The following is a 56,790-nucleotide window of genomic DNA, read 5'->3' on the forward strand; positions in this document are numbered from 1 at the left end:
GTCACCGATTTCCCCGAGATCGTCGAGCTCGATCTCAACCCGGTGTTCGCGACGGCCAAGGCCGCGATCGCGGCCGACGTCCGCATCGTCGTCGACTTCGCTTACGTGCCCAAGCCGAAGCCGCGCCCGACCGAAGAGATCGTCGCGGCCATGAGCCGCATCATGCAGCCGAAGGCGGTTGCCGTGGTCGGCGCTTCGGCCGAAGACGGCAAGATCGGCAATTCCGTGATGAAGAACCTCATCAACGGCGGCTACAAGGGCGACATCTACCCGATTCATCCCAAGGCCGCCGAGATCCTCGGCTACAAGGCCTATAAGAGCGTCAAGGACGTGCCCGGCGTGATCGATACCGCGGTGTTCGCCATTCCCGCGAAGTTCGTCGCCGCGGCGCTCACCGAATGCGGCGAGAAGAAAATTCCCGGCGCGGTTCTGATCCCGTCCGGTTTCGCGGAAGCCGGCGCGCCGGAGCTGCAGGCCGAGATCGTCGAAGTCGGCAAGAAGTACGACATCCGCCTGATGGGCCCGAACATCTACGGCTTCTATTATACGCCTGCCAATCTCTGCGCGACCTTCTGCACCGCCTATGACGTCAAGGGCCACGCGGCGCTGTCCTCGCAGTCGGGCGGCATCGGCATGGCCATCATCGGCTTCTCGCGTTCGGCCAAGATGGGCGTGTCCGCGATCGTCGGCCTCGGCAACAAGTCCGATATCGACGAGGACGATCTGCTCGCCTTCTTCGAGCAGGATCCGAACACCAACCTGATCGCGCAGCACTGCGAAGACCTCAAGGACGGCCGCGCCTTTGCGGAAGCGGCAAAGCGCGTCTCCAAGAAAAAACCGGTCATCGTGCTCAAGGCCGGCCGCACCTCGGCCGGCGCGAAGGCGGCCTCGTCGCACACCGGCGCGCTCGCCGGCAACGACAAGATCTACGAGGACGTCCTCGCGCAGTCCGGCGTGATCCGCGCCCGTAGCTTGCGGCAACTGCTCGAATTCGCCCGCGGCGTGCCGGTGCTGCCGACGCCGAAGGGCGAGAACGTGCTGATCATCACCGGTGCCGGCGGGTCGGGCGTGCTGCTGTCGGACTCCTGCGTCGACAACGGCCTGTCGCTGATGTCGATGCCGGCAGATCTCGATGCTGCCTTCCGCAAGTTCATCCCGCCGTTTGGCGCGGCCGGAAATCCCGTGGACATCACCGGCGGCGAGCCGCCGATCACCTACGTCAACACGGTGAAGCTCGGCCTGACGGACGAGCGCATTCATTCGCTGATCCTCGGCTACTGGCACACCATCGTCACGCCGCCGATGGTGTTCGCCCGCAACATGGTCGAGGTGAAGAAGGAGATGGGGGCCAAGGGCTTCGTGAAGCCGATCGTCGCCTCGCTCGCCGGCGACGTCGAGGTCGAGGAGGCCGCCGAATATCTCTACCAGAACGGCATCCCGGCCTATGCGTATTCGACCGAGCTGCCGGTCGAAGTCCTCGGCGCCAAGTACAAATGGGCGCGCGGAGCAGGGCTGCTCTGAGGCTGCCTTCGCCTCTCCCCGCCTGCGGGGAGAGGCCGGAATTTGCACAGCAAATTCCGGGTGAGGGGCACTCTCCACAAGTCCGTCTCTCACCGTATTCGCGGAGATAGCCCCTCACCCCGACCCTCTCCTCGTAAGAACGGGGCGAGGGAGGGCAGGCGGCTCGCGTCTTGTCTGATTGGCAATGCAGGTCGCGATGAGCAAGAACGTGATCCGACGCAAATCGATCGAGCCCCGATCGTCATCGGAGCCTGACCACGACGCGCGCGACGGCGGCGTGCAATCCGTTGATCGCGCGCTGTCGATTCTCGAAACATTGTCCGAAGACGACGAAGGCTATCGCCTCAGCGATCTCGCCGTTCGCACCGGGCTCTCGGCCTCGACCGTACACCGCCTGCTGGCGACGCTGGAAAGCCGCCGCTTCGTGCAGTTCGACCGCGCCGAATCCAAATGGCATGTCGGCGTGCGCAGCTTCACGGTGGGCGCGAGCTTTGCCCGGCGGCGCAATTTCAGCGCCCAGGCTATTCCCTATTTGCGCAAGCTGCGTGATCTCACCCGCGAGACCGCCAATCTCGCCGTGGTCGACGACGAGTTCATCATCGTGCTGACCCGCATGGAGAGCCGTGAAATCATGCGTTCGCTGACCAAGGTCGGCGGCCGCGTTCCGATGGTAACGTCGGGCGTCGGCAAGGCGGTGCTCGCGACCTATTCCGACGAGGACGTCGGTGCCGTGATCCGCCATCACGGCATGCCACGCCTGACCGAGAAATCCATCGTTCGGCCGAGCGATCTGTTCCGGGAACTTGCAGCGATCCGGAAGCAGGGTTTTGCGGTGGATGACGAGGAAGCCGAGATGGGCCTGCGCTGCGTCGCCGCCGTGGTCTACAACGCGCTCGCCGAGCCGTTGGCGGCGATCTCCGTTTCCGGCTTGACCAGCAGGGTCACCGATGCGCGGCTGCCGGAGATCGGCCGTGTGGTGCGCGAGGTTGCGGCGGAACTGACGGCCGCGCTCGGGGGTGTGACCCCGGTCGCGAAGCCAGCCTGACCCCGGTTCGCGGTCCGTCGTGGCCCGTTGAAGAAATCAGCTCTGGCGGCAGCTGCCCCGACATCGGTATATCCACGCACCGTTGTCGCCTCCTTTTTAGGAAAAGTCATGCCGTCAGAGCTCCGTTCGCCCCGTCTCGCTGTCCTGATCGATGCCGACAACGCTTCGGCAAAGATTGCCGATGGACTGTTCGAGGAGATTGCCAAGATCGGCGAGGCCAGCGTTCGCCGCATCTACGGCGACTTCTCCAATGCCAGGTCCAGGGGCTGGGCCGACATCCTTTCCAAACACGCCATCATCCCGCAGCAACAGTTTGCCTATACGACCGGAAAGAATGCCTCCGACATCACCCTGGTCATCGACGCGATGGACCTGCTTCACAGCGGCCGGTTCGACGGCTTTTGCCTGGTGTCGTCGGATAGCGATTTTACCCGTCTGGCCGCCCGGATCCGGGAGCAGGGCATCGATGTCTTTGGGTTCGGCGAACAGAAGACGCCGGAGAGCTTCCGGCAGGCCTGCCGAAGGTTCGTCTACACGGAGAACCTGCTTGCCGCGCCGGCGCACACCCAGGACGCCGCTTCGAGATCGAAATCGCTTCAGCCGCTCGATGCCGCGACCCCCATCATCAAGAAGGTCATCACCCAGATGGAGAGCGAGGACGGCTGGGTCACGCTCGGGGAAGTCGGCCGCCAACTTGCCAATCTCGCGTCCGATTTCGATCCGAGAACGTTCGGCTTCCGCAAGCTGAGCGACCTCGTGCGCAAGACCAATTCCTTCGAGATCGACGAGCAGAACGGGAGGTCAATGCGGATTCGGGTCAAGCCCACTGCCGCAGCGGCCCCGAGACGACGGAACTCGCGCAGGCCCGCGAGGTCAGGGGCGGCAGGCGCTTCGCCGCCTAAAGCGTAAGCAGGGCGTGCCGTTATATTTGCGCTTGCCCGGTCCGGTGCAGGGCGTAACCATCGCGGGACCGTAACGCCACGCGAGGCTCCCGATGACTAAACTTACCCGCTTCGCCGTCGCACCGCTGCACGCGATGACCCGGCGCCTGGCCGATGTCGCCTCCGCGCGTCTCGCGCCGGATCTCGTCGTCACGGGCGCGCGGGTGCTTTCGACCTATTCGGAGCGCATCCATCAGGGACGTGAGGTCTGGATCACCGGCGGCCGCATCGCGGCGGTGAAGCCGGCTGGAATAGCCAAGAAGGCCTGGAGCGGCGTCACGACCTACGATGCCGCGGGCGGCATTATCGCGCCGGGCCTGGTTGATCCGCACATCCACATTGAATCCTCGATGGTGACTGCCTGCGCCTATGCCGAGGCCGCCCTGCTCAACGGCACCACCACGATCTTCTGCGACAGCCACGAGATCGGCAACGTCATGGACGTCGCCGGCGTCGAGGCGATGCTGGAGGACGCGCGCGAGGCGCCGCTGTCGATCTTCTTGACAGTGCCGAGCACGGTGCCCGCGACTTCGGCCGCACTGGAGACTGCGGGCGGCGACCTCACACCGGACAAGATCGCCGGCCTGTTCGACCGCTGGCCGGAGGCTGTCGGGCTCGGCGAGAAGATGGATTTCGTGCCCGTGACCATGGGCGATGAGCGCAGCCACGCCATCCTCGCCGCCGCCCTGAAGCGTGGGCGGCCGGTGTCCGGCCATGTCTATGGCCGCGAATTCGTTGCGGCTTATGCGGCATCCGGCGTCACGGATACCCATGAGGCGATCGACCGCGACATCGCCGACGATTTGCTCGATGCCGGGGTCTGGGTCTTCCTGCGCGGGGGACCGCCGACCACACCGTGGCACTCGCTGCCGCAGGCGATCCGCACTATCACCGAGCTCGGCGCTTCGCACAAGCGCACGGCCGCGTGCACCGACGATCGCGACGCCGATGATCTCCTGCTGTTCGGTCTCGACTGGGTGGTGCGGGAGGCGGTGAAGGCGGGAATGTCGCCCGAGCAGGCCTGGTCGATGGGCTCGCTGCATGGCGCGACGCGCTTCAACATGGACAGCGATATCGGCGGGCTCGGCGGGGGGCGCCGCGCCGATCTGGTGCTGATGGACGACAATCTGAAGCCGCAATGCACCTGGTATGGCGGCGAGCTGGTGGTCGAGAACCGCAAGATCACGCCGCGGCTCGATCAGGCATTGTCGCAGCGATATCAATACCCGAAGGCGGCCTACGCGACTGTGAAGCTGCCGGAGAAGCTGAAGCTGACGCCGGAGCTGCCGGCGAAGGCCTGCACCGTCAACGCCATCAAGACCGCGTTGCCCGGCATCACGCTGATCCATGAGAAGATCGAGATCGAGCCGGCCAAGGATTGGCCGGAATTGTTCGCGCGCTACAGCCTGTGCTTCGTCACGGTGGTCGAGCGCCACGGCAAATCGGCCGGCAATGTCGCCTATGGCCTCTTGAAGGACTTTGGCCTGAAGCGCGGCGCGGTCGCCTCCAGCGTCGGGCACGACAGCCACAACATCATCGTTGCCGGTACCAACGAGGCCGACATGCAGGTCGCGGTGGCCGCCATCAAGGAGCAACAGGGCGCCGTCTGCCTCGTCGCCGAGGGCAAGGTGAGGGCGCTGGTGCCGCTGCCGATCGCCGGTCTGCTGTCCGACAAGCGCGTTACCGAAGTGGCGGAAGAGGTCAAGGTGCTGAAGAAAGAATGGGCGGAAGCCGGCTGCACCATCCCCTACATGGGCTTCAATTTGATTCCTCTATCGGTCATTCCGGAAATTCGCATCACCGACAAGGGCCTCGTGCTGGTGCCGCAGATGGAGCTGGCGCCGCTGTTCGAGTGAGCGCTTTCACGCGAGTCTCGACCTAACCGACTGAAGCCGCCGCGATTTTTTCGCGGCTGCCGCATCGTGGAAAATAAAATCGATCTCGTTGAGTGAAGCCCTCGCGGGCCCGATGATCTCGCTCGAGCCAATGCAACTCAAGCGAGGTCCGATATGGCGAAGATGCGAGCCATCGATGCTGCCGTGCGAATTCTGGAGAAGGAAGGCATCTCGACTGCCTTCGGCGTTCCCGGGGCCGCGATCAATCCGCTGTACTCGGCGCTGAAGAAGCGCGGCTCGATCCGCCATATCCTGGCGCGCCATGTCGAGGGGGCCTCGCACATGGCCGAGGGTTATACGCGGGCCAAGGCGGGCAATATCGGCGTCTGCATCGGAACCTCGGGGCCGGCGGGCACCGACATGATCACCGGGCTCTATTCGGCGATCGCCGATTCCATCCCGATCCTCTGCATCACCGGCCAGGCGCCGCGGGCGCGGCTCTACAAGGAGGATTTCCAGGCCGTCGACATCGAATCGATCGCAAAGCCCGTGACCAAATGGGCGGTGACCGTGCGCGAGCCCGGGCTGGTGCCTCGCGTGTTCAGCCAGGCCTTTCACATCATGCGCTCGGGAAGGCCTGGCCCGGTCCTGATCGACATGCCGCTCGACGTGCAGCTCGCCGAGATCGAGTTCGACGACGAGACCTATGAGCCGCTGCCGGTCTACAAGCCCACCGCGACGCGCAAGCAGGTGGAGAAGGCGCTGGAGATGCTCAACGCGGCCGAACGGCCGCTGATCGTCGCGGGCGGCGGCGTGATCAATGCCGACGCCTCGGATTTGCTGGTGGAATTCGCCGAGATCGCCAACGTGCCGGTCGTGCCGACGCTGATGGGGTGGGGGGCCATCCCCGATGACCACGTGCTGATGGCCGGCATGGTCGGTCTTCAGACCAGCCACCGTTACGGCAATGCCACCATGCTCGAATCCGATTTCGTGCTGGGCATCGGCAACCGCTGGGCCAATCGCCACACCGGCTCGGTCCAGACCTACACCAAGGGCCGCACCTTCGTGCATGTCGACATCGAGCCGACCCAGATCGGGCGCGTGTTCAACCCCGACCTCGGCATCGTCTCGGATGCCAAGGCCGCCCTTGAGCTTTTCGTCACCGTCGCCAGGGAGTGGCGCCGGTCAGGCAGGTTGCGCGAGCGCCAGGCGTGGCCCGCTTCCTGCCGCGACCGCAAGAAAACGATGTTGCGCAAGAGCCATTTCGACAACGTTCCGATCAAGCCGCAGCGCGTCTACGAGGAGATGACCAAGGCCTTTGGCCGTGACACCTGCTACGTCTCCGTGATTGGCCTGTCGCAGATTGCCGGGGCGCAGTTTCTGGGGGTATACAAGCCGCGCAACTGGATCAATGCCGGGCAGGCCGGGCCGCTCGGCTGGACGCTGCCCGCGGCGCTCGGCGTGCGCGCGGCGTGTCCGGATCGCGACATCGTCGCGCTCTCCGGCGACTACGACTTCCAGTTCCTGATCGAAGAGCTCGCGGTCGGGGCGCAATTCAATCTGCCCTATATCCACGTCGTCGTGAACAACTCCTATCTCGGCCTGATCCGCCAGGCCCAGCGTGGCTTCGACATGGACTATCACGTCCAGCTCTCCTTTGAGAACATCAACGCGCCCGAGCTCGGCGGCTATGGTGTCGACCATGTTGCGGTCGCCGAAGGCCTCGGCTGCAAGGCGATCCGCGTCACCGACCCGAAAGACTCGCAGGCGGCGTTCGCGACCGCGCGCGAATTGATGGCCAAGCATCGCGTGCCCGTGATGGTCGAGTTCATCCTCGAACGTGTCACCAACATCGCGATGGGCACCGAGATCGACAACATCGTCGAATTCGAGGAGGTGCTGGATCTGCCGCTCGACGACGTCGCGACCGCGCGGCCCGGCGTGCTGCAGCCGGCGGAATAGGGAACAGCATCATGCCGAAATTCGCCGCCAACCTCACCATGCTCTTCAACGAAATGCCGTTCGTGGACCGCTTCGCCGCGGCCAAAGCGGCGGGCTTTTCCGGGGTCGAGTACCTCTTCCCCTATGATTTCGACAAGGCGCTTTTGCGCGAGCAGCTCGACCGCCATGGGCTGACGCAGGTGCTGCACAATCTGCCGGCCGGCAATTGGGCGGCAGGCGAGCGCGGCATCGCGATCTTGCCGGATCGTGTCGGCGAGTTCCGGGACGGCGTGTTTCGCGCCATCGACTATGCCAAGGCACTCGATTGCGAGCAGCTCAACTGTCTCGTCGGCATCGCGCCTGTCGATGCCGACCCGCGTGAGCTCAACGAAACGCTGGTCGGGAATCTGCGGTTTGCAGCTTCGACCCTGGCGCGCGAGAACATCAAGCTTCTGGTCGAGCCGATCAACACGCTCGACATTCCCGGCTTCTTCCTCAACGGCACCGAGCAGGCCGTGCAGCTGGTCTCCGAGGTGCGCTCAAACAATCTGTTTGTCCAATACGACATCTATCACATGCAGATCATGGAGGGCGATCTCGCCCGTACCATGCAGGAATATCTGCCGCAGATCGCGCACATCCAGCTCGCCGACAATCCAGGTCGTCACGAGCCCGGCACCGGCGAGATCAACTTTCCCTTCCTGTTCCGCCATCTCGACGCGATCGGCTATCGCGGTTGGATCGGTTGCGAATACAAGCCGCGCACTACGACGCTGGAAGGCCTGTCCTGGCACGCCGCGCAGACTTTCGAGACCTGAGGAAACCGTAGACATGATCGACATCGGCTTTATCGGACTTGGCACCATGGGACGGCCGATGGCCGGTCATCTTCTGGCCGCAGGCCATCGCGTTCTCCTGCAAGATGTCGGGCCGGTCGCACCCGAGCTGATCGCGGCCGGCGGCGTTGACTGCAAGTCAAGCAAGGAGGTCGCGGAGGAGGCGGATGCGGTCATCATCATGGTGCCGGATACCCCGCATGTGGAGGCCGTGCTGTTCGGCAAGGACGGCGTCGCGGGCGGCGTTTCCAAGGGCAAGATCGTGGTCGACATGAGCTCGATCTCGCCGCTGGCGACCAAGGAATTTGCGAAGAAGATCGAGGCGCTCGGCGCGGATTATCTCGATGCACCGGTGTCAGGCGGGGAGGTCGGTGCCAAGGCGGCAAGCCTCACCATCATGGTCGGTGGCCCCGAGCGCGCCTTCAACACCATGAAGCCGATCTTCGACCGGATGGGAAAGAACGTCACCCGCGTCGGCGCCAATGGCGACGGCCAGACGACGAAGGTCGCCAACCAGATCATCGTCGCGTTGACGATCGAGGCGGTCAGCGAAGCGCTACTGTTCGCGTCGAAAGCCGGTGCGGATCCGGCGCTGGTGCGGCAGGCCCTGATGGGCGGCTTTGCGTCGTCCCGGATTCTCGAAGTGCATGGCGAGCGCATGGTGAAGCGCAATTTCGATCCCGGCTTCCGCATCGAGCTGCACCAGAAGGATCTCAACCTCGCGCTTGAAGGCGCCCGCGCGCTCGGCCTGTCGCTGCCGAGCACGGCAGTGGCGCAGCAACTATTCTCGTCCTGCGCCGCGCATGGCGGCAAGGACTGGGATCACTCGGCGATGGTGCGCGCGCTGGAACTGATGGCGGGCCACGAGATCGCGGCGGCCTGAACTGTTACCGGGTAACAGTCTCCGGTTTTGGTGCCGTCTAGATCGGGCGGGGAACCGGAACAATGATCCGGCCCCGCGGTTGAAGGCGCACAACAATCACTGGAGACATAAGCACATGAAAACCCGTCTTGCGATTTCGTTGGCTGCCGCGTCGCTGCTGGCGTCGAGTGCGGCCTTTGCTCAGTCGACGACCGAAGAGGGCGCCAGGAACGGCGCACGCGCGGGCGGCGACATCGGCGGCCCGGTCGGAGCGATGGTCGGTGGTACCGTCGGGGCGGCGGTCGGCGCTGGTCTGGAAATCCCGAATGCGATCCTCGGCGGAATTCCGCGTGATGATTCGGTCGTGGTCCACGAGCGCGTCGTGGTCGGCGAGCCGCTGCCGCCGACCGTGGTGCTGCGGCCCGTGCCGAACTACACCGAATATCGCTATGCGGTCGTGAACGATCGCCGCGTGATCGTGGAGCCGCGCACGCGCCGCGTCGTCAAGATCATCGACTGATCGATCAGAGCGTGAGCTTTGAAGAGACGGGCCCTGCGGAGCGTCACTCCGCGGGGCCTTGACTCGAGAGGGCCGAATTTACGCGAAACCGCGTCATGGCCCAATCGGCGATGGCCGCCAGCGCGAAGCCGATGCAGGTGGTGCCGGCATCGACCAGAAAGTCCTCCAGCCGCGGATGTCGTCCCGGTGCCCAGAATTGCATCAGTTCGAGCAGGCCGATCAGCACCACGGCGATGGCTGTCGCCGACAGGCGGCGGCGCGGATAGGCGAAGCCGAAGGCTAGTCCCACCAGGACGAAGGCAAGGGCATGCTCGCCGTCCTGGCCAAGGTCGGAATGGGGCCGCAGGCCGGGCGGACCGAGGGTTGCAAAGGCGACGGCGGCGGCAAGCAGCCAGGCAGAGGAGCGAACCAAAATGGACATCCGGACCGCTTAGCACGGATTGCAGCAGCTTGCCGAGGCGCCGGGATCAGATCGCCGTGTAGTTAATGACGAAACGTTAAAGCGGCTCGCGCACGCCCAGGCCGTGCATGAAGCGTTCCCGGATTTGTACGGGATCGCGTCGGGTGGCGCCGACGCCGGGCTTGTCATCGATACGAACGGCGATCAGGCTGGGCTCGCCAGCCGACATGGCTTCCTCGACCAGACGCTCGAAATCCTCCTCGTCCGCGGCCCAGGCGCTATTGGCAAGCCCGGAGCCGGTCGCGATGGCGACGATGTCAGCTACGTTCGCGGCCGGTGTCGGCTGCGCGCCGGTGATCTGGTAGATGCCGTTGTCCATCACGATCATGATGAGGTTCTTCGGCTTCAACGCCGCGATCGTCGAGAGCGCGCCGAGCTGCATCAGGAGCGAACCATCGCCTTCGAGCGCAAAGACGCGCCGGTCCGGTTGCGCCAGCGCCACGCCCAGCGCGATCGGGAAGGCGAGGCCCATGCTGCCGAGCATGTAGAAATTCTGCGGACGGTGGCCGGCGGCCCAGAGGTCGAAATTGGTATTGCCGATGCCGCCGATCACGGCTTCCTCGTGCTCGAGTTTCGCGATCAGGCGCGAGGTGACGTCGAAGCGGTTCATCACTTTGGTGTTGCGCGCGTCTGTCTTCATTTGGCCGTCCTCACTTGTCGAACACCTTGCCGCCCGTGAGCAGCGGGTTGAGGATCAGCGCGACTGGCGCCTGCGTCGTGATGGCCTGCTTGATCGAACGGTCGGCAATGAATTCGAACTCGTCGAGCCGGGTGATGGTGTGATGCTCCAGCGCCAGCGAATCCAGCACCGGACGCATGGTGCGGCAGACCAGTGACTGGCCGTAATTGAATTCGCCGAGCGTGCCGCGCTCAGACACGAACATGATCAGCGGAATCTGGTAGGGCACCGCAAGCGAGGCCAGCACGTTGGCGAGCGTCGCAAACCCCGAGGTCTGCATCAACACCGCGCCCCGTCGTCCGCCCATCCAGGCGCCCGAGACGATGCCGACGGCCTCCTCCTCGCGGGCGGTGGCAAAGGTGGTGAAGAACGGATCGGCGTGCAGGTTCTTGATCAGCGGCGTCAGCACGCGGTCGGGCACGTAAGGGACGAGGCTGATCTCGTTCCGCTTCAGCGTTTGCAGGACGATGCCGTGCCAGCTCTTGTCGCTGGAGGTCTGCGCCGCCTCGGACGAGGTCTGTTGCTCCGCAATCGGCATTGCGTTCTCCCTTCGGCCGCGCATGCTTCTTGGTCTTTTGCCTTTGTCGTGGCCATCGTCTTGGCCGTCGCGGCGGTCTGCCGAACTTGACGCAGGCAGCGGGATTGTCAACATGTCCGGGCTGCACCGTGATCTGCGCCAGACGGCCTGCCGCGGCCGGTGCCGCCGTGTCATAAGCGGCAATAACAAGAGAACGGAGGAACGTATGAAAGGATCGCGCGCCGCGCTGGCCCTGCGGATCTCCTGGAGAAAGCCGGAAGGGTCCTGATGTCCGTCAACAGCAAGCGCGTCTTCTACGTTAAATATCTGGCCAATCCGATCTATATCGACATTCTGAAGGCGCGGCCCGACGTCCGGCTCGATCGCATCGAGAACGAGAGCCCCGAGGAATATTTCGCGCCGATCATCGAAGCGGCTCATGTCTACCAGATCGGCGCCGCCCGTGACGAACTGGCCCCGCATTTCCATGTCGATGCTGCCTTCCTGAAGCGCGCGCCGAACCTGCTGCTCGTCTCCAGCAACGGCGCTGGATTCGATCCTGTTGACGTCGAGGCCTGCACCGATGCCGGCGTGCTGGTCGTCAACCAGTCCGGCGGCAACGCCCATTCCGTCGCCGAGCATGCGCTGGCGATGATGCTGACGCTGTCCAAGCGCATCATCCAGTCCGACCGCAAGCTCCGCAGGGAGTCCAACGTCAACCGCAACGAACTCGTCGGCAACGAGATCGAGCACAAGACCGTCGGCATCATCGGCCTCGGCAATGTCGGTCGCCGCATCGCCGCGCTGTGCAAGGGCCTGTTCGGCATGAAGGTGCTGGCCTACGATCCGTACCTGACGGCCGAAATGATGGCCGAGCGGGGCGGCGAGAAGGTCGAGCTCGACGAGCTCTTGCGCCGCGCCGACTTCGTCTCGATCTCCTGTCCGCTCGACAAGGGCAGCCGCAATATGATCAGCGTGCGCGAGTTTGGGTTGATGCAGCCGCATGCGTACTTTATCACCACGGCGCGTGGCTTCATCCACGATGAGGATGCGCTGCTCCAGGCGTTGCGTGACAAGCGCATTGCGGGCGCCGGTCTCGACGTCTGGTCGAAGGAGCCGCCGCCGCCGGAGCATCCGCTGCTCCAGCTCGACAACGTGCTGGCGAGCCCGCATACGGCCGGCGTCACGATCGAGGCGCGCCAGAACATGGGCCGCATCGCCGCCGAGCAGGTGCTGCATACGCTCGACGGTAAGCGCCCGCCGCGCATCATCAATCCCGAGGTCTGGCCGCGCTATGCCGAGCGGTTCAAGCAGGCGTTTGGTGTGATGCCGGCGTAGGGCGCGCGAAGTCTGATCGTGCTCCGATCGCTGGTTACGAGGATGAAAACGGAAAGCGGCGGATTTTACTGATGGCGTGAGTGAACACGTATGACTTGTCCTGTAGATCAGGGTTCATGAGCATATTTTCGATTGCGACATCCGGACTTTCCGCGGCGAGTTTGCGTGTGAACGTGGCCGCGAGCAATATCGCCAACATTCGCACGACAGGCCCGCTACCTGCGTCAGGCGGATCGAGCACATCGGCCAGTGCGGTCAGTTCGAGCATTAGTCCGACGTTTCCCGCGGCGTATGTGCCGTTGCGAGTCGATCAGGTCGACCAATCGAGCGGCTCGACGCCGGGCGGTACGTTCACGACCGTGTCGGCGGTTTCGCCGAGCTTTACCGCACAATCCGACCCAAGCGCCCCCTTCGCAAACCAGGACGGCCTGGTCGCCGCGCCGAATGTCGATCTCGCCAGCGAATTCGTTCAACTGGCGACCGCGAAGTACAGCTTCATTGCCAATGCGAAGGTCATTCAGGCCTATTCAGAAACGACAGAGTCGCTACTCGACATCACGACGTGATGTCGGCGCGGGCGCTCGTGTCGCGCGCGCCTTCCGCAGGCCCCTAGGCAGGGCGAGGGTGGTTGACGGATTGAGCCGACGACTGTCGGCGGGCGGGAACCGCGCCCCGACCTTGATCCGCATCAAAATCTCCCTCCCGCAATCCGGCTAAATGGGATTAGAGTGAGCGCCGCCGGGGCAGGCAGGAGGTCCCATGTCAACTTATGTGGTCAGGTTCATGAAGGACGTGCTCGGCCAGTACGGCCGGCAGATCGAGGTGTGCCAGGGCACGCTCGAGATCGACGCTTCCGACGAGAACGAAGCCAGAGAGCGGGCGAAGGCGAGGTTTTGCGAGGACCAGGCACTGCACCACTGGTCCTTGCATGCCGACCGCATCCAGGTCAGACCGGCTGACTTTCCGTCGTGAGGGCCTAGCGGCCGGGCGCCGTGACGGGCGGCGGCGCGGTGACGCCCGCACCGAGCGAGCGCTGTACCATGACGGTGTCGGACCAGTGACCGTTGCGATAGGCGACACCGCAGAGCAGGCCGGCGCGCGCGAAACCGAACTTCTCGTGCAGCGCCAGCGAGGGGGCATTGTCGGCATCGATATAGCCGATCATCTGGCGGAAGCCGGCCGCCGCACACGCGTCGATCAACTCCTGCAGCAATAGCCGTCCGACTCCGCGGCCGAGATGGTCGTGGTGCACATAGATCGAATGCTTGGCGGCGTAGCGATAAGCTGGACGCTTGCGGAACAGTACCGCATAGGCATATCCCACGACTTCACCACGAAAGGTCGCGACCAGATGCGGCAGGCGGGTCTGCTTCAGGTTCTTGCGCCGATCGCGCAGATCGTCCGGCTCGGGCGCACCGGTTCCCTCGACATCGCGCGGCACGCCGTTGCGGACGTGATGGCGGTAGATCGCCAGCATCGCATCGACGTCGCTCTCGCGTGAGGGCCGGACCACGACTGGCCCGTCATCCGGGCGCGCAATCGCAGTTTCGTTCATCGGCACCTACCCGGCAACGACGTAAGTATAGAGCCCGATGCGCCCCTGCGCATCGATCTCCTTGTAGACGCCCTGGATTTCCACATCGAAGCCCGGGAACGTGTTGAAGCAGGTCTCGAACATCTTGAGATAATCCAGCATGGGCTTGGCCCGTTCCGTCAGCCGCTCGCCGGGCACGATGGTTGCGATGCCGGGCGGATAGACCACGAAGGGCGTGGTGGCGATGCGGCCCGTGATCGCCTCGATCGGCAGATAGTCGACATCGTTGCGGAACAGGTAGCGCGCGGCATCGCGGGGCGACATCGCGATGTCAGGCATGTGCTCGGGCATGAACTGCCGGGCCTGGAGTGCGCTGACGTCGGCGGCACGGAAGAAACGGTGCATATCGCCGCAGAGATCGCGCAGCCGCACGCCGGCATAGCGCGCCTGCCGTCGCTGGCAGAACTCCGGGATGGCGTCGGCCAGCAGCGCATTGTCGTCGTGCAGCCGCTTGAATGCGACGAGACCGGAGATCAGCGTGCCCGCCTTGCTTGCTTCGACGCCCGGAGTGAGCAGGAAGAGCAGGGAGTTGAGGTCGTTCTTCTCGGGGACGATGCGGTTCTCGCGCAAATATTGCGCGACGACCGGCGCGGGGATGCCGTGCTCGACATAGGCGCCGGTGATGCGATCGAAGCCGGGCGTGAGCAGCGTCAGCTTGTTCGGATCGGTCATGGCAAAGCCCTCGCTGAGGCCAGGGAAGCCATGCCAGGCGCTGTCGGGGGAGAGCTGCCACAGCGCAGGGTTGGTGGCGAGTTCGTCGGTGGAGAGTGTTTCCCAGGCGACGTTGTGGGCGGCGCCGGCGCGGCTGACGTCGGGAATTGCGACGCGGTCGGGGACGAAGGGTTCGAAGAACCAGCGGCGGTCCGGAGTCTGCTCCTTCTCCTCGAACTCCCGGCGCATCGCGCGGATTTTCTTGCGCAACTCGATGCCGAGCCGGATCGTGTCGTCCCACAACACTTCGCCGGAGCGGCCCTTCATCATCTGTGCGCCGACGTCGAGCGAGGCGAACAGCGGGTAGAATGGCGACGTGGAAGCGTGCTGCATGAAACTTTCGTTGAAGCGGCGGTGCTCGACGCGCCGTTTCTGGCCGCGGATGTGACGATCCTTGATGTGGATCTGGGATGCCCGCGAGAAGCTCGCGAGCTGCTTGTGGGTCGACTGCGTCGCGATGATGCCGGGAGCCTCGGGGGGGAAGGTTGGTCAGCCCCATGGCGAAGCGGCCGGCATAGAGCGGGTGGAATTTCATGAAGCCGGCCCAAGCCTCGTCGAACAGGATGTGCTCGCAGAGATGGCCGATGCGCTTCAAGATCATCTCGGCGCTGTGAATGGTGCCGTCATAGGTGCACTGCTCGACCACGGCGACGCGGAACGGCCGCTCCTTGCGCCAGGCGTCCTTGTCCGTCACCAAGGGATGATTGCGGATCGTCTCGCGCAAGGTTTTCTCGTCGAGCATGTCCCAGCGCATCGGGCCAATCAGGCCCCAGGCGTTGCGGATGGTCGGCACGTAGACCGGAACGCCGCCATTGATCATCAGCGCGCCATGATGAGCGGCTTTGTGATTGTTGCGGTCGAACAGCACGAGATCGCCGTCGGTGACGAGAGCGCCGAGCGCGATCTTGTTCGATGTCGAGGTTCCGTTGAGCACGAAATAGGTCTTTTCCGCGCCAAAAATCTGGGCGGCTTCCTTCTGCGCCCTTAGCGCGGGACCTTCGTGGGTGAGGAGGTCGCCGAGGTCGAGCACGGAATTGTCGAGGTCGTCGCGGAACACGGACTCGCCGAGATGTTCGACGAACACCCGCCCGATCGGGCTGCGGTTGTAGAACACGCCGCCATTGTGGCCTGGACAGGTCCAGAGCTGGTTGCCCTCTTCGGCATAATCGACCAGCGCGCCGAAGAAGGGCGTCTTCAGCGTCTCCGCATATTGCTTCAGACGGCTGATCAGGTTCTTGGCGATGAAGGTCGGTGTCTCCTCGGACAGGAAGACATAACCGTCGATGAAGTCGAGCACCTCGACCGGCAGATCCTCGAACCGCTTGCGCCGGATCAGGAGGATGATCGGGAAATCGAGGCCGCGCCGCCGCATCAAATTGATCAGCGCCGAGGTCTTGCCCTCCAGGCCCTTCTTGCCCCAGTCCACCACCATGCAGCCGATTGCGGCATCGGTCTGCACCGCCATCTCCGCGTCCTCCAGCTTGCGGGCGCGAACGACCTCGAAGCCGGAACGCTGGATCTCCTCGATGATCTGGTTGAAGCGGACACCTTCGAGGTCGTCGGCGTCGAACACAGGTGCGGCGAACAGGAAGTTGAAGCGCTTGAAATAGTCCATGTCATGTCCCGAATGTGCGAGACCGACAGGTCTCGACACATTTGATGACAGCTGGATGACAGGGAGCGCGATCCCGAGCGGGCCGGGTCGGATGACCATCGGCTCAGTCCAGCAGCTTGTCCAATGTGATCGGGAAGCGGCGGATGCGTTTGCCGGTGGCGTGATAGACGGCGTTTGCGATCGCCGCCGGGACGCCCACAATGCCGATCTCGCCCAGCCCCTTGATGCCGAGCGCATTGATGTGCGCGTCCGGCTCGTCGACGAAGATCACGTCGATGTCGTGTACATCCGCATTCACGGGAATATGGTACTCGGCGATGTTCGCGTTCATGATCCGACCGAAGCGATGATCCATCACCGTCTCCTCATGGAGCGCCATCCCGATCCCCCAGACCACGCCGCCCATGATCTGGCTGCGGCCGGTCTTGGTGTTCAGAATCCGCCCGGCCGCAACGGCGCTCACGACCCGCGTCACGCGAATGACGTTTAGCTCTTCGTCCACCTTGACCTCGGCGAAGACGGCCGAATGGGTGTTGCGCGCGTGTTTCTTGTCCTCACCGAACTGGTTGAGCTTCTCCTTCTCGATGCGCTCGACGCCGCCATGGCGCATCGCGTCGGCGATCGAGACTGCGCGGCTGTTGTCGCTGGCGCTGGCAATGCTGCCGTCGGTCAGCACCGTATCGACAAGCTCGGCGCCGGCGACCGGCGAGCCTGGCATCTTCCCGGCCAGAGCTAACAGCTCCTTGCGCACTTCCTCGGCGGCTGCGAGCACCGCATGTGCGCTCGAGGCGGCCATCCAGGAGCCGCCCTCGACAGGCGCCTGCGGCAGACTGGAATCTGCGAGCCTGACGCTGATGTTCTCGATTGGCAGGCCGAGTGCGTCGGCTGCGACCTGAGCGACAATGGTGTAGGTGCCGGTGCCGATGTCCGATGCGGCACATGACACCTCGGCATGTCCGTTCGACGTCAGCGCGATACGGACGGCGACCGGCATCTGCAGTGCTTCCCACACACCCGTCGCCATGCCCCAGCCGACCAGCTCCTTGCCGTCGCGCATCGAGCGCGGCACAGGATTGCGTCTGCTCCAGCCGAAGGCGTCCGCGCCGCGCGCGTAGCATTCGCGCAACTGCTTGCTGGTGTAGGGGAGGTTTTCGCTCTGGTCGCGATCCGAGTAGCACTTCAGCCGCAGTTCGACCGGGTCGAGCTTGAGCGCGACGGCGAGCTCGTCCATGGCGCATTCGAGCGCGCAGACGCCCGACGCCGCGCCCGGTGCGCGCATATCGCAAGGCGTGGAGACGTCAAGGTGAACCAGCTTGTGCGCGAAGCGGCTGTTCGGACTCTTGTAGAGCTGTTCGGCCCAGCCGGTATCGTTGCGCGCAAAATCCTCGTAGCGCGAGGTGACGGCAATGGCCTCGTGCGTAACGGCGTCGAGCGTACCATCCGATTTTGCGCCGAGCGCGACGCGCTCGATGGTCATCGGCCGGTATCCGAGCCCGTACATCTGCTGCCGCGTCAGCACGACGCGAATGGACCGCTTCAGCGCGAGCGCGCCGAGCGTTGCCAACACCACCTGATATTGCGGCCGCAAGCCGGAGCCGAAGGCGCCGCCGACGTATGGCGAGACCACGCGAATGTCATCCGGTTTCTTGTCGAACACCCCGCAGAGAAATTTGTGGACGTTCTGGACGCCTTGAGTCTTGTCGTAGATCGTGAGCTTGCCATTGCTGTCCCAGACCGCCGTAGTCGCATAGAGCTCCATCGGATTGTGATGCTCGGTCGGTATCACGTAGTCCGCCTCGTGGCGCACATAAGCTCCCGCAAGAGCCGCTACGGCGTCGCCCCGCGGCTTGTGCGGGTTGTCCTTCTCGGCAGCGTTGCTGCGCTCGCCTTCGAGGTCGGTCGCAAAACCATGCTGCTCATATTCGACCCGCACGAGAGTCGCGGCAAATTTCGCGGTTTCCCAGTCCTCCGCCACGACCAACGCAATCGGCTGGCCATTGAACTTGATCGTGTCATCATAAAGCGGACGGAAAGGCGAGCCTTCCTCGGGCGCTACTTCGTCCTTCCACGAATCGTCCTTGTCGGCCAGTGGCGGACGGTTCGCATGCGTGAGCACGTCGAGTACGCCTTCGACCTGGAGTGCCGTACTGGTGTCGAGGCGGGCAATGCGCCCGCATGGAATGGTGGCCTCGACCACGAAGCCATGGAGGAGCCCGTCCGCCGGAAATTCGCCGGCGTATTTGGCGGCCCCGGTGACCTTGGCTCGGCCGTCGACACGCGACGTTGGCGTTCCGACATAAGCGTTCATAGGGTCCTCACGCGATCTTCTTGTGAGCCTGGGATTGCGGTGTGGCGTTCGCCGCCTGTGTCAGCGTCCGCACGATGGCGCGGCGTGCGAGCTCGACCTTGAAGCCGTTATGTGAGCGGGCCGTTGCTCCCTGGAGCAAGAGATCCGCGGCGTGCGAGAAGTGATCGGGCGTCGCGGCCTGACCGCGCAACGCAGCTTCGGCTTCGAGGCTGCGCCAGGGCTTGTGAGCCACGCCGCCGAGCGCCACGCGTGCCCCGCTGATTGCGTTGCCCTCCAATTCGAGCGCGGCGGCAACCGAGACCAGAGCAAAAGCATAGGACATGCGGTCGCGAATTTTGAGGTAGCTGTAGTTTTGAGCAAAGCCGCGCTGCGGCAGCTCGATCGCCGTGATGATCTCGCCGGTGCCGAGATTGGTATCCACATGAGGCTTGTCGCCGGGCAGCCGATGGAAATCGGTCAGCGCGATGTTGCGTTCGCCGGAGGGACCTGCGATGTGCACGCGCGCATCGAGCGCGGCCAGCGCCACGCTCATGTCGGATGGATTGGTCGCGATGCAGGCGGCGCTCGTACCCAGGATCGCATGGTTGCGGTTGAGGCCGTCCATCGCCGAGCAGCCGCTGCCGGGATGTCGTTTGTTGCAGGGCGTGGCCGTGTCATAGAAATAGGCACAGCGCGTTCGCTGCATCAGATTGCCGCCGACGGAGGCCATGTTGCGCAATTGCGCCGATGCGCCGGCCAGAATGGCGCTGGCGAGCAGGGGATAGCGCTGCTCGATCAGTGGGTGGTAGGCGAGGTCCGAGTTCGGCACCAGCGCGCCGATGCGCAGGGACCCGTCGGACGTCTCCTCGACCTTGCGCAGCGGCAGGCGGGAAATGTCGATCAGCCGGGAGGGGCGCTCGACATTCTCTTTCATCAGGTCGATCAGATTTGTGCCGCCGGCAATGAGTTTTGCGCCGGGATCGGCGGCGAGCAGGCGAATCGCGTCGGCGACATCATTGGCTCGGGCGTATTGGAAGTTGTTCATGGCTGGCCCATTGCCTGCTGGATGGCGGCGACGATGTTCGGATAGGCGCCGCAGCGGCAGAGGTTTCCGCTCATCAACTCCCGGATCTCGTCGGTATCTTTGGCACGGCCTTCGACGAGCAGTCCGGCCGCCGAACATATCTGTCCCGGCGTGCAATAGCCGCACTGGAAGGCGTCATGGTCGATAAACGCCTGTTGCAGTGGATGCAGCGCGCCGTCGTTGGCAAGGCCTTCGATGGTCGTGATCTTCGCGCCGTCGTTCATGACGGCGAGCGTGAGGCAGGAATTGATTCGCCGGCCGTCCACCAGCACCGTGCAGGCGCCGCACTGACCATGGTCGCAGCCCTTCTTGGTGCCGCTCAGCGCAAGATGGTCGCGCAAGGCATCGAGCAGCGTGGTCCATGGCACGAGATCGAGCGTGTGACTGACGCCGTTGACGACAAGATGGATCGGAATGCGTTCGGAAATTTGATGCGTGACATCGCCCATGTCCTGCTCCCTGCGACGGCGACCGTGCCGGACGTCAGCCGTGTTGACGCGGGGGCACGCCTCCGCCGGCCAATAGCGCCCAACGGACCACCGACCGGTTGGTTCCTTTTGATTCTCTTGCCGGCAGTTCGCAGGTTGCGATCAGCGCTTCGCTTCGCCGAACACCACATTCGGCACGGCGCGGTTGACGACCTCGCGCAGCGCGAAGCTCGATTGTACCCGCGCGACGCGCGGCAGGCGCGACAGCTCCATGCGGTGGATGCGCTCAAAATCCTGGATGTCGCGGGCGAGCACGATCAGGATGTAGTCGTCGGTCCCCGACATCAGGAAGCAGCGCACGACGGACGGGCATTTCACCACTTCCGCCTCGAACGCCTTCAACGCCTCGTCGCTTTGGCTTTCCAACGCGATGCGGACCAGCACCGTGGTGGTAAGGCCGAACTGCGCGAGGTCGAGCGTGGCCTGATAGTCCTGGATATAGCCGTCGTCTTCCAGCGCCTTCTGGCGCCGCGCGAGCGCGGTGCTTGATAGCCCAACCTTGTTGGCGAGCTCGGTGTGGCTGGCCCGCGCATTGGTCGTGAGTTCCGCGAGGATTGCGAGATCTTTCCGGTCGAGGGCCAAAGTTTCGTTTCCAGCGTGAAAGGGCGTTTGCGCGCCGGAAACCGGCGCAGGGATGTCAAAGCTAGCGGATATTTGCACGAAACCAAACCGGGCAGGTCGCTACGATCATGAGGTGAATCAAAAGGAGGCCAGGGATGCGCGTCGGTGTGCCCAAGGAAATCAAAGTGCAGGAATATCGCGTCGGGCTCACCCCGGGCGCAGTCCGCGAATATGTCGCGGCCGGGCACGAGGTGACCGTCGAGAGCGGCGCGGGTGGCGGCATCGGCGCATCCGACGAAGTCTATAGGCGGGCAGGGGCCACCATTGCCGACAGCGCGCGCGACATCTTCGCGAAGTCCGACATGATCGTGAAGGTGAAGGAGCCCCAGAAAAGCGAGTGGGCCCAGCTCCGCGAAGGCCAGATCCTGTTTACTTACCTTCATCTTGCGCCGGATCCCGAACAGGCCAGGGGTTTGCTCGCCTCCGGCTGTACTGCGATAGCCTATGAAACCGTCACCGACGCGGCCGGTCACCTCCCCCTGCTTGCGCCGATGAGCGAAGTCGCCGGCCGCCTCGCCATCGAGGCCGCCGGCGCCGCGCTCAAGCGATCGGCGGGCGGCCGCGGGCTGCTGCTGGGCGGCGTTCCCGGCGTGCAGCCGGCGCGGGTCGTCGTGCTCGGCGGCGGCGTGGTGGGAACGCAAGCCGCGCGCATGGCTGCGGGCCTTGGCGCCGAGGTCACCGTGATCGACCGCTCCATTCCAAGGTTGCGGGAGCTTGATGACCTCTTTGCAGGGCGCGTGCGCACCCGCTTCTCCACCATCGAGTCAGTCGAGGAGGAGGTGTTCGCTGCCGACGTCGTGATCGGCGCGGTGCTGGTGCCGGGCGCGAGTGCGCCCAAGCTCGTCACGCGTGCGATGCTGGCATCGATGCGACCGGGCGCCGTGCTGGTCGACGTCGCGATCGATCAGGGCGGCTGCTTCGAGACCTCGCACCCGACCACGCATGCAGAACCAACTTATGCGGTCGACGGCATCGTGCATTATTGCGTCGCCAACATGCCCGGCGCAGTGCCGGTGACGTCGAGCCAGGCGCTGAACAACGCGACGCTACCGTTCGGCTTGATGCTCGCGAACAAGGGTTTTGCCGCGGTGCTGGAAAATCCACATCTGCGCAGCGGGCTGAATGTGCATCGCGGCCGCATCACCAACAAGGCGGTGGCGGAGAGCCTCGGGCTGGAATTTGCTCCGGTGGGGAGCGGGCTGGCGGCATAGAGCATGATCCGGAAAAGTGCGCAGCGGTTTTCCAGGCCGGAAGAAGAAAACTATTGTCCCGTGCCCGTCCTGCGGAAGGAGTTTCCCCGCCGGGAGGCAAAAAAGCCAATCGCTTCCATTGCTGTTTGGGGCCGAAACGACGACATTTCCATCAGAAATTGATGGATTGACTGCTATGGAACGCACCAGGTTTGAGCCTTTCGGCGAGCAATTGGTGTCCGCAACGGACACCCAACCGCGCTCGCGCGGGTCGAAGCTGCTGCTGCGGGTTGGCACCGGCCTGTTCTGGTCGCTGGTTGCCGGCATCGTGCTGGCGCGTGCGGCCTTCTTCGAACCCGGCGTCTACGATGGCTTCAGCCGCGTCGCCTCGCTGGCCAAGAGCCTGATCTTCTAAGGCGCGCCTGATCTTCTAAAGGGCGCCTGACCTTCAGAGCCAGATTATTCCGGGCTGAGGATAGAACTTCCCTGAGCCCTGATATGTCGAAAACTTATTTCCCAATCGGATGGCGCTGCGTATAAATCCTTCTCCTTGGGAGAGATTTGTGTCGCAGAATCAAGCATCCAGCCCGGCCGACGCCAAGCCGACCACGGCCACTGGCCGCATCGTCGCGCTGATTCCCGGGATCCTCCTCTGCATCGCCGTGGCCGGCGTTTCGGCCCTGCTCGAACGGGCGGAATTGGGCGTCTTCGAACATCCCTATGTCGAGGCGCTGGTGATGGCGATCTTGCTCGGCATGGCCGTGCGCAGCTTCTGGAAGCCCGCGCCGCGCTGGCAGTCCGGCATCGCCTTCAGCGCCAAGCAACTGCTCGAAGTCGCCGTCATGCTGCTGGGGGCCTCGATCAGCTTTGCTGCTATCGCGGCGTCCGGGGTCGCGCTGTTGGCCTCGATCGCAGCGGTCGTCGTGATCGCGCTCTGCGTCTCCTTCGGCATCAGCCGCCTGCTTGGTCTCTCGACGCGGCTCTCGATCCTGATCGCCTGCGGCAACTCGATCTGCGGCAATTCGGCGATCGCCGCGGTGGCGCCGATCATCGGCGCCAACAATGACGAGATCGCATCCTCGATCTCCTTCACCGCGATCCTCGGCGTGATGATGGTGCTCGGCTTGCCGCTGCTGATTCCGCTGCTGCAGCTATCGGCCACCCAATACGGAATCCTTGCAGGCCTCACCGTCTATGCCGTGCCGCAGGTGCTGGCCGCGACGGTGCCGGCGGGACTCGTCTCGACGCAGATCGGCACGCTCGTCAAGCTGATGCGCGTGCTGATGCTCGGGCCGGTGGTCGTCGGCCTCTCGCTGACCGCCTCGCGCTGGCAGAGCGACGCCAAGAAGAGCAATGTCGGCTTTTTCCGCCTGGTCCCGTGGTTCATCCTCGGCTTCCTTGCGCTGGCGACCCTGCGATCCCTGGAGATCGTGCCGTCCACGGTGGTTGCCCCGATCACGCGGATCACGGGTTTTCTCACGGTGGTGTCGATGGCTGCACTTGGCCTGGGCGTCGACGTGAAGGTGCTTGCGAATGTCGGGGGCAGGGTGACGGCCGCTGTGACGCTGTCGCTGATGCTGCTGCTCGGCATCAGCATCGCGCTGGTGCACTGGTTCAAGTGAGCGGCGCGACACTGCCGTAGGGTGGGCAAAGGCGCGAAAGCGCCGTGCCCACCATTTCTCTCATGGAGAACGATGGTGGGCACGCTTCGCTTTGCCCACCCTACGAAACTGGCTTCCCGCAAGCGGGGCGAGGTAAGATCAAATCACGTCCGCGAGCGAATGCCCGTGCAGCTCGATGTTCAGCCCCTGCATGCCCATGTCGTTGAGCTCGCCGCCCATCGCTTTGATGCTCTCCTCGCGGATCAGCGACATCAGTCCGCGGCGCAATGCCAGGAATTCCGACGACATCATCATCGACTGCTGCCGCGGCCGCTCCAGCGGGATCGGAATCTCCGCCTTGATCGAGCCGGGGCGCGCGGTCATGCAGTAGACGCGGTCGGACAGGAAGATCGCCTCGTCGATGTCGTGGGTGACGAACAGCACCGAGATCTTCAGCCGCTGCCACATGTTGGTGAGGATCTGCTGCATGATGACGCGGGTCTGCGCATCGAGCGCGCCGAAGGGCTCGTCCAGCAGCAGCACTTTGGGTCCTGTCGCGAGCGCGCGGACGATGCCGACGCGCTGTTTCATGCCACCTGAGAGTTTCTCGGGGTAATGCTTTTCGAAGGCTTCGAGGCCCGCGAGGCCCAGCAGCGTGCGCGCGGCGCGCTCGCGCTGCGAGCGCGGCATGCCGCGCATCTTCAGGCCGAACTCGACATTCTCTCGCACCGTCTTCCAGGGAAACAGCGAATATTGCTGGAACACCATGCCACGCTCGGCGCTCGGACCGTTCACCCTCTCGCCGTCGACGGTGACGATGCCCGTGGTCGGCTTGAGGAAGCCGGCGACCGCGTTAAGCAGCGTCGACTTTCCGCAGCCGGAGGGCCCGACGATCGAGACGAACTCGCCAGGCTTCACATGAATCTGCGTATCGGTGACGGCCTGTACCGGTCCTTCGATGCTGTCGTAGCTGAGGGAGAAATTCCTGACCTCGATATGCCCCTGCGGTGCCTTGACGACGATCTCACTCATCTTGACCTCCACGGCATCACCAATTGTCCGGCCCCCCGGATCAGCATGCTCGATCCGAGGCCGAGCACGCCGATCGCGATCATGCCGAGCGCGATGTCGGCATACTGGACCAGCGAATAGGCCTCCCAGGTGAAATAGCCGATGCCGTACTGCCCCGAGATCATCTCGGCGGCGATCAGCGACACCCAGGCCACCCCCATGCCGACGGTGAGGCCGGTGAAGATGTGCGGGAGCGAGGCCGGGAAATACACGTCGCGGAAGATCGAGCGTTCCCGCGCGCCGAGACATTGCGCGGCGCGCACCAGCACGGGGTCGACCAGCGACATGCCGTGCAGCGTGTTGACCAGGATCGGGAAGAACGAGCCGAGGAAGGTGATGTAGACGATGCTCTGCTCGTTGGTAGGCCACAGCATGATCGCCATCGGCACCCAGGCGATCGCCGGGATCGGCCGCAGCACCTCCGCCACGGGGAAGATAATCTCGTGGACCAGCTTGAAGCGGCCCATGATCAGGCCGAGCGGCACGGCGACGATGGCCGCGAGCGAGAAGCCGAAGATGATGCGCCGGCAGCTCAAGAGAACGTGCAGCAGGAATTTCGGATCGTGGATCGCCTTGGTGAAGCTCGCATAGACCGCGAGTGGCGAGGGCACGTTGGTGAAGCGCACGAAGAACACGACGCGGTAGGTCGTCAGCAGGTGCCAGACCAGCAGGAAGGCGAGCAGCGAGATGATGCCGATCGCGGTCGCGCGCAGCCCGCCCCGGTTGAGCCGGTACCAGCGCAACGCGAGCGTGCCGAAGGAAGGCGGTGATGCGGGTGGAGTGGAGGCGGGCATGGCGCTTGCCTCCGCGATGGCACTTGCCGGCATACTGTCCTCGGGATGTCTGAGGAGGGCGGGACTGCTCACGTCTTGCCCCCGCCGACCGCCGCCTTCACGGCCTCGTCGAAGCCGAGCACCTTGCCGCTGATCTTGGCGGCATAGGCTTCGGCGTCCTTCTTCAACAGGAACGGCACAACCTCGCCATTGCCGACCGCGAAGAAAGCCTGGTCGGCGAACAGCTTGATGCCGCGGGTGGTATCGAAGACGTAAGCGACGTTGATCTTCTTGCCCTTTGCCTTGTAGTCGGCATAGGCGGCGAGCGTGCAGCCGGTTGACGAGAAAGGCATGATGCCGGCTTCGTCGACCCAGACCTCGCCGGCTTTGCGCGAATCGGAGATCGGTTTCTTGCAGAAGGAATCTTCGCCGGAGATCTCGTAATTGCTGGTGCTGGCGAGCCGCGCGTCGTAGTCGAGCTTCATCTCGGAATAGGCTTTGCGGATGTAGCTGTCGTCGACCCATTTCTTCGGGTCGAACTCCTTCATCCGGCCGAGGTTCTGCAGCACCTTGACGTCGGCCGTCGCGGCGTCGATCAGCGCCGGCTTGATCGAGGGATCAGTGGTCATGTTGCCGCTGGGGCCGAGGAAGATGTAGACGACCTCCTTGTTGATGCCGGTCCATTCCTGGATTTTCTCGGCGGCGAGCTTGGGATCGTCGCGCAGCCACTGATTGGCGGCGATCAGCGCCTTGAAATATGCGACGACGACCTCGGGATATTTCTCGGCGAAATCGGTGCGGACCACGATGCCGTGGAAGGTCGGCAGATTAGTCTCGACGCCGTCAAAGATCTTTCGCGCGAAACCGCGGAACGGCAGCAACTCGGCGAACGGAACGAAGTCGGCATGCGCGTCGATCTTCTTCTCCTGGAGATTGGTCGAGCCGACCTCCGGGCTTTGGCTGACCAGCTGGAAGAAATCCGACGCGTAGCCGCGGTCCTGCATCGCCTTCAGCACCATGCCGTGCGCGGCGGAGCCGAACGGCACGCTCACGAGCTTCCCCTTGAGGTCTGCGAGATCGTAGTAGGGCGAATCCTTGTGAACGACGATGCCGTTGCCGGAGCCCGACAGGCTGTAGGCGGCGATGCCGATCAGTCGGCTCTTGCTCTCCGGATTGCTGTCGAAAGTGAAGCCGTTCACGATCAGCGGATAGTCGCCCATCATGCCGATCTGCAGCTTGTTCGCCATCATCGCATTGGTGACGGGCGGACCGGACGTGAAGTTCTGCCACTCCAGCTCGAACTTGATGTTGGCGTATTTGCCGTCCTTCGGCAGATATTTTTCGAGGAGATGGAGCTGGCGGATGACGACGCCGGCGGTCACCGTGTTGGTCGTGGTGTCCTGCGTTCCGATGCCGAGCGTAACGGTTTCCGCCGCGGCCGGCTGCGCGAGGAGAAGCGCCAGCGACGTCACCGACATCGCGATCGAGAGCGTGGGAAGATGGCGGACCATTCTCATCCTCATTCGGTTGGATGTGCTGTGGTTGCCATGATTGGGTGAGGGCGTGGGCAGGGCAAATCCGGAATGAGCGCCACAGTCGATTAGTTGCCGGGAAAAGTTGATTGCATAGTCCTTGGGCAGTCCTGCACTATAAAGCCGCTTGGGTGGGCACCGGCCCTAGTCCGACGCTTGCCCTCGCATCTCTTCCAGCACGTCGGGCCGGCAGACCACGATCTGGGAGCGCTTGGTCAGCACGATTCCCTTCTCCTGCATGCGCTTCAGGCTGATCGTGACCCATTGCCTGGTGGCGCCGACCATGTGGGCGATATCGGCATGGGTGAAGGCGGCCGCGATCACCCGGCCGTCGGCGTCATCGACGCCATAGAGGTCGACGAGATGCAGCAACAGATGCGCAAGGCGCTGTGTGATCGAGCGCGTTCCCAGCATCTGGGCCAGCGCCGAATAGCACTTGCCCTTGAAGGTCAGGCCTTCGATCAGGCCGATCGCGAGGTTCGGAATCTCGACCGCAAGCGATCGCAACTCCTTTCCGGGCAGATGCACCACGCTGCAATTGCTGGATGCAACGCCGGACCATTGATGCACGGTGCCTTCGAACACTTCCGGCCCGCCGACGAAATTGCCGACATGCCAATAGGCCAGCGTGATCTCGCGGCCGAGCGGCGAGGTGTAGAAGACCCGGATACGGCCGCTTTCGATCAGCCAGATACCGTCATGCTTGCCACCCTGGCTGAACAGCGTCTGGCCACGGTTGAGCACTTTTCGGCGGCCCTGCTTCAGCACCAGCTCCCGCTCGCGCTGGCTGAGCTTGTCCATCAACGGCGGCGGTCCGCCGATCCATTGCTGGTTCTCGGTGAGCAGCAGCGAGGAACCGCCGGCAGGCCGGACTGCCGGGGGACCGGCCCCCCGAACCGCATTCGCCGCCGCCTGCAACATTATCTGCCTCCGGAACGTTCAAACCGTTCTAAAGAGGAGCAATGTCCGTGCCAGATTCACTCCGCTGTCATCGCCCGGCTTGACCGGGCGATCCAGTATTCCAGAGACGTCAATGGGTTATCGAGAAGCCGCGGCGTACTGGATTCCCCGCCTTCGCGGGGAATGACAGCGGAGTTTGGAGGACGACCTGTTGCGTCTACCGTCCCGCCAGGCTCAGCAAATACGGCTTCGGGTAAATCCCCCGATTATGCCCATCCGAAAACGAGATGTTCAGCCCGTAACCGAGATCGCCGATTTCGGTGATCGCGATGCCCGGAAAACGCTCGGGGAAGCGGCCGTCGAAGCGGGCGCGGGTGCAGTGGGCGCATTTGCAGGAGAGGCGGAGCGTTTCCGCCGGCAAGTCCAGCGTGTCGTCCTGAGCGGTGCGAACGCGGAGCGTCGCGAGGTCGGCGCTTGCTTCGTAATCTGCCACGATCGGTGCCACCAAGGTCATGACGTGTCTCCGACCCTTCTCTACGTTGCCGCAGCGCTGCTGCGATAGCAACTAATTGCCAGGCTCAGGTGCGAGGCGCTGATCTTCGCTGCCTGCTGTTCGATCATCGCCCACGAAATGTGAAACTAATCGACCGGGAATTTCAGTTCGGCGTTGCCGGATTCCCGTCTCTCCGAAACCTTGTGCGCAATCGAGGTCAGGAGAGACAATGAGCGCATTTCAGAAGGAAACGGTCCTGTCGGTCAGGCACTGGACCGATAGCCTGTTCAGCTTCACCGCGACGCGCGATCCGGGCTTCCGCTTCCAGAACGGCCAGTTCGCGATGATCGGGCTGGAAGTCGAGGGCAAGCCGTTGCTGCGGGCCTACAGCATGGCGAGCGCCAATCACGAGGAGGCGCTCGAGTTCTTCTCGATCAAGGTGCAGGACGGTCCGCTGACCTCGCGCCTTCAGAAGATCAGGGAGGGAGACGTCATCCTGGTCGGCCGCAAGGCCACGGGCACGCTGATCACCGGCAACCTCCTTCCCGGCAAGCGCCTGTTGCTGCTCTCGACCGGCACGGGGCTCGCGCCGTTCGCCAGCCTGATCAAGGACCCCGACGTCTACGAGAATTACGAGACCATCGTGCTCGCCCATGGCTGCCGCCAGGTCTCCGAGCTCTCCTATGGCGAGCACCTGGTAGAAGGCCTGCGCGATCACGAGTTCTTCGGGCCGCTGATCCGGGACAAGCTCGTCTACTACCCGACCGTTACCCGCGAGCCGTTCAGGAATCGCGGCCGCATCTCCGACCTGATCGCGTCGAACCAGCTCTTCGACGACATCGGTCTATCAGGCCTCGATATCGAGACCGACCGCATCATGCTGTGCGGCAGCCCGGCGATGCTGGAGGAACTTCCCGCGATGTTGTCCGCACGCGACTTTGTCGAGGGCAATCACAGCCGGCCCGGTCATTTCGTGATCGAAAAGGCCTTTGTCGAGCGCTGAGGCGCAAATCGCAGCCCGGCGACAACTAATTGCTATCGCCGGGACGCCTGCTGAACAAATCTGATGCAAAGGCGCCGGACCTGCCGGCGAACCAGGAGCAAGCGATGTCACTAGATCAGATCGTCGATGGACTTTCGGAGGTTTCCTGCGACGTGCTGGTGATCGGCGGCGGCACGGCCGGCCCGATGGCGGCACTGAAGGCGAAGCTGAAGAATCCGAAGGCCAATGTCGTCCTGCTCGAAAAGGCCAACGTCAAGCGCTCCGGAGCGATCTCGATGGGCATGGACGGCTTGAACAACGCCGTCATTCCCGGATACGCAACGCCGGAGCAGTACACCAAGGAAATCACCATCGCCAATGACGGCATCGTCGATCAGAAGGCGGTCTACAAATACGCGCAGAACTGCTACTCGATCATCGAGGAACTCGACAGTTTCGGCATCCGCTTTCTGAAGAACGAGAACGGCGACTACGCCGTCAAGAAGGTGCACCACATCGGCACCTACGTGCTGCCGATGCCGAACGGCGAGACCGTGAAGAAGGCGCTGTATCGCCAGCTCCGTCGCGCCCGCATCCTGATCTCCAACCGCTACATGGCGACGCGGCTGCTCAAATCCGCCGACGGGCGCATTGCCGGCGCGATCAGCGTTAATACTCGTACCGCCGAGATGCTGGTGATCAAGGCCAAGGCCGTCATCCTGTGCATGGGCGCCGCCGGCCGGCTCGGTCTGCCGACCTCCGGCTACATGTTTGGTACCTACGAGAACGCAGCCAATTCCGGCGACGGCTATTCCATGGCCTATCATGCCGGTGCGGCTCTGGCGAACCTCGAATGCTATCAGATCAATCCGCTGATCAAGGACTATAACGGCCCGGCCTGCGCCTACGTCGCCGGTCCCTTCGGCGCCTTCACCGCCAACAACGAGGGATCGCGCTTCATCGAATGCGATTACTGGTCGGGTCAGATGATGCTGGAATTCTACAACGAGCTGCTGTCCGGCAAGGGCCCGGTGTTTCTCCAGCTCAAGCATCTTCACCCCGACACCATCTCGGAGATCGAATCGACGCTGCACAAGGTCGAGCGTCCCACACGCGGCCTGTTCCAGCAGGGGCGCGGGGTCGACTACCGCAGCGAGTCGATCGAGATGCATATCTCCGAGATCGGCTTCTGCTCCGGTCACAGTGCGTCGGGCGTGTTCGTCGACGACAACGCGCGCACCACCGTCCCGGGCCTCTATGCCGCCGGCGACATGGCCAGCGTGCCGCACAATTACATGCTCGGCGCCTTCACCAACGGTTCGGTCGCCGGCCTCGACGCGATGGAATTCGCTGACAATCACGACTTCGCGGAATTCGACGCGGCCGATGTCGCCAGCGAACGTGACCGCGTCATGGCGCCGACCAAACGCGAGGACGGCATTCCGCCGAACCAGATCGAGTACAAGACCCGGCGTCTCGTCAATGACTATCTCCAGCCGCCGAAAGTTACGCGCAAATACGAACTCGGCATGCGCCGGCTCGCCGAAGCGAGGGAAGACATGCAGGAGCGCATGATCGCGCGCAATGCGCACGAACTGCTCCGCGCGCTCGAAGTACAGTCGATCATGGACTGCGCGGACATGGCTGTGCATGCCTCGCTCTACCGCGAGGAAAGCCGCTGGGGTCTCTATCACTGGCGGACGGATTTCCCGGAGAAGGACAACGAGAACTGGTTCTGCCACACGCTGCTGAGCAAGCAGGACGGCAAGATGACCAGCGAGAAGCGTGCCGTGGAGCCCTATATCGTGCCGATCGCCGACGATGAGAAGGATCTCTACGACAAGCAGCGCATCCGCGCGACAGCCTGACCCGCCAAAGTAACAGGAGACATACGATGCCTCTCGCTTCCTATCAGACATCGGTTCCGGTGGTCGTCGACGACGCCAAATGCATCGCGGACAAGGGCTGCACGGTGTGCGTCGACGTCTGTCCGCTGGACGTGCTGCGTATCAGCGATATGACCAACAAGGCCTATATGGCCTATGACGAATGCTGGTACTGCATGCCCTGCGAGGCGGATTGCCCGACCGGCGCTGTCACCGTCAACATTCCCTATCTGCTGAGGTAGTCATGTCGAGCCCGTTCGAATCCTACGACGATCTCGAAGATGCCGACGAGCGGCTCCAGGCCGCCGATCCAGGGGAGCGCCGCGTCGCCATCATCGCGCTCGGCCATTCCGGCGATCCCGCAGCAGTCGGCCATCTCGCCAAAATGGTCGCCGATCCCGATGCCGGCGTCCGCCAGCAGGTCGCGATGGCGCTTGGCGAGTTCGACGGGCCGGAGGCTGCCAGCGCGCTGGTGAAGCTGCTGGTCGATCCTGAGAGAATCGTTGCGTCCGCCGCGGCCGACAGCATGGCCGAGTTCAAGGATCCTGCCTGCGCCGAAATCATCCTGCCGCTGGTCAAGCACGCCCACGCCTTCGTCCGCATGGGCGCGTTGCGCGCGCTGAAGGAGCTGCGCTGCAAGGATACGCTGAAGCCGGCGCTGGAAGCGCTCCAGGATTCCGACGCCGCCGTGCGGGTGCAAGCGATCGGCGTGATCGGGTTCCTCAAGCTGGAGGAATCAATCCCGGCGCTGACCGCGCTGATCAACGATCCCGACGCGCATGTGCGCCGTGCCGCCGTCAGCGCGCTCGCCTTCTCGCAGATGAAGCCCGCGGCTGAGATGATCACGCGCGCGTTGAAGGATTCGGACTGGATGGTGCGGGAGATGGCCGCAGAAACGCTGGGCCTCAACGTCAACGGCTCGATCGCCGCCGACCAGCTCATCGCTTCGCTCAGTGACGAGTTCTGGCAGGTGCGGCTGAAGGCAATCCGCAGCCTTGGCCGGATGAAGATCGAGCACGCGGTTCGCCCGATCGGCAATTGCGTCAACCATGAGCAGGCGAATTTGCGGAAGGAAGCCGCTGCTGCGCTCGGCGAAATCGCCCACCACGACGGCGAGGCGTTCCTTGCCGTCATCGCCAACGATCCAGATCCCGAGGTGCGCAAGAACGCGCGCTGGGCGCTTCAGCAGATCGCGGCCCGGAAAGCGCGCGCGGGGGCATAGGAGCGCGGCGGGCTGCCGCGCTGGACTTCCCGTCCCAGACGTTTATTGGTCTTCGCCAATGTGATCGGCCTCCGCGAGCGCGGCCGATCCGAAAAGAGCGAGGATACGCCCATGACGACATTGACGGTAAAGGACCTTCTTCCCGAGGACGGCACGCGGGGAACGCTTGTCGGCCGCGTCTGGCTGCCGCAGGCGAATGGCCCGGCCGTGGTCGCCGTGCGCGGCGATGGTGTGTTCGACGTCACCGCAACGTTCCCGACCGTCAGCACGCTCTGCGAGGAGGACGATCCGGCGAAGGCGCTTGCCACGACCAAGGGCGAGCGCATCGGCGATATCGAGGCCATCGTCCGCAACACGCCACCCGATCAGCGCGATCCGAAAAAGCCGTGGCTGCTCGCGCCGGCCGATCTCCAGACGCTGAAGGCGGCCGGTGTGACCTTCGCCATCTCGATGCTGGAGCGCGTGATCGAGGAGCGGGCGAAAGGCAATCCGGCCTCGGCCGAAGCGATCCGGCAAGAGGTGACGCGGCTGATCGGCGACGATCTGTCGAAGCTCAAGCCGGGTTCGGACCAGGCGATGCACCTGAAGCAGGTGCTGATCGACCAGAACGCCTGGAGCCAGTATCTCGAGGTCGGCATTGGCCCCGATGCCGAGGTCTTCACCAAGGCGCCGACCTTGTCGTCGGTCGGCACCGGCATGGATGCGGGGCTGCATCCGAAATCGACCTGGAACAACCCCGAGCCGGAGCTGGTGCTGTTCGTCTCGAGCCGCGGCAAGATCGTCGGCGGCGCGCTCGGCAACGACGTCAATCTGCGCGACTTTGAGGGCCGTTCGGCGCTGTTGTTGTCGAAAGCCAAAGACAACAACGCGTCGTGTTCGATCGGTCCGCTGCTGCGCCTGTTCGACGACAGCTTTACCCTCGATGACGCCCGCAAGCTCGACATCAGCCTGAACGTGAAGGGGCAGGACGGTTTCGTCCTCGGCGGCCATTCCTCGATCAGCATGATCAGCCGCGATCCGACCGATCTGGTCGAGCAGACCATCGGCAAGGTGCATCAATATCCTGATGGCTTCGTGCTATTCCTCGGGACCATGTTCGCACCGGTTAAGGATCGCGACGCGCCGGGGCAGGGGTTCACCCACAAGCGCGACGACATCGTCACGATCTCGGCGCCCCAGCTCGGCAAACTCGTCAACCGCATGCGGACCAGCGACGAGTGCGAGCCCTGGACCTTCGGCATCGGCGCGCTGATGAAGAATCTGGCGCAGCGGAAGCTGATCTAGCGGTCGGCATGTTGCCCGGCCGACAGCGGGCGATTGCACATCGAAATCAGAGAAGGTCGTCATGCCCGGGCTTGTTCCGGGCATCCACGTTCTTTGTCCCGCATGGCAAGAACGTGGATAGCCGCGACAAGCCCGCCCATGACGATGTGGCGCTGGCCAAGCCGCATCATTTCTTTCATCTTCCCGTTGCATCTGCGGAACAAAATCGCGCTGGGCGTGTCGTACAATGACTCTCCTGCCGAATGTCACCTCCCGACCAAATAGTCAGATAATATGACTAGTCGGAACCAAGCTTCCGTGAAATAGTCCCTCCCGCCGCCTCAAAGGTCGGCCTGTGGGTGCGATGCTACCAATCGGCGCCCCGGATAACATTTTGGGAGATACGCCTGATGATCCTCAAAGCCCTCTTTGCGGCCAGCGCCACTGCCGCGTTGCTGCTCGCGCTGCCGGCGAATGCCGCCGAGCTCACCATCGGCTTCTCGCAGATCGGATCGGAATCCGGCTGGCGCGCGGCCGAGACCTCGGTCTCCAAGCAGGAAGCCACCAAGCGCAAGGTCAATCTCAAGATCGCCGACGCGCAGCAGAAGCAGGAGAACCAGATCAAGGCGATCCGCTCCTTCATCGCGCAGAATGTCGATGCGATCTTCCTCGCGCCCGTCGTCTCGACCGGCTGGGACTCGGTGCTGAAGGAAGCCAAGGAGGCCAAGATCCCGGTCGTGCTGCTCGACCGCGACATCGATCCCTCCGGCAAGGAGCTCTATCTCACCGCCGTGACCTCAGACAGCGTGCATGAAGGCGAGGTCGCCGGCGACTGGCTGGCCAAGACCGTCGGGGCCAAAGCCTGCAACATCGTCGAATTGCAGGGAACGGTCGGCGCGAGCGTCGCCGCCAACCGCAAGAAGGGTTTTGACACCGCCATCGCCAAACACGCGAACCTGAAGGTGGTGCGCAGCCAGACCGGCGACTTCACCCGCGCCAAGGGCAAGGAAGTGATGGAAAGCTTCATCAAGGCCGAAGGCGGCGGCAAGTCGATCTGCGCGGTCTACGCGCATAATGACGACATGATGGTCGGCGCGATCCAGGCGATGAAGGAAGCTGGCCTCAAGCCGGGCAAGGAGATCCTCACTGTCTCGATCGATGCGGTCCCCGACATCTTCAAGGCCATGGCCGCCGGCGAAGCCAATGCCACGGTCGAGCTGACGCCGAACATGGCGGGCCCCGCGCTCGATGCCATCGCGGCCTTCAAGGGCAAGGGCACGGTGCCGCCGAAATGGATCCAGACGGAGTCGAAGCTTTATACGGCCGCCGATGATCCGCAGAAGATCTACGACAGCAAGAAGGGCCTCGGTTACTGAGGCGAGGACGTCGCCGGACGGCCGTGTTTCGGCAGTCCGGCGATCCCGCTCGAAACCGCTGCGCGAACGAACAGGCTCCGTGTCCGCATCGTCGGCGGGCGCCGCTGGGAGTGAATTTGTGATGGAGAACAGCCCGGATTCCGCGGCTTCCCTGCTGGAGGCGCGCGGGATCAGCAAGAGTTTTGGTGCGGTACGCGCGTTGCAGCAAGTCGACTTCACGCTGCGCGCTGGCGAGATTCATGCGTTGCTTGGCGAGAACGGCGCCGGCAAGTCCACGTTGATCAAGGTGATCACCGGCGTGTTGCCGCGCGATGCTGGCATCGTCAGGCTCGGCGGCGAAGAGGTCGCGCCGCGCTCGGCCAAGGCGGCGCTTCAGGCCGGCATCGCCACCGTCTACCAGGAGGTCAATCTGCTGCCGAACCTCTCGGTGGCGCAGAACCTGTTCCTCGACCGGCAGCCGATGCGTTTCGGCATGGTGCGCGAAGGCGAGATGCGCCGCCGCGCCAAGGCGCTGCTCGCGGATTTCGGCCTCGACATCGACGTATCAGCGCCGCTTGGCAATTATTCGGTGGCGATCCAGCATGTCACCGCAATCGCGCGCGCCGTCGATCTCTCGGCGCGTGTGCTGATCCTGGACGAGCCGACCGCGAGCCTCGACCGCCATGAGGTCGAGATCCTCTTTCGCATCATGCGTCAGCTTGCCAAGCGCGGCATTGGCATCGTCTTCGTCAGCCATTTCCTCGACCAGGTCTACGAGATCTCCGATCGCATCACGGTTTTGCGAAATGGTCGCCTGGTCGGCGAGCGCGAGACCGCGTCGCTGTCGCGACTCGAGCTGATCCGGATGATGCTCGGCCGCGAGCTGGCCGAGACCACCAGCGCGCGGGCCGCGACGCGCGAGCATCAGGCCCGCGAAGTCTGCGCGAGCTTCGAGAGCTATGGCAAATCAGGCTATGTCGCGCCGTTCAATCTCGAGCTGCGCCATGGCGAGGTGGTCGGTCTCGCCGGCCTGCTCGGCTCGGGCCGGACCGAGACGGCGCGGCTGGTGTTCGGCGCCGAGCGCGCCGATCGCGGGCAGGCGAGGGTGGAAGGCGCGCCTGTCCGGCTTCACTCGCCGCGCGACGGCGTGCGCCACGGCTTTGGCTATTGCCCTGAGGAGCGCAAGACTGACGGCATCGTCGCCGAGCTCACCGTGCGCGAGAACATCGTGCTCGCGCTCCAGGCCAAGCGCGGTCTGCATCGGCCGCTGTCGCGACGCGAGCAGGACGAGATCGCAAGCCGTTACGTCAAGATGCTCGACATTCGCCCGCCCGATCCGGAGCGTCCCGTCGGCCTGCTGTCCGGCGGCAATCAGCAGAAGGTCCTGCTGGCACGGTGGCTTGCGACCTCCCCGCGGCTCCTCGTGCTGGACGAGCCGACCCGCGGCATCGACGTCGGCGCGCATGCCGAGATCATCCGCCTGATACGCGAGCTCTGCGACGACGGGCTTGCGCTGCTCGTGATTTCCTCCGAGCTCGACGAGATCGTGACCTATTCCGATCGCGTGGTGGTGCTGCGCGACCGCGCTCATGTCGAGGAACTCGCGGGCGAGGCGATCGACGTCGGCAACATTCTCGCGGCCATTGCCGCCGATAGCGTCGCCGTTGCGATTGAGGCTCACACATGACAGCGCTGCTGCCGCGCCGCGGCCTTGCCCAGATCCTCGCATTGATCGTCATCCTCGCGGTCGATCGTGTGGTGTCGCCGCAATTCTTCGATCTGCGCCTCCAGGATGGACGTCTGTTCGGCAGCCTGATCGACGTGCTCAATCGCGGCACGCCGGTGGCGCTGCTCTCGCTCGGCATGGTCCTGGTGATCGCGACGCGCGGCATCGATCTGTCGGTCGGCGCGGTCATGGCGATCTCGGGCGCGATCGCGGCGAGCCTCGCCGACAACCACAGTCTGGCCGTGGTGCTGGCGGCTGCGCTCGGCGCGGGCCTGATCTGCGGATTGTGGAACGGATTTCTCGTCGCGGTGCTCGGCATGCAGCCGATCGTGGCGACCCTGATCCTGATGGTGGCGGGACGCGGCATCGCTCAGCTCTTACCGAAGGCCGCATCGTGACCTTCTCCTCGCCCGATTTGGTCTGGCTCGGCAACGGCTCCATCCTCGGCGTGCCGGTGCCAGTCGCGATTGCGCTTGGCATGTTGATGCTCACCGGCGCGGTGGTGCGAGGCTCGGCACTTGGGTTACTGATCGAAGCAACCGGCGGCAATGCGCGGGCGAGCGAGCTTGCCGGCGTCGGCACGCGCGCGATGATTTTGGCGGTCTATGTCTGGTGCGGCGTTTGCGCTGCGCTTGCCGGTGTCATCGCGGCGGCCGACATTATGGGCGCGGATGCCAACAATGCCGGCCTCTGGCTCGAGCTCGACGCCATCCTCGCGGTGGTGATCGGCGGCACCTCGCTGTTCGGCGGCCGCTTCAGTCTCGTGCTGGCCGTACTCGGCGCGCTGATCATCCAGACCATGAACACCGGCATTCTGCTGTCGGGCTATCCGCCGGAGTTCAATTTGCTGGTCAAGGCGATGGTGGTGCTCGCCGTGCTGCTGCTGCAATCGCCGAAGCTGTCCGGCTTTGCCGGAATCGTGACGCGGCTGCGGGGGACCAAGGCATGAAAGGCCTGCCGCCCATCCTCATCACGGCGATCGTGCTCGTCGCGGGATTCGCGCTTTGCGCGATGCAGTTTCCCAACATCGCCTCCACCCGCGTTGTCGGCAATCTCCTGACCGACAACGCCTTCCTCGGCATCGTCGCGACGGGCATGACCTTCGTCATCATTTCCGGCGGCATCGATCTCTCGGTCGGCTCGGTGATCGGCTTCACCACGGTGTTCGTCGCGCTGGCGATCGAGCGCTGGGGAATGCCGCCCCTGGTCGCCTTCGTCGCCATCCTCGCGCTCTCGGCCGCCTTCGGAGCGGCGATGGGCGCGGTGATCCATGTCTTCGATTTGCCGCCTTTCATCGTGACGCTCGCCGGCATGTTCTTGGCCCGGGGTGCCAGCTTCCTGCTCTCGACGGAATCGGTGCCGATCACAGCACCGGTCTATTCCACCGTGTCGGACTTCGCACTGCGAGTACCCGGCGGTGGACGGCTGACGGCGGTCGCGATCATCATGCTTACGATCGTGATCGGCGGCGCATTGCTGCTGCAGCTCACCCGGTTCGGCGCCAATGTTTATGCGCTCGGCGGCAGCCGGGCGACCGCGAGCCTGATGGGTGTCGCCGTCGGCAGGATGACGGTGAAGATCTACATGCTGTCGAGCCTGCTCGCCGGCATCGCCGGCATCGTCTTCTCCTTCTACACCAGCGCCGGCTACTCGCTGTCCGCGGTTGGCGTCGAGCTCGACAGCATCGCGGCCGTCGTGATCGGCGGCACGCTGCTCACGGGCGGGCAGGGCTCGGTGATCGGCACCTTCCTCGGGGTGCTGATCCAGGGCATGATCCAGACCTACATTAATTTCGACGGGACGCTGTCGAGCTGGTGGATCAAGATCGCGACCGGGGTGCTGCTGTTCGCCTTCATCGCCTTGCAACAGGGGCTGGTCGCGCTCGCGCGCCCGCCCATGGCAAAGCGCGCGGGGTCAGTCTCATGACCACCTCGCGCATCCTCGTCATTCCGACGCGCCGGGCGCACTCCAATCACGCGGAAGTGGCCCGCTCGATCGGCGTTGACATCATCGCCGGCCGCTACGCGGAGGGAACGCGCCTGCCTGGCGATGCCGAAATGATCGCGATGTTCGGAGTGTCGCGACCGGTGCTGCGCGAGAGCGTGAAGACGCTGGTGGCCAAGGGCCTGCTCACAACCAAGGCGCGGGTCGGCACCGTCGTGCGTGAACGCGTCGCCTGGAACATGTTCGACGCCGACGTGCTGGCCTGGCACCTGGATGCCGGGATCGACAAGCGCTTCCTCAATGACCTCGCCGAAATCCGCCTCGCGGTCGAGCCGCGCGCGGCCGCGCTGGCGGCGGCGCAGCGGTCGGAGCAGGATCTCTCCGAGCTCCGTCGCTGCATGGAGCGGATGCGGCTTGAAGCCTCCGACTCCGTTGGCTTCGCCGATGCCGACCTCGCGCTCCATGTCGGTGTGGCGCGCGCCTCCGGAAATCTGTTCATGCGCTCGATCGGGCACGTCATCGAGGCTGCGTTGCGCGCCTCATTCCTGCTCAGCGCACCGGTCGAACCGGAGGACCGCGACACTGTTCTGCTCTGGCATCAGAAGATCGTCGATGCCATCGCGGACGGTGATGCCACGACTGCGTCGGAGGCGATGGTCTACGTCATTCACAACGGCATGCGCCGCCACGAGGGTACAGTGATCGAGACTGTACCGGCCGAAGCGCTGCCGTCCGCGGAAGCTGGAGAAAGATCGTGACCGAACTTCGCATCGCCATCGTCGGCTTCGGCAAGATCGCGCGGGACCAGCACGTCGGCGCCATCGCAGCGGTTCCCGGCGCGACGCTGGCGGCCGTCGCCAGCCGCAATGCCTCGTTGCCGGATCTGCCGCATTTCGCGACCATCGAGGAGCTGCTGGAAAAAGGCCCGCCGATCGACGCGGTGTCGCTCTGCACGCCGCCTCAAGTGCGCCGCGCCCAGGCCGTCGCAGCGCTCAGGGCCGGCAAGCATGTCATGCTGGAGAAGCCGCCCGGCGCCGGCGTTGCCGAGCTCGATCCGCTGATCGCGATGGCCGGTGAGGCCAAGCGAACGCTGTTTGCGACCTGGCATTCGCGCCATGCGCCGGCAGTCGAGCCGGCGCGCGAGTGGCTCGCCGCGCGCCGCATCCATTCCGTGCACATCAACTGGAAAGAGGACGTCCGCGTCTGGCATCCCGGGCAGGCGTGGATCTGGGAGCCGGGCGGGCTCGGGGTGTTCGATCCCGGCATCAATGCGCTGTCGATCCTGACCAGGATCCTGCCGAAACCTGTGTTCGTCACCGCGGCCGAGCTCGCCTTCCCTGCCAATTGCCAGGCGCCGATCGCCGCGAAGCTGACGCTGACCGACATCGACGGCCTGCCTGTGGCCGCCGAGTTTGATTTCCGCCAGACCGGGCCGCAGAGCTGGGATATCCTCGTCGAAACCGACCAGGGCCGGATGACGCTATCCCGCGGCGGCAGGATCATGGCGATCGACGGCAAGACCGTTGCCGAGGCGCCCGATGAGGAATATCGGGAGCTTTACCGGCGCTTCGTCGCGCTCGCCGCTACAGGCGCGAGCGACGTCGATTTGGCGCCGCTTCGTCTCGTCGCGGACGCCTTCCTGCTCGGCAGGCGCACGATCGTCGAACCGTTTGTGGATTGATCATGGCTGGATCGAAAACAGAAAGAGACGTCTTCGGAACGCTGCCGGACGGCCGCAAGGTGGACCGCATCGTGCTGCGCGGAGAGGGCGGGTTCGAGGCGCGCATCATCACCCATGGTGCAGTCTTGCAGGCCTTGAGCGCGCCGGACGCCAAGGGCGGCTACGACGACGTCGTGCTCGGCCATGACGCATTCGCCGGCTATCTCGCCGAGCGAAAGTTTTTCGGCGCCACCGTCGGCCGCTACGCCAATCGCATCGCCAACGGACAATTTTCGCTGGACGGCGAGACGGTGCAGCTTCCCGTCAACAACGGTCCGAATGCGCTGCATGGCGGCCTCGACGGCTTCGACCGCAAGCTCTGGGACATTGCGGAGATCGACGATGGCGCCGAGCCCGCAGTCACGCTGACCTACACGAGCCCGCATGGCGAGGAAAACTTTCCCGGTCGGCTCGATGTGCGCCTGACCTATCGCGTCACCGGCCCGGCCGAGCTATCCCTGACCATGGAGGCGCGGACCGACCGGCCGACCATCGTCAACCTGACCAACCACAGCTTCTTCAATCTGGAAGGCGCGACATCAGGCACGCCCATTCTCGATCACAAGCTGACGGTCGCCGCCGGGCATTTCCTCGCGATCGATCCCACCGCCATTCCGTTGCCGGAGCCGCCGCGCAGCGTTGCCGGCACGCCGTTCGACTTCCGCGAGCCGCGGCCCGTCGGCGAGCGCATCCGCGAGAGCGACCAGCAATTGCGCAACGGCAGGGGCTACGATCACACCTACAGTCTCGCGCGTGATGGCAAACTTGCGCTCGCGGCGCGGCTGGAGGGACCGCGCTCGGGGCGCATCATGGAGCTGCTCACCAATCAGCCCGGTCTGCAGGTCTATTCGGGTAATTATCTCGACGGCACGATCTCGGGCAAGGGCGGCAAGCTCTACCGGCAGTCCGACGCGATGTGCCTGGAGCCGCATATCTGGCCGGACGCACCGAACCGGCCGGATTTCCCGAGCCCGCGCCTAGCGCCGGGCGAGGTCTACCGCCATCACACGGTCTATCGCTTTGCGGCGAGGAGGTCATGATGGAACAGGTGCCCACCTCGGTTCTTTCGGACGATCCTTGCCATCTCGGCGAGGGGCCGACCTATGACGTGACCACGGACACGGCCTGGTGGTTCGATATCCGCGAGGGGCGACTGTTCGAGGCGCAGCTCGCCAGCGGCAGCATTCGCGTTCATGCGCTGGGCCGGATGGCGAGCGCACTTGGGCGGATCGACGCCGAACGGCAGTTGATCGTCGCGGAAGACGGGCTCTATGTCCGCAAAATCGCCGATGGCGCGATGACGCTGATCTGTCCGCTCGAAGCCGATAATCCCGCGACCCGTTCCAACGATGCCCGCGTGCATCCCTCCGGCACGTTCTGGATCGGCACCATGGGCCGCAAGGCGGAAGCAGGGGCAGGCGCGATCTACGCGTTCCATCACGGCGAGATCTCGATGCTGTTTCCGCGCGTCAGCATTCCCAACTCGATCTGCTTCTCGCCCGACGCCACCACCGGCTACTTCGCCGATACTGCGCGCGCGGTGCTCTACGCGGTGCCGCTCAATCCCACGACCGGCCTGCCGCGCGGCGAGCCGGAAGTGCTGCTGCGCCACACCGGCATCGGCGGTCTCGATGGTTCGGTGTGCGACGCCGACGGAAACATCTGGAACGCGTGCTGGGGCGCTGGCCGTATCGACGTCTACTCTCCGCAAGGCGAGCGGCTGCGCTCGATGAGCGTGCCGGCAAAGCAGGCGAGCTGCCCCGCTTTTGTAGGCCCTGATCTGTCGCGTCTCCTCGTCACCTCGGCCTGGCAGGACATGGATGCGGCGGCGCGTGCCGCCGATCCGCAAGCCGGCTACACCTTTCTGTTGGAGGCATCCGCGCGCGGTCGCGCGGAGCCTGACGTCAAGCTCGCATAGGAGGCTCGAAGCCGCACACCACCAAAGTTCTCGGCGACACGAAAAAACAGTCTGACACCAAAGGGAGTGAAACATGCTGAAACTGAAGACGACCTTCCTCGCGCTGGCGCTGGCCGGCGCTGCGACGATGGCCGCGGGCGTCACCGCCTCGGCCCAGGACAAAGCAACAGTCGGCATCGCCATGCCGACCAAATCGTCGGCGCGCTGGATCGACGATGGCAACAACATGGTCAAGGTGCTGAAGGAGCGCGGCTACAACACCGACCTGCAATATGCCGAGGACGACATTCCGAACCAGCTCTCGCAGGTCGAGAACATGGTGACCAAGGGCGCGAAAGCGCTGGTGATCGCCGCGATCGACGGCACTACGCTGTCCGACGTGCTCAAGCAGGCGAAAGCGAAAGGCATCACCGTGATCGCCTATGACCGCCTGATCCGCGGCACGCCGAACGTCGACTATTACGCGACGTTCGACAATTTCCAGGTCGGCGTGCTCCAGGCCGAGTCGATCGTGCAGGGCCTCGGCCTCAAGGATGGCAAGGGTCCGTTCAACATCGAGCTGTTCGGCGGCTCGCCCGACGACAACAACGCCTACTTCTTCTACAACGGCGCGATGAGTGTGCTGAAGCCGTACATCGACAGCGGCAAGCTCGTCGTCGTCTCCGGCCAGATGGGCATGGACAAGGTCGCGACCTTGCGTTGGGATGGCGCCACCGCGCAGGCCCGCATGGACAATCTGCTCAGTGCCTACTACGGCAACAAGAAGGTCAACGCGGTGTTGTCGCCGTATGACGGCCTATCGATCGGCATCATCTCCTCGCTGAAGGGCGTTGGTTATGGCAGCGCCGGCCAGCCGATGCCCATCATCTCGGGCCAGGATGCCGAGGTGCCCTCGATCAAGGCGATGCTGCGCGGCGACCAGTATTCGACCATCTTCAAGGACACCCGCGACCTCGCCAAGGTGACCGCCGACATGGTCGACGCTGCGCTGGCCGGCAAGCAGGTCACCGTCAACGACACCAAGACCTACGAGAACGGCGCCAAGACCGTGCCGTCCTATCTGCTCAAGCCGGTCGTGGTCTACAAGGACAATTGGGAGAAGGTCCTGGTCGACAGCGGCTACTACAAGAAGTCGCAGTTCCAGTAAGAGGTCTACTCCCTCTCCCGACCTGCGGAGAGGGAGTTCTTTAGGGTTAGGGCGAAGCGCATGTTTATCAACTCGTCATGCCCGGGCTTGTCCCGGGCATCCACGTCCCTCTTCGCAAGCGGCTGCACGTGGATGGCCGGGACAAGCCCGGCCATGACGATTGTGGAAGCCCCCGGGAGAATGATCCAATGACTGCAATGCTGGAGATGCGTAACGTCAGCAAGAGCTTTTCCGGCGTGCAGGCGCTGCGCGATGTCAACTTCTCGGTTGAAGCCGGGCAGATCCACGCCCTCGTCGGCGAGAACGGTGCCGGCAAGTCCACGCTAATGAAGGTGCTCAGCGGCGTCTATCCGGCCGGCAGCTACGAGGGCACCATCATCTTTGATGGCGAGGAGCGCCGCTTCCGCGACATCAACGATTCCGAGGCGCTCGGTATCATCATCATCCATCAGGAGCTGGCGCTGATCCCGCTGATGTCGATTGCCGAAAACATCTTCCTGTCGCATCCGCCGTCCAAGCTCGGCGTCATCGATCGCGACGAGGTCTATAGACGCACGCGGGAACTCCTGGCGCAGGTCGGCCTCAAGGAATCGCCGGATACGCTGATCACCGATCTCGGCGTCGGCAAGCAGCAGCTGGTCGAGATCGCCAAGGCGCTGTCCAAGCGGGTGCGGATGCTGATCCTGGACGAGCCGACCGCGAGCCTCAACGAGGCCGACAGCGCCGCGCTGCTCGAACGCCTCATGGCGTTCCGCGCGCAGGGCATCGGCTCGATCCTGATCTCGCACAAGCTGAACGAGGTCGCCAAGGTCGCCGACCACATCACCGTGCTGCGTGACGGCCGCACCGTCGACGGCATCGACTGCCGCGCCGAGCCGATCCAGGAAGACCGCATCATACGCAGCATGGTCAACCGCGATCTCGCCCATCGCTTTCCGGAGCGGAGCGCAAAAATCGCCGAGCCCGTTCTCACCGTCGAGAACTGGTCGGTCTACCATCCCATCCATCCCGAGCGGCAGGTGATCAAGAACGTCGATTTCAGCGTGAAACGCGGCGAGGTCGTCGGCATCGCCGGGTTGATGGGGGCGGGGCGCACCGAGTTCGCCATGAGCCTGTTCGGCCGCTCCTGGGGCACCACGATCAGCGGTCGCATCCGGCTCGAGGGCCGTGAGATCGTGCTGCCCAACGTGGCCGCCGCGATCGACGCCGGCCTTGCCTATGTCACCGAGGACCGCAAGCAGCTCGGACTGATCCTCGCCGACGACGTCCGCAAGAACATCACACTGGCAAGCCTCGACCAGGTCGCCCCCAACCGGGTGATCGACGACATCGCCGAGCTGAAGGTCGCCAGCGATTACCGCAACCGGATGCGCATCCGCTGCTCCGACGTCTACCAGGAGACCGGCCAGCTCTCCGGCGGCAACCAGCAAAAGGTCGTGCTGTCGAAATGGCTGATGACCGACCCCAAGGTCTTGATCCTGGACGAGCCGACCCGGGGCATCGACGTCGGTGCCAAATACGAGATCTACTGTATCATCAACGAGCTTGCGGAAGCCGGCCGCGGCGTGGTGGTGATCTCCTCGGAGATGCCCGAGCTACTCGGCATCTGCGACCGCATCTGTGTCATGAACGACGGCGCCTTCGTCGGCGAGTTCCCCGGCGCCGAAGCGACGCAGGAAAAGATCATGCGCGCCATCATGCGCAACGACAGAAATTATGGAAGCAGCGCCCTCGCGGGTGCGGAGATGGGAGGATCGCAGCTATGACCGACAAGACGGTTTCGCTGCCCGAGGAGGGCCGGCACGGCAGCTTCATCAAGAACAATTTGCGCAATTACGGCATGCTGATGTCGCTGATCGCGATCATGCTGTTCTTCCAGGTCATGACCGGCGGCACGCTGCTGCAGCCGCTCAACCTGACCAATCTGGTACTGCAGAACAGCTACATCGTCATCATGGCGCTGGGCATGCTGCTCGTCATTGTCACCGGCCATATCGACCTCTCGGTCGGCTCGGTCGCGGGCTTCGTCGGCGCGGTGGCCGCCGTGCTGATGGTGACATACAAGGTCGACTACACGCTCGCCTTCATCGCCTGCCTGCTGCTGGGCGCGGCAATCGGCGCCGCGCAGGGCTATTGGGTGGCCTATTTCAAGATTCCGTCCTTCATCGTGACGCTGGCCGGCATGCTGGTGTTCAAGGGACTTGCGCTCGCGGTGTTGCAGGGCCAGTCGCTCGGGCCGTTCCCGGCGACCTTCCAGAAATTGTCGTCGGGCTTCATTCCGGAGATGCTGCCCGAGGCCGGCACGCTGCATCCGACGTCGATGCTGGTCGGTGCGGTGCTCGCGCTCGGCCTCGTCTACGCCAGCGCCAAGGGGCGCTCGCGCGAGCAGTTGCACGGCATCGAGGTCGAGCCTTACGCGTTCTTCCTCGGCAAGAGCATTCTCCTGGCCTGCGCCGTGCTCTATTTCACCTATCTGATCGCCTCGCATCGCGGTCTGCCGAACGTGCTGGTCATCATGACCGCGCTGATCGCGCTCTACGGCTTCGTCACCCGCCGCACCGTCATCGGTCGGCAGGTCTACGCGGTCGGCGGCAATGCGAAAGCGGCAAGCCTGTCGGGCATCAAGACGGAACGGTTGACCTTCCTCACCTTCGTCAACATGGGCGTGCTCGCCGCGCTCGCCGGCCTCGTCTTCGCCGCGCGCCTCAACACCGCAACGCCGAAGGCGGGTCTCGGCTTCGAGCTCGACGTCATCGCCGCCTGCTTCATCGGCGGCGCCTCGGCCTATGGCGGTGTCGGCCGCGTCGGCGGCGCCGTGGTCGGTGCCATGATCATGGGTGTGATGAACAACGGCATGTCCATCCTCGGCATCGGCATCGACTATCAGCAGGTCATCAAGGGTCTGGTCCTGCTCGGGGCGGTGTGCATCGACGTATATAATCAGCGGAGATGAGGCTGCGTAGCCTGGATGGAGCGAAGCGCAATCCGGGGCTACTGACCCGCATTCCGCTCTGCTCCATGCGGGCTACGGCAGTCATTACTGCGTCGTGATCAGCACCGCGGCGATCGCGACGGAGAGGCTCACCGCCGAGACGGTGGCCACGGTCGATAGCACGCCCATTCGCCGGAGCGTGATGGCGAAGACGATGATGATGGGCGTCGCGGTCATCAGCCCGATTTGTGCATCGCTCATGTTATCGCTCGCAGCTCCACGGAACCCTGGGGCGTTTGGTACCGCGACCCGGCCGGCCGGAGGTTGCGACGGCGCAAACAATTGATCGGCATCCCCCAAATTTGTCCGGCAACAAACTCGGATCGGCACGGCTGAGCTAAGTCTGGCCGGTGTCCTGATCCGGAAGAGCAGATGTCGGCAGCCGATTGCGAACCACAGGGAGCCGGCTGGGGAATTCTGGACGATCTTCCCGGCGATCCCATGATCTGGGTGCTGATCTTCAGCGAGCTCGCCGCCTTCGGTCTGTTTCTCGGTGCCTTCACGGTCGCCCGCGCGATCCATCCCACCGTGTTCGCCGCGGGGCAGGCGGCACTTGATCCGGGTCTCGCTGGACTGAACACTGTCGTGCTGGTGACGAGCGGTTGGGCCGCAGCCCGGGCTACGAAGGCCGCGCGGGCCAGCGAGAGCCGGGCGACACGATACTGGCTCCTCACGGCCATGGGGCTTGGCGGCCTGTTCGTGGCGATCAAGCTCGGCGAATATGCCGAAGAGATCGGACGCGGCATCGGACTCGAGACCAGTCCGTTCTTCACACTCTACTTCCTCCTGACCGGCTTCCATCTTCTGCACGTCTGCCTCGGCATCATCATCCTCGCATTGGTCTGCCGCCGCGCTGAAGCGTTCGGCGTCGAGACGGGAACGGCCTTCTGGCACATGGTCGATCTGGTCTGGATCGTGATGTTCCCGATTCTTTATCTGGTGCGGTGACGATGCCGGATCGCCTGGACATCACTTGGATCGCGCTGATTGGCCTCGCGCTCGCGACCATCTTGGTGCCACCGCTGGTGCCGCGGCCGCTGCTCGGCAACGCCCTGCTGCTGGCCTTGGCCGCCGTCAAGGGCCGCCGGATTGCACTCGATTTCTTCGATCTTCGCGCGGCGCCTGCGCTCTGGCGCGGCCTCGTCAGTGCATGGATTCTCATCGTGGTGCTGTTTGCCTGGCTCACATCCACTGTCGCCGCCCTGATCTGACTCGTTCCTTGCGCCCTGACAAAGAACAGGCCGTGCCGATCAGCAATAAATCGCATCACCGATTTTCTCGGCGGGACTCAATTGAAAGGATTGGCAATGGCTGAACGCCTGACCAAGTCGGCCGCTCGAAACGTCTTCTACGGCGGCTCGGCCTTTTTCTTCGCCATCTTCATCGGGCTGACGGCGCACAGCCACTACTACATGGTCACGACCTCGACGGACGCAGTGACGCTGACGTCGTCGGTCGCCCGCGGCAAGCATGTCTGGGAGAAGAACTCCTGCATCAATTGCCACACGTTGCTCGGCGAAGGCGCCTATTTCGCGCCCGAAGTCGGCAACGTCTGGGATCGATGGGGCGGCAAGGAGGATCCGGCCGGCGCGCGAGAGACGTTGAAGGCCTGGATGCAGTCGCAGCCTTCAGGCGCGGAGGGCAGGCGGCAGATGCCGCAATTCAACCTCACCGACCAGGAGCTCAACGATCTCGCCGATTTCCTGCAATGGGTGAGCACGATCAAGCGCCAGGATTGGCCGCCGAACAAGGCCGGTTGAGCCCGCCGCTTTCCTCTTTCAAGACAGAGAGAATCCGAGATGAAATATCAGACCCAGAAAGTCGCGATGCTGTATTTCTACGGCGCGCTGACCCTGTTCCTGGCTCAGGTCCTGTTCGGCCTCCTCGCCGGGACGATCTACGTCCTGCCCAACACGCTGTCGGTTCTGCTGCCGTTCAACATCGTCAGGATGATCCACACCAACGCGCTGATCGTGTGGTCGTTGATCGGCTTCATGGGCGCGACCTACTTCCTGCTGCCTGAGGAAACCGAGACCGAGCTGTACAGCCCGCTACTCGCAAAGATCCAGTTCTGGATGTTTTTTGGCGCAGCAGGCGTCGCGGTCGTGGGCTATCTCTTCCACTACCACGAGGGCCGCGAGTTCCTTGAGCAGCCCTTCATCATCAAGGTCGGTATCGTCGTCGTCTGCCTGATGTTCCTGTTCAATGTGACCATGACCGCGCTCAAGGGACGCAAGACCACGGTCACCAACATCCTGCTGTTCGGCCTGTGGGGCGTTGCGATCTTCTTCCTGTTCGCCTTCTACAATCCGGCGAACCTCGCGGTCGACAAGATGTACTGGTGGTACGTCGTCCATCTCTGGGTCGAGGGCGTCTGGGAGCTGATCATGGCCTCCGTGCTCGCCTATCTCATGATCAAGCTCAATGGCATCGATCGCGAGGTGGTCGAGAAGTGGCTCTACGTCATCATCGGCCTCGCGCTGTTCTCGGGGATTGTCGGCACCGGCCACCATTTCTACTGGATCGGCGCGCCCGGCTACTGGCAGTGGATCGGCTCGCTGTTCTCGACGCTCGAGGTTGCGCCGTTCTTCACGATGGTGATCTTCACGGTGCAGATGACCTGGAAGGCCGGCCGCAAGCATCCGAACCGCGCCGCGCTGCTGTGGTCGGTCGGCTGTTCGGTGATGGCGTTCCTGGGAGCCGGCGTCTGGGGTTTCCTGCACACGCTGTCCTCGGTGAACTACTACACCCATGGCACCCAGGTCACCGCTGCGCACGGCCATCTCGCCTTCTTTGGCGCCTATGTGATGCTCAACCTTGCCGTGATGGCTTACGCCATCCCGCAGATCAAGGGACGCGCGCCCTATAACCAGTGGCTCAGCATGACGAGCTTCTGGATCATGTGCACGGCCATGATGACCATGACGTTCGCGCTGACCTTTGCCGGCGTGGTCCAGGTCCATCTCCAGCGCGTGCTCGGCCAGGGCTACATGGACGTGCAGGACCAGCTCGCATTCTTCTACTGGGTGCGGCTCGGCTCCGGTGGGTTCGTCGCGATCTCCGCGCTGATGTTCGTCTGGGCGGTGCTGGTGCCCGGCCGCGAGAAGCTGGCGACCATTCCCGCCGTGCTGCAGCCGGCCGAGTAAGCGTGACGGCGGCCGCGTTTCGTCGCGGCCGCCGCTTCAGAAATCTACGGAGAAAGATCATGAAAGTAGCCCTTCACGCCTTGGCCGCTCCTGCACCCGCGCTACCGGCCTATGTCGCAAGCGGCAACGAATGCGCGCTGTTCGAGCATGCCTGGCGGCACCGGCTTCCGGTCCTGCTGAAGGGGCCGACCGGTTGCGGTAAGACGCGTTTCGTCGCGCATATGGCCGCGCGGCTGGGCTTGCCGCTCCACACCGCCGCCTGCCACGACGATCTCACCGCCGCCGATCTCACCGGCCGCTATCTGCTGAGAGGCGGCGACACTGTGTGGACCGACGGTCCGTTGACGCGCGCGGTCCGCGAGGGCGGCATCTGCTATCTCGACGAGGTAGTGGAAGCCCGCAAGGACGTCACCGTCGTGCTGCATCCGCTCACCGACGACCGCCGTATCCTGCCGCTGGAGCGAACCGGCGAGGAGCTCGTTGCTCCCGCGAGCTTCATGCTCGTCGTCTCCTACAATCCCGGTTACCAGACCCTGCTCAAGGCGTTGAAGCCGTCGACGCGGCAGCGCTTCGTCGCCATTGAGTTCGGCTTCCTGCCGACCGAGCAGGAGATTGCGGTGGTGTCGGCCGAGAGCGGGCTGCCGCCGGATCGCGTACGGCCGCTGGTCGCGCTTGCCGGACGTCTGCGGGCGCTGAAGGGGCATGATCTGGAGGAGGGCGTCTCGACCCGACTCGTGGTGTATTGCGCGACTTTGATTGCGGCGGGAGTCTCGATCGCCGATGCCGTGATCGCCGGCATGATCGAGCCGCTGACCGACGATTCCGACGTCAAGGCGGCGCTGCTGGATGTCGCGCGCGCCGTGATTGCGTGAGGCAGGTCCCATGCTCGACTTCCTCGAACTGGAGGAGACGGTCGGCCGCGCCTGGCACCGGATGGTCGGCGGCACCGCGAGCTATCCGGTTCACGATGATCACGCGGTCGCGCTTGCGGAGGTGAGAGGCCGGCTCGCGGTGATGTTCCGTGCGCTTGGCGGCGAGCCAGGCGTTCAGATCGCGAGCGCGGGTGCACGTAGCGCGGGCCATCGGCTCGGCTGGCGGCAGCGCATCGGCCTTGGAGACGAACGTCTCGAACAGCCGGGCCGCGACGCCGCGACCATCTTCCTCCCCGGTCGCATTGCGATATTTGCCGACCGCGACCTCAACGCATGCCTCTATCGCTGGCTTGCGGCGTGGTTCGCGGTCGCGCCGATCGAGACGATCACGGAGCATGATCCGCTGCGGCGGGACCTTCTGGTCTTGCGCCGGGCGAGCGAGACGGCGGTCTTCGTGCTCACGCAGTTTCCCGGGCTCGCCGCCGATTACGCGCGGCTCGCCGCAGCAATGGCCGAAGCCCGGCCGCAACGTCCGTTGCCGCGTCTTGAGCAGGAGATCGAGCGGATCGTGCTGGCCTTGCTCGGGACCGGAAAGGCGCCCGCAGGCCAGCTGTGGCCGGCGATGATGGGGACAGGTCCGCTGCCGGACAAGGTCCCGCCCGGCTATCGCTCGGTCCTGCCGTGTCCGCTCTGGGGCGATTGCTGGACGCGCGAGTTCTCGCCCGCGCATGCTGGCGACGACGCGTGCGCGCCGGGCGCGGGGGCCGCGACCCAGGACAATCGCAAGCGCTTTGCCGTGCGCGAGCGCGAGGACAACGCCAAACGCCGCGATCCCTTCGTGCTCAACCGCTTCGAAAAGATCCTCGCGATGGCCGAGATGGTCAATGTCGACCGTCCGGCCGATGACAGCGAGGACGAGGACGCGCAGAAGGCCGCCGACGATCTCGAGGAGATGACGCTGAGCCGCCGCAGCGGCAAGCCGGCGAGCCGGCTCAAATTCGATCTCGACCTGCCGCCGGAAGCTCTCGATGCCTCGCCATTGAACGCAGATCTCACCTATCCCGAATGGGACTACCGCAGCAGCTCCTACCTGCCCGATCACTGCCACGTGCTGGCGGACGCCGCGTCCGAGACCGGAGAGACCTGGTCGCCCGACGAGACCATGCGCCGGCATATCCGTCAGGTACGGCAGCGCTTCGAGATCTTGCGGCCGCGCCGCGAATTGATGCGCGCCCAGTCCGATGGACACGACCTCGACCTCGACGCGCTCGTGCGCGCGCGGTGCGATCTTCGCGCCGGCAGCGGCGGCGGTCTCGATCGCATCCATGTCGCGATGCGCCCGCAGGGGCACGATCTCGCCGTCACACTGCTTGTCGACGTCTCGCTCTCGACGGACGCCTGGGCCGACGGCCATCACGTGCTCGATGTCGAGAAGGAGGCGCTGCTCGTGCTCGCGCACGGCCTGTCGGCCTGCGGTGACCACCACAGCATCCTGACCTTCACGTCGCGCCGGCGGTCCTGGGTGCGGCTCGAAACGGTCAAAGCCTTCGGCGAGCCGATGAGCGCGGCAGTGGAGCGTCGTATCGGCGCGCTGAAGCCCGGCTATTACACGCGGATTGGCGCGGCGGTGCGCCACGCCTCGGCCGAGCTCGCCCGTCAGCCGCAGCGCAAGAAGCTGCTGCTCGTCCTCACCGACGGCAAGCCGAATGATGTCGATCATTACGAAGGCCGCTTCGCGGTCGAGGACACCCGCAAATCGGTGCAGGAGGCGCGCCGGCTCGGCATCGCCGCCTTCGGCGTCACGGTGGACGCAACCGCGCAGTCCTATTTCCCGATGCTGTTCGGGCGCGGCGGCTACGCCATCGTCGGTAATATCCGCCGACTGCCCGCGGCGCTGCCGGCGATCTACCGGCAGGTGGCGCACTGATCCAGAAAAGGGTGCGGCGTTCCGGCCTTGGGTGAGCTATTGCCCATCAATTGGGTATATGATCGAATGCTGGGATGGACCAGGGCCGGCCGAAACCCGATCTGATCATCTTCGACTGCGACGGCGTGCTGGTCGACAGTGAGCTGTTGAGCTGTCGGTGCCTGTCCGACGTGCTGGCCGAATGTGGCATCGCGCTGAGTCCGGAGCAGGCGTTCGAGCTCTTTCTCGGACGCAGCACCAAGGCGGTCGAGCAGCATTATCGGGATCTCGGGCAGGTCGTGCCGGACGGCTTTCTGCCGCGCTTGAAGTCGCATGTGTTGAGCACGTTCGCCGGATCACTCCAGCCGATCGCGGGTGTGGCCGCCGTGATATCGGAATTGCGGGCGCCATTCTGCGTGGCGTCGTCCAGCAACATCGACCGTGTCGCGCTCTCCCTTGACGTCACCGGCCTGCGGGCGCATTTCGGCGACCGGATCTACACGGCGCAGATGGTCAGGCACGGCAAGCCGGCGCCCGATCTCTTTCTCTACGCGGCCGAGCAGATGGGCGCGCAACCTGCGCGCACGCTGGTGATCGAGGACAGTGCGAGCGGCGTGCAGGCGGGCAAGGCGGCCGGCATGACAGTCTGGGGATTTGCCGGCGGCGGCCATTATCGCGGACGCGACGGGCAGGCTATACTGTCGGGTGCGGGGGCCGACCGGGTCTTCGCGCGCATGATCGATTTCTGGAAGGACGCCTGACGCCTGCCATGGCCGCCGAGAATGAAAAGTCCAGGCTCGATGACGCCGCGCGTGCCGGCTGGCTCTATTTCATTGCCGGTCACACCCAGGACGAGATCGCGAAGATGCTCCAGGTGTCGCGCGCCTCGGCGCAGCGGCTGGTGTCGCTGTGTCTCGCGGAACGGCTCATCACCTTCCGGCTCGAACATCCCATCGCCGCATGCATGGAATTGGCGGCGCGTCTGAAGGAGCGTTTCGAGCTTACCCATTGCGAGGTGGTGCCGGCGGATTCCGCCGCGCCGCAGGCCACAGCGGGCATTGCCGAACGCTGCGCCAACCTGCTCGATTCCACCCTGCGTTCGGAGACCCCCGTCATCGTCGCGCTCGGGACGGGACGCGCCGTGCGCGCCGCGGTCGAGCGCGTCACGCCGATCGACCGGCCCAACCACCAGATCGTCTCGCTGGTCGGCAATATCTCCGCCGACGGTTCGGCGAGCTTCTACGACACCGTCGGCCGGCTCGCCGACCGCACCGGTGCGCGGCACTATCCGATGCCGCTACCGTTCCTGATGTCGTCCGAGGATGAGCGCAACAAGATGGTCCGGATCGAGCCGATCGCGAAGGTCAAGGCGGTCGCGGCCAAGGCGGATTTGCGCCTCGTCGGCATCGGCCAGATGGACCAGAAGGCGCAGGTCCATGTCGACGGCTTCGTGACCCGCGACGAATTGTTCGAGATGATGCGGCAGGGGGCGATCGGCGAGATCACCGGCTGGGCCTATGATTCCAAGGGTCGGCTGCTGAAGGCCGGAACCAACAAGCGCCTGACCAGCATCCCGCCGGAGGTCCCGGCGAAGACCACCACGATCGGCGCCGCCGTCGGCGCCGCCAAGGTGCCGGCGATCGCGGCGGCGCTGAATGGGCGGCTGATCAATGGCCTGATCACGGACGAGGCGACCGCAAGGGCGATTCTGGAGCGGTAGGGCGGCGATAGCGCCTCTCGCACTGCTGTCATCATCCGCGAAGGCGGATGATCCAGTACGCCGCGGCCTCGCTTAGGGCAAATCAACAGGCGGCACGGAGTACTGGATGCCCCGCTTTCGCGGGGCATGACAGCTGAGTGCGAGGCGGCAACTCTCATCACTCCCGCATCGCAGCACTCATAAGTTGCGCGAACATCTTTGTGCCTGCTTGACAACGGCGCGCCCTCAGTCGAACATACGCCCAACGCGTGGGCATATGCTCAAAAGCGCGAGCTTAGGGAGGTCACCGTGAAACACGTCCTCGGCGCCGTCTGTGGCGCGTCTTGCCTGTTGTTGGCCGTCCCCGCGATGGCCGAAACCACCCTGACGATCGCCACCGTGAATAACGGCGACATGATCCGCATGCAGGGGCTGACGGGTGAATTCACCAAGAAGAACCCCGATATATCGGTCAAATGGGTGACGCTGGAAGAGAACGTGCTGCGGCAGCGCGTCACCACCGACATCGCCACCAAGGGCGGCCAGTTCGACGTTCTCACCATCGGCACCTACGAGGTGCCGATCTGGGCCAAGAAGGGCTGGCTGGTGCCGCTCGCCAATCTTGGCGCCGACTACGACGTCGCCGACCTCCTGCCCAAGATCAAGGATGCGGTCTCCGTCGACGGCAAGCTCTACGCCGCGCCGTTCTACGGCGAGAGCTCGATGGTGATGTACCGCACCGACCTGTTCGACAAGGCCGGCCTCAAGATGCCTGAAAATCCGACCTGGGATTTCGTCATCGACGCTGCCAAGAAGCTCACCGACAAGAGCGCCGGCGTCTACGGCATCTGCCTGCGCGGCAAGGCCGGCTGGGGCGAGAACATGGCGTTCCTCTCCGCCATGGCCAATTCCTACGGCGCGCGCTGGTTCGACGAGAAGTGGCAGCCGCAGTTCAATACGCCGGAATGGAAGGCGACGCTCACGACCTATGTCGACCTGATGAAGCAGGCCGGCCCTCCCGGTGCGAGCTCGAACGGCTTCAACGAGAACCTCGCGCTGTTCAATGCCGGCAAGTGCGCAATGTGGATCGATGCCACGGTCGCGGCGTCGTTCGTCACCAATCCGAAGGACTCCAAGGTCGCCGACAAGGTCGGCTTCGCGCTGGCGCCCAACACCGGGCTCGGCAAGAACGCCAACTGGCTGTGGGCCTGGAGTCTCGCAATCCCCGCCGGCTCGAAGAAAGCGGAAGCCGCCGAGAAGTTCATCGCCTGGGCCACCAGCAAGGACTACACCAAGGTCGTGGCTGCGAAGGAGGGTTGGGCCAACGTGCCGCCGGGCACCCGAACCTCGCTCTACCAAAACCCTGAATATCTGAAGGTCGCCCCGTTCGCGAAGCTGACGCTCGCCTCGATCGACGCCGCCGATCCGAACAAGCCAACGGTGAAGCCGGTGCCTTACGTCGGCGTGCAATATGCGGCGATCCCCGAATTCCAGGGCATCGGCACGCAAGTGGGCCAGCAATTCTCGGCCGCGCTTGCGGGATCGATGACGGTCGATGCCGCGCTCACCGCGGCGCAATCTTCAACCGAGCGCGAGATGAAGCGCGCGGGTTACATCAAGTGAGCTCGATCTCTCCCTCCTGAGCTCAGACTTGCGGCCATCCACCGCTAAGGATGGATGGCCGCCTTCTTCCCGCAAGCGGAGAGGCCAACAATGGCAACCCGGCAGACGCAGCTTCTCGCACGGACGCTCCTGACGCCGGCGGTCGGGCTGCTGTTCATCTGGATGATCGTCCCGCTCGCGTTGACGATCTATTTCTCGACGCTGCACTACAGTCTGCTCGATCCCGGCTCAGAATCGTTCGTCGGGCTGGAAAATTTCCGCTACTTCCTCACCGATCCCGCCTTCCTCGCCTCGCTCCAGAACACGCTGGTGCTGGTCGGCTCGGTGCTGGCGCTGACCGTCCTGCTCGGAATTCCGCTGGCGCTGTTGCTCGACCAGCCCGTGATCGGCCTCAACATCGTGCGGCTGATGGTGATCGCGCCGTTCTTCGTGATGCCGACGGTGAGCGCGCTGGTCTGGAAGAACCTGCTGATGCATCCGGTGTCCGGGCTGTTTGCCTGGATCGCCTCGCTGTTCGGCTTGACGCCGATCGACTGGTTCACCGACGCGCCGCTGCTCGCCGTGATCCTGATCGTGTCATGGCAATGGCTGCCGTTCGCGACGCTGATTTTGCTCACCGCGATGCAGTCCCTCGACGAGGAACAGAAGGAAGCCGCCGAAATGGACGGCGCCAGCGCGGTCTCGACCTTCATCTACATCACGCTGCCGCACCTCGCGCGCCCCATCACGGTGGTGATCCTGATCGAGACGATCTTCCTGCTCACCGTCTTTGCCGAGATCTACGTCACCACGGGTGGCGGCCCGGGACTGTCGACCACCAACATCGCCTTCCTGATCTATTCGCAGGCACTGATCCAGTACGATGTCGGCACCGCTTCGGCGGGCGGCCTCGTCGCTGTCGTGATCGCCAACATCGTTGCTTTTTTCCTCG

At 64.2% G+C, this 56,790-nt stretch carries 54 protein-coding genes and 2 pseudogenes (2 of these 56 only partly in view); 40 read left to right on the top strand and 16 right to left on the bottom strand.

Going from position 1 to position 56,790, the window contains the following annotated elements; translation table 11 throughout:
* From ABIB80_RS12190 to ABIB80_RS12225, 8 genes are all read left to right on the top strand, one after another.
* Positions 1–1,521: the 3' portion of an acetate--CoA ligase family protein gene (locus ABIB80_RS12190; RefSeq protein WP_354127488.1), read on the top strand. It extends 609 nt beyond the left edge of the window; 1,521 of the gene's 2,130 nt are visible here — the last part of the coding sequence; the start codon falls outside the window, past its left edge; its stop codon occupies positions 1,519–1,521.
* Between the two features lie 196 nt (positions 1,522–1,717).
* Positions 1,718–2,566: an IclR family transcriptional regulator gene (locus tag ABIB80_RS12195; RefSeq protein ID WP_354127489.1), complete on the top strand. Its 849-nt coding sequence runs from the start codon at positions 1,718–1,720 to the stop codon at positions 2,564–2,566.
* Positions 2,567–2,674: 108 nt separating this feature from the next.
* Positions 2,675–3,475 carry an NYN domain-containing protein gene (locus ABIB80_RS12200; RefSeq protein ID WP_007593304.1) on the top strand — a complete coding sequence of 267 codons (801 nt, stop codon included), beginning with the start codon at positions 2,675–2,677 and terminating at the stop codon, positions 3,473–3,475.
* An 85-nt stretch (positions 3,476–3,560) separates the two neighbouring features.
* Entirely contained in the window at positions 3,561–5,363 is a 1,803-nt protein-coding gene (locus ABIB80_RS12205) for an adenine deaminase (RefSeq protein WP_354127490.1), read from the top strand.
* Between the two features lie 153 nt (positions 5,364–5,516).
* Complete coding sequence (gene gcl / locus ABIB80_RS12210; protein WP_354127491.1) at positions 5,517–7,307, top strand: glyoxylate carboligase; 1,791 nt, start codon at positions 5,517–5,519, stop codon at positions 7,305–7,307.
* An 11-nt stretch (positions 7,308–7,318) separates the two neighbouring features.
* On the top strand, positions 7,319–8,104 hold the full coding sequence (gene hyi / locus ABIB80_RS12215; protein ID WP_354127492.1) for a hydroxypyruvate isomerase: 786 nt from the start codon (positions 7,319–7,321) through the stop codon (positions 8,102–8,104).
* Between the two features lie 13 nt (positions 8,105–8,117).
* On the top strand, positions 8,118–9,005 hold the full coding sequence (locus ABIB80_RS12220; protein WP_354127493.1) for a 2-hydroxy-3-oxopropionate reductase: 888 nt from the start codon (positions 8,118–8,120) through the stop codon (positions 9,003–9,005).
* A gap of 115 nt (positions 9,006–9,120) precedes the next feature.
* Positions 9,121–9,504 carry a DUF1236 domain-containing protein gene (locus tag ABIB80_RS12225; protein WP_007593296.1) on the top strand — a complete coding sequence of 128 codons (384 nt, stop codon included), beginning with the start codon at positions 9,121–9,123 and terminating at the stop codon, positions 9,502–9,504.
* Between the two features lie 43 nt (positions 9,505–9,547).
* Here ABIB80_RS12225 and ABIB80_RS12230 read toward each other — a convergent pair whose 3' ends face one another.
* The 3 genes from ABIB80_RS12230 to ABIB80_RS12240 form a co-directional block, all read right to left on the bottom strand.
* Positions 9,548–9,925 (bottom strand): VanZ family protein, encoded by a 378-nt coding sequence (locus tag ABIB80_RS12230; protein ID WP_354127494.1) that lies wholly within the window; start codon positions 9,923–9,925, stop codon positions 9,548–9,550.
* Positions 9,926–10,001: 76 nt separating this feature from the next.
* Entirely contained in the window at positions 10,002–10,604 is a 603-nt protein-coding gene (locus ABIB80_RS12235) for a thiamine pyrophosphate-dependent enzyme (protein WP_354127495.1), read from the bottom strand.
* 10 nt (positions 10,605–10,614) lie between these two features.
* Positions 10,615–11,181 (bottom strand): decarboxylase, encoded by a 567-nt coding sequence (locus ABIB80_RS12240; RefSeq protein ID WP_354127496.1) that lies wholly within the window; start codon positions 11,179–11,181, stop codon positions 10,615–10,617.
* 267 nt (positions 11,182–11,448) lie between these two features.
* On the opposite strand from ABIB80_RS12240, the gene ABIB80_RS12245 reads away from it, so the two are divergent.
* The 3 genes from ABIB80_RS12245 to ABIB80_RS12255 all read left to right on the top strand — a co-directional run bounded on the left by ABIB80_RS12245 (position 11,449) and on the right by ABIB80_RS12255 (position 13,470).
* Positions 11,449–12,498, top strand: coding sequence for a hydroxyacid dehydrogenase (locus ABIB80_RS12245; protein WP_354127497.1), 1,050 nt, complete (start codon positions 11,449–11,451; stop codon positions 12,496–12,498).
* Between the two features lie 116 nt (positions 12,499–12,614).
* Positions 12,615–13,064, top strand: coding sequence for a flagellar basal body rod protein FlgC (locus ABIB80_RS12250; protein ID WP_007593291.1), 450 nt, complete (start codon positions 12,615–12,617; stop codon positions 13,062–13,064).
* A 193-nt stretch (positions 13,065–13,257) separates the two neighbouring features.
* Positions 13,258–13,470, top strand: a complete 213-nt coding sequence (locus tag ABIB80_RS12255; protein WP_007593289.1) for a hypothetical protein — start codon at positions 13,258–13,260, stop codon at positions 13,468–13,470.
* A gap of 4 nt (positions 13,471–13,474) precedes the next feature.
* On the opposite strand, the gene ABIB80_RS12260 is transcribed toward ABIB80_RS12255, so the two are convergent.
* The 6 genes and pseudogenes from ABIB80_RS12260 to ABIB80_RS12285 form a co-directional block, all read right to left on the bottom strand.
* Complete coding sequence (locus ABIB80_RS12260) at positions 13,475–14,053, bottom strand: GNAT family N-acetyltransferase (RefSeq protein WP_007593282.1); 579 nt, start codon at positions 14,051–14,053, stop codon at positions 13,475–13,477.
* Between the two features lie 6 nt (positions 14,054–14,059).
* Positions 14,060–16,418 (bottom strand): annotated as a pseudogene (locus ABIB80_RS12265) (Orn/Lys/Arg family decarboxylase).
* Between the two features lie 103 nt (positions 16,419–16,521).
* Positions 16,522–18,726 (bottom strand): xanthine dehydrogenase family protein molybdopterin-binding subunit, encoded by a 2,205-nt coding sequence (locus ABIB80_RS12270; RefSeq protein ID WP_354127498.1) that lies wholly within the window; start codon positions 18,724–18,726, stop codon positions 16,522–16,524.
* Positions 18,727–18,733: 7 nt separating this feature from the next.
* The gene (locus tag ABIB80_RS12275) at positions 18,734–19,750 is read right to left on the bottom strand and encodes an FAD binding domain-containing protein (protein ID WP_354127499.1); all 1,017 of its coding nucleotides are present in this window, start codon (positions 19,748–19,750) and stop codon (positions 18,734–18,736) included.
* Complete coding sequence (locus ABIB80_RS12280; RefSeq protein WP_219680937.1) at positions 19,747–20,238, bottom strand: (2Fe-2S)-binding protein; 492 nt, start codon at positions 20,236–20,238, stop codon at positions 19,747–19,749. The genes ABIB80_RS12275 and ABIB80_RS12280 overlap by 4 nt, the downstream gene beginning before the upstream one ends.
* Positions 20,239–20,379: 141 nt before the next feature.
* Positions 20,380–20,859, bottom strand: coding sequence for an Lrp/AsnC family transcriptional regulator (locus ABIB80_RS12285; RefSeq protein WP_007593271.1), 480 nt, complete (start codon positions 20,857–20,859; stop codon positions 20,380–20,382).
* A 134-nt stretch (positions 20,860–20,993) separates the two neighbouring features.
* On the opposite strand from ABIB80_RS12285, the gene ald reads away from it, so the two are divergent.
* From ald to ABIB80_RS12300, 3 genes are all read left to right on the top strand, one after another.
* A complete protein-coding gene (ald, locus tag ABIB80_RS12290) occupies positions 20,994–22,109 on the top strand; it encodes an alanine dehydrogenase (RefSeq protein ID WP_354127500.1) in 1,116 nt (371 codons plus the stop codon).
* Positions 22,110–22,284: 175 nt separating this feature from the next.
* Positions 22,285–22,503 carry a hypothetical protein gene (locus ABIB80_RS12295; protein WP_007593267.1) on the top strand — a complete coding sequence of 73 codons (219 nt, stop codon included), beginning with the start codon at positions 22,285–22,287 and terminating at the stop codon, positions 22,501–22,503.
* A gap of 148 nt (positions 22,504–22,651) precedes the next feature.
* On the top strand, positions 22,652–23,710 hold the full coding sequence (locus tag ABIB80_RS12300; RefSeq protein ID WP_007593265.1) for a YeiH family protein: 1,059 nt from the start codon (positions 22,652–22,654) through the stop codon (positions 23,708–23,710).
* Positions 23,711–23,848: 138 nt separating this feature from the next.
* Here the strand turns inward: ABIB80_RS12300 and ABIB80_RS12305 are convergent, their stop codons facing one another.
* The 5 genes from ABIB80_RS12305 to ABIB80_RS12325 all read right to left on the bottom strand — a co-directional run bounded on the left by ABIB80_RS12305 (position 23,849) and on the right by ABIB80_RS12325 (position 28,479).
* A complete protein-coding gene (locus tag ABIB80_RS12305; RefSeq protein WP_007593264.1) occupies positions 23,849–24,721 on the bottom strand; it encodes an ABC transporter ATP-binding protein in 873 nt (290 codons plus the stop codon).
* On the bottom strand, positions 24,718–25,626 hold the full coding sequence (locus ABIB80_RS12310) for an ABC transporter permease (protein ID WP_502918726.1): 909 nt from the start codon (positions 25,624–25,626) through the stop codon (positions 24,718–24,720). The genes ABIB80_RS12305 and ABIB80_RS12310 overlap by 4 nt, the downstream gene beginning before the upstream one ends.
* Positions 25,623–27,044, bottom strand: coding sequence for an ABC transporter substrate-binding protein (locus tag ABIB80_RS12315; RefSeq protein ID WP_354127502.1), 1,422 nt, complete (start codon positions 27,042–27,044; stop codon positions 25,623–25,625). The genes ABIB80_RS12310 and ABIB80_RS12315 overlap by 4 nt, the downstream gene beginning before the upstream one ends.
* Positions 27,045–27,209: 165 nt before the next feature.
* The gene (locus tag ABIB80_RS12320; RefSeq protein ID WP_007593261.1) at positions 27,210–27,986 is read right to left on the bottom strand and encodes a Crp/Fnr family transcriptional regulator; all 777 of its coding nucleotides are present in this window, start codon (positions 27,984–27,986) and stop codon (positions 27,210–27,212) included.
* Between the two features lie 196 nt (positions 27,987–28,182).
* Positions 28,183–28,479 (bottom strand): gamma-butyrobetaine hydroxylase-like domain-containing protein, encoded by a 297-nt coding sequence (locus ABIB80_RS12325; protein WP_007593255.1) that lies wholly within the window; start codon positions 28,477–28,479, stop codon positions 28,183–28,185.
* Between the two features lie 208 nt (positions 28,480–28,687).
* Between ABIB80_RS12325 and ABIB80_RS12330 the strand changes: the two genes are divergently transcribed.
* The 5 genes from ABIB80_RS12330 to ABIB80_RS12350 all read left to right on the top strand — a co-directional run bounded on the left by ABIB80_RS12330 (position 28,688) and on the right by ABIB80_RS12350 (position 33,832).
* The gene (locus ABIB80_RS12330; RefSeq protein WP_007593254.1) at positions 28,688–29,461 is read left to right on the top strand and encodes a ferredoxin--NADP reductase; all 774 of its coding nucleotides are present in this window, start codon (positions 28,688–28,690) and stop codon (positions 29,459–29,461) included.
* A 104-nt stretch (positions 29,462–29,565) separates the two neighbouring features.
* Complete coding sequence (locus ABIB80_RS12335) at positions 29,566–31,308, top strand: fumarate reductase/succinate dehydrogenase flavoprotein subunit (protein WP_007593253.1); 1,743 nt, start codon at positions 29,566–29,568, stop codon at positions 31,306–31,308.
* A gap of 26 nt (positions 31,309–31,334) precedes the next feature.
* Entirely contained in the window at positions 31,335–31,568 is a 234-nt protein-coding gene (locus tag ABIB80_RS12340; protein WP_007593252.1) for a 4Fe-4S dicluster domain-containing protein, read from the top strand.
* A 2-nt stretch (positions 31,569–31,570) separates the two neighbouring features.
* Positions 31,571–32,548 carry a HEAT repeat domain-containing protein gene (locus ABIB80_RS12345; RefSeq protein ID WP_007593251.1) on the top strand — a complete coding sequence of 326 codons (978 nt, stop codon included), beginning with the start codon at positions 31,571–31,573 and terminating at the stop codon, positions 32,546–32,548.
* Positions 32,549–32,659: 111 nt separating this feature from the next.
* On the top strand, positions 32,660–33,832 hold the full coding sequence (locus ABIB80_RS12350; protein WP_354127503.1) for a fumarylacetoacetate hydrolase family protein: 1,173 nt from the start codon (positions 32,660–32,662) through the stop codon (positions 33,830–33,832).
* Between the two features lie 59 nt (positions 33,833–33,891).
* Here ABIB80_RS12350 and ABIB80_RS12355 read toward each other — a convergent pair whose 3' ends face one another.
* Positions 33,892–34,059, bottom strand: coding sequence for a hypothetical protein (locus ABIB80_RS12355; RefSeq protein ID WP_354127504.1), 168 nt, complete (start codon positions 34,057–34,059; stop codon positions 33,892–33,894).
* A 162-nt stretch (positions 34,060–34,221) separates the two neighbouring features.
* On the opposite strand from ABIB80_RS12355, the gene ytfQ reads away from it, so the two are divergent.
* The 11 genes and pseudogenes from ytfQ (at position 34,222) to mmsB (ending at position 46,574) form a co-directional block, all read left to right on the top strand.
* On the top strand, positions 34,222–35,187 hold the full coding sequence (gene ytfQ / locus ABIB80_RS12360; protein WP_007593249.1) for a galactofuranose ABC transporter, galactofuranose-binding protein YtfQ: 966 nt from the start codon (positions 34,222–34,224) through the stop codon (positions 35,185–35,187).
* A 121-nt stretch (positions 35,188–35,308) separates the two neighbouring features.
* Positions 35,309–36,853, top strand: coding sequence for a sugar ABC transporter ATP-binding protein (locus ABIB80_RS12365; protein ID WP_354127619.1), 1,545 nt, complete (start codon positions 35,309–35,311; stop codon positions 36,851–36,853).
* A pseudogene (locus tag ABIB80_RS12370) lies at positions 36,850–37,841 on the top strand (ABC transporter permease). Before ABIB80_RS12365 ends, ABIB80_RS12370 begins: the two are co-directional and overlap by 4 nt.
* Positions 37,838–38,818, top strand: coding sequence for a galactofuranose ABC transporter, permease protein YjfF (gene yjfF / locus ABIB80_RS12375; protein ID WP_354127505.1), 981 nt, complete (start codon positions 37,838–37,840; stop codon positions 38,816–38,818). Before ABIB80_RS12370 ends, yjfF begins: the two are co-directional and overlap by 4 nt.
* Positions 38,815–39,594, top strand: a complete 780-nt coding sequence (locus ABIB80_RS12380) for a FadR/GntR family transcriptional regulator (protein WP_219680947.1) — start codon at positions 38,815–38,817, stop codon at positions 39,592–39,594. Before yjfF ends, ABIB80_RS12380 begins: the two co-directional genes overlap by 4 nt.
* Positions 39,591–40,517, top strand: coding sequence for a Gfo/Idh/MocA family protein (locus ABIB80_RS12385; RefSeq protein ID WP_007593244.1), 927 nt, complete (start codon positions 39,591–39,593; stop codon positions 40,515–40,517). Before ABIB80_RS12380 ends, ABIB80_RS12385 begins: the two co-directional genes overlap by 4 nt.
* A gap of 2 nt (positions 40,518–40,519) precedes the next feature.
* Positions 40,520–41,596, top strand: coding sequence for an aldose epimerase family protein (locus ABIB80_RS12390; RefSeq protein ID WP_354127506.1), 1,077 nt, complete (start codon positions 40,520–40,522; stop codon positions 41,594–41,596).
* Positions 41,596–42,474: an SMP-30/gluconolactonase/LRE family protein gene (locus ABIB80_RS12395; RefSeq protein WP_354127620.1), complete on the top strand. Its 879-nt coding sequence runs from the start codon at positions 41,596–41,598 to the stop codon at positions 42,472–42,474. Before ABIB80_RS12390 ends, ABIB80_RS12395 begins: the two co-directional genes overlap by 1 nt.
* A gap of 73 nt (positions 42,475–42,547) precedes the next feature.
* On the top strand, positions 42,548–43,621 hold the full coding sequence (gene chvE / locus ABIB80_RS12400; protein WP_007593237.1) for a multiple monosaccharide ABC transporter substrate-binding protein: 1,074 nt from the start codon (positions 42,548–42,550) through the stop codon (positions 43,619–43,621).
* Between the two features lie 188 nt (positions 43,622–43,809).
* Positions 43,810–45,387 (top strand): multiple monosaccharide ABC transporter ATP-binding protein, encoded by a 1,578-nt coding sequence (mmsA, locus tag ABIB80_RS12405; RefSeq protein ID WP_219680956.1) that lies wholly within the window; start codon positions 43,810–43,812, stop codon positions 45,385–45,387.
* Entirely contained in the window at positions 45,384–46,574 is a 1,191-nt protein-coding gene (mmsB, locus tag ABIB80_RS12410; protein WP_007608442.1) for a multiple monosaccharide ABC transporter permease, read from the top strand. The genes mmsA and mmsB overlap by 4 nt, the downstream gene beginning before the upstream one ends.
* 84 nt (positions 46,575–46,658) lie before the next feature.
* Here mmsB and ABIB80_RS12415 read toward each other — a convergent pair whose 3' ends face one another.
* Complete coding sequence (locus tag ABIB80_RS12415) at positions 46,659–46,814, bottom strand: hypothetical protein (RefSeq protein ID WP_354127507.1); 156 nt, start codon at positions 46,812–46,814, stop codon at positions 46,659–46,661.
* A 171-nt stretch (positions 46,815–46,985) separates the two neighbouring features.
* Here ABIB80_RS12415 and ABIB80_RS12420 point away from each other — a divergent pair, with 171 nt between their 5' ends.
* From ABIB80_RS12420 to ABIB80_RS12465, 10 genes are all read left to right on the top strand, one after another.
* Positions 46,986–47,561 (top strand): cytochrome c oxidase subunit 3 family protein, encoded by a 576-nt coding sequence (locus tag ABIB80_RS12420; RefSeq protein ID WP_354127508.1) that lies wholly within the window; start codon positions 46,986–46,988, stop codon positions 47,559–47,561.
* 2 nt (positions 47,562–47,563) lie between these two features.
* On the top strand, positions 47,564–47,824 hold the full coding sequence (locus ABIB80_RS12425; protein WP_354127509.1) for a cytochrome C oxidase subunit IV family protein: 261 nt from the start codon (positions 47,564–47,566) through the stop codon (positions 47,822–47,824).
* A 96-nt stretch (positions 47,825–47,920) separates the two neighbouring features.
* Positions 47,921–48,373: a c-type cytochrome gene (locus ABIB80_RS12430; RefSeq protein WP_007593225.1), complete on the top strand. Its 453-nt coding sequence runs from the start codon at positions 47,921–47,923 to the stop codon at positions 48,371–48,373.
* A 39-nt stretch (positions 48,374–48,412) separates the two neighbouring features.
* On the top strand, positions 48,413–49,759 hold the full coding sequence (locus ABIB80_RS12435; protein WP_354127510.1) for a cbb3-type cytochrome c oxidase subunit I: 1,347 nt from the start codon (positions 48,413–48,415) through the stop codon (positions 49,757–49,759).
* Between the two features lie 59 nt (positions 49,760–49,818).
* Positions 49,819–50,631, top strand: coding sequence for a CbbQ/NirQ/NorQ/GpvN family protein (locus tag ABIB80_RS12440; RefSeq protein WP_354127511.1), 813 nt, complete (start codon positions 49,819–49,821; stop codon positions 50,629–50,631).
* A 10-nt stretch (positions 50,632–50,641) separates the two neighbouring features.
* Positions 50,642–52,558, top strand: a complete 1,917-nt coding sequence (locus ABIB80_RS12445; protein ID WP_354127512.1) for a nitric oxide reductase activation protein NorD — start codon at positions 50,642–50,644, stop codon at positions 52,556–52,558.
* Between the two features lie 74 nt (positions 52,559–52,632).
* Entirely contained in the window at positions 52,633–53,298 is a 666-nt protein-coding gene (locus ABIB80_RS12450; protein WP_354127513.1) for an HAD family hydrolase, read from the top strand.
* Between the two features lie 8 nt (positions 53,299–53,306).
* Positions 53,307–54,257 carry a sugar-binding transcriptional regulator gene (locus ABIB80_RS12455; protein ID WP_007593213.1) on the top strand — a complete coding sequence of 317 codons (951 nt, stop codon included), beginning with the start codon at positions 53,307–53,309 and terminating at the stop codon, positions 54,255–54,257.
* A gap of 288 nt (positions 54,258–54,545) precedes the next feature.
* Positions 54,546–55,859, top strand: a complete 1,314-nt coding sequence (locus ABIB80_RS12460) for an ABC transporter substrate-binding protein (RefSeq protein WP_219680967.1) — start codon at positions 54,546–54,548, stop codon at positions 55,857–55,859.
* Positions 55,860–55,949: 90 nt separating this feature from the next.
* On the top strand, positions 55,950–56,790 hold the 5' portion of the coding sequence (locus ABIB80_RS12465; protein WP_219680968.1) for a carbohydrate ABC transporter permease. Its footprint extends 32 nt past the window's final position; only the first 841 of its 873 coding nucleotides appear in the window; its start codon is at positions 55,950–55,952; its stop codon lies beyond the right edge, outside the window.

The sequence above is a fragment of the Bradyrhizobium sp. i1.15.2 genome, assembly GCF_040548425.1.
Lineage (GTDB): Bacteria > Pseudomonadota > Alphaproteobacteria > Rhizobiales > Xanthobacteraceae > Bradyrhizobium > Bradyrhizobium canariense.

Coding starts and splice junctions, on each gene's coding strand:
- ABIB80_RS12330 (WP_007593254.1), top strand. CDS start 28,688: ATGAGCGCATTTCAGAAGGAAACGGTCCTGTCGGTCAGGCACTGGACC.
- ABIB80_RS12335 (WP_007593253.1), top strand. CDS start 29,566: ATGTCACTAGATCAGATCGTCGATGGACTTTCGGAGGTTTCCTGCGAC.
- ABIB80_RS12225 (WP_007593296.1), top strand. CDS start 9,121: ATGAAAACCCGTCTTGCGATTTCGTTGGCTGCCGCGTCGCTGCTGGCG.
- ABIB80_RS12425 (WP_354127509.1), top strand. CDS start 47,564: ATGCCGGATCGCCTGGACATCACTTGGATCGCGCTGATTGGCCTCGCG.
- ABIB80_RS12345 (WP_007593251.1), top strand. CDS start 31,571: ATGTCGAGCCCGTTCGAATCCTACGACGATCTCGAAGATGCCGACGAG.
- ABIB80_RS12325 (WP_007593255.1), bottom strand. CDS start 28,479: ATGACCTTGGTGGCACCGATCGTGGCAGATTACGAAGCAAGCGCCGAC.
- ABIB80_RS12380 (WP_219680947.1), top strand. CDS start 38,815: ATGACCACCTCGCGCATCCTCGTCATTCCGACGCGCCGGGCGCACTCC.
- ABIB80_RS12245 (WP_354127497.1), top strand. CDS start 11,449: ATGTCCGTCAACAGCAAGCGCGTCTTCTACGTTAAATATCTGGCCAAT.
- ABIB80_RS12440 (WP_354127511.1), top strand. CDS start 49,819: ATGAAAGTAGCCCTTCACGCCTTGGCCGCTCCTGCACCCGCGCTACCG.
- ABIB80_RS12205 (WP_354127490.1), top strand. CDS start 3,561: ATGACTAAACTTACCCGCTTCGCCGTCGCACCGCTGCACGCGATGACC.
- ytfQ (WP_007593249.1), top strand. CDS start 34,222: ATGATCCTCAAAGCCCTCTTTGCGGCCAGCGCCACTGCCGCGTTGCTG.
- ald (WP_354127500.1), top strand. CDS start 20,994: ATGCGCGTCGGTGTGCCCAAGGAAATCAAAGTGCAGGAATATCGCGTC.
- ABIB80_RS12275 (WP_354127499.1), bottom strand. CDS start 19,750: ATGAACAACTTCCAATACGCCCGAGCCAATGATGTCGCCGACGCGATT.
- ABIB80_RS12390 (WP_354127506.1), top strand. CDS start 40,520: ATGGCTGGATCGAAAACAGAAAGAGACGTCTTCGGAACGCTGCCGGAC.
- ABIB80_RS12450 (WP_354127513.1), top strand. CDS start 52,633: ATGGACCAGGGCCGGCCGAAACCCGATCTGATCATCTTCGACTGCGAC.
- ABIB80_RS12255 (WP_007593289.1), top strand. CDS start 13,258: ATGTCAACTTATGTGGTCAGGTTCATGAAGGACGTGCTCGGCCAGTAC.
- yjfF (WP_354127505.1), top strand. CDS start 37,838: ATGAAAGGCCTGCCGCCCATCCTCATCACGGCGATCGTGCTCGTCGCG.
- ABIB80_RS12240 (WP_354127496.1), bottom strand. CDS start 11,181: ATGCCGATTGCGGAGCAACAGACCTCGTCCGAGGCGGCGCAGACCTCC.
- ABIB80_RS12305 (WP_007593264.1), bottom strand. CDS start 24,721: ATGAGTGAGATCGTCGTCAAGGCACCGCAGGGGCATATCGAGGTCAGG.
- ABIB80_RS12315 (WP_354127502.1), bottom strand. CDS start 27,044: ATGGTCCGCCATCTTCCCACGCTCTCGATCGCGATGTCGGTGACGTCG.
- mmsA (WP_219680956.1), top strand. CDS start 43,810: ATGACTGCAATGCTGGAGATGCGTAACGTCAGCAAGAGCTTTTCCGGC.
- ABIB80_RS12220 (WP_354127493.1), top strand. CDS start 8,118: ATGATCGACATCGGCTTTATCGGACTTGGCACCATGGGACGGCCGATG.
- ABIB80_RS12320 (WP_007593261.1), bottom strand. CDS start 27,986: ATGTTGCAGGCGGCGGCGAATGCGGTTCGGGGGGCCGGTCCCCCGGCA.
- ABIB80_RS12270 (WP_354127498.1), bottom strand. CDS start 18,726: ATGAACGCTTATGTCGGAACGCCAACGTCGCGTGTCGACGGCCGAGCC.
- ABIB80_RS12260 (WP_007593282.1), bottom strand. CDS start 14,053: ATGAACGAAACTGCGATTGCGCGCCCGGATGACGGGCCAGTCGTGGTC.
- ABIB80_RS12295 (WP_007593267.1), top strand. CDS start 22,285: ATGGAACGCACCAGGTTTGAGCCTTTCGGCGAGCAATTGGTGTCCGCA.
- ABIB80_RS12200 (WP_007593304.1), top strand. CDS start 2,675: ATGCCGTCAGAGCTCCGTTCGCCCCGTCTCGCTGTCCTGATCGATGCC.
- ABIB80_RS12230 (WP_354127494.1), bottom strand. CDS start 9,925: ATGTCCATTTTGGTTCGCTCCTCTGCCTGGCTGCTTGCCGCCGCCGTC.
- mmsB (WP_007608442.1), top strand. CDS start 45,384: ATGACCGACAAGACGGTTTCGCTGCCCGAGGAGGGCCGGCACGGCAGC.
- ABIB80_RS12420 (WP_354127508.1), top strand. CDS start 46,986: ATGTCGGCAGCCGATTGCGAACCACAGGGAGCCGGCTGGGGAATTCTG.
- ABIB80_RS12435 (WP_354127510.1), top strand. CDS start 48,413: ATGAAATATCAGACCCAGAAAGTCGCGATGCTGTATTTCTACGGCGCG.
- ABIB80_RS12350 (WP_354127503.1), top strand. CDS start 32,660: ATGACGACATTGACGGTAAAGGACCTTCTTCCCGAGGACGGCACGCGG.
- ABIB80_RS12365 (WP_354127619.1), top strand. CDS start 35,309: ATGGAGAACAGCCCGGATTCCGCGGCTTCCCTGCTGGAGGCGCGCGGG.
- hyi (WP_354127492.1), top strand. CDS start 7,319: ATGCCGAAATTCGCCGCCAACCTCACCATGCTCTTCAACGAAATGCCG.
- ABIB80_RS12395 (WP_354127620.1), top strand. CDS start 41,596: ATGGAACAGGTGCCCACCTCGGTTCTTTCGGACGATCCTTGCCATCTC.
- ABIB80_RS12280 (WP_219680937.1), bottom strand. CDS start 20,238: ATGGGCGATGTCACGCATCAAATTTCCGAACGCATTCCGATCCATCTT.
- ABIB80_RS12415 (WP_354127507.1), bottom strand. CDS start 46,814: ATGAGCGATGCACAAATCGGGCTGATGACCGCGACGCCCATCATCATC.
- ABIB80_RS12250 (WP_007593291.1), top strand. CDS start 12,615: ATGAGCATATTTTCGATTGCGACATCCGGACTTTCCGCGGCGAGTTTG.
- gcl (WP_354127491.1), top strand. CDS start 5,517: ATGGCGAAGATGCGAGCCATCGATGCTGCCGTGCGAATTCTGGAGAAG.
- ABIB80_RS12455 (WP_007593213.1), top strand. CDS start 53,307: ATGGCCGCCGAGAATGAAAAGTCCAGGCTCGATGACGCCGCGCGTGCC.
- chvE (WP_007593237.1), top strand. CDS start 42,548: ATGCTGAAACTGAAGACGACCTTCCTCGCGCTGGCGCTGGCCGGCGCT.
- ABIB80_RS12340 (WP_007593252.1), top strand. CDS start 31,335: ATGCCTCTCGCTTCCTATCAGACATCGGTTCCGGTGGTCGTCGACGAC.
- ABIB80_RS12445 (WP_354127512.1), top strand. CDS start 50,642: ATGCTCGACTTCCTCGAACTGGAGGAGACGGTCGGCCGCGCCTGGCAC.
- ABIB80_RS12195 (WP_354127489.1), top strand. CDS start 1,718: ATGAGCAAGAACGTGATCCGACGCAAATCGATCGAGCCCCGATCGTCA.
- ABIB80_RS12430 (WP_007593225.1), top strand. CDS start 47,921: ATGGCTGAACGCCTGACCAAGTCGGCCGCTCGAAACGTCTTCTACGGC.
- ABIB80_RS12235 (WP_354127495.1), bottom strand. CDS start 10,604: ATGAAGACAGACGCGCGCAACACCAAAGTGATGAACCGCTTCGACGTC.